This is a genomic window from Microseira wollei NIES-4236 (assembly GCF_020521235.1).
In the GTDB taxonomy this organism is placed as follows: domain Bacteria; phylum Cyanobacteriota; class Cyanobacteriia; order Cyanobacteriales; family Aerosakkonemataceae; genus Microseira; species Microseira wollei.
The window spans coordinates 1-48,673 of the sequence record NZ_BLAY01000064.1 but is presented as its reverse complement, the minus strand read 5'-3'; the positions used below and the strand labels follow the sequence as shown (position 1 = coordinate 48,673).

45 protein-coding genes, 4 tRNA genes and 6 pseudogenes are annotated in these 48,673 nt (G+C 44.9%); 19 read left to right on the top strand and 36 right to left on the bottom strand.

Annotated features, from left to right (window positions below; translation table 11 throughout):
- From MiSe_RS21205 to MiSe_RS21195, 3 genes and pseudogenes are all read right to left on the bottom strand, one after another.
- Nucleotides 1–252 (bottom strand): annotated as a pseudogene (locus MiSe_RS21205) (RNA-guided endonuclease TnpB family protein); the annotation flags it as partial.
- A gap of 661 nt (nucleotides 253–913) precedes the next feature.
- Nucleotides 914–1,903, bottom strand: coding sequence for a methyltransferase (locus MiSe_RS21200; RefSeq protein WP_444980530.1), 990 nt, complete (start codon nucleotides 1,901–1,903; stop codon nucleotides 914–916).
- 156 nt (nucleotides 1,904–2,059) lie between these two features.
- Nucleotides 2,060–3,382: an MATE family efflux transporter gene (locus tag MiSe_RS21195; protein ID WP_226584685.1), complete on the bottom strand. Its 1,323-nt coding sequence runs from the start codon at nucleotides 3,380–3,382 to the stop codon at nucleotides 2,060–2,062.
- Nucleotides 3,383–3,769: 387 nt separating this feature from the next.
- Here MiSe_RS21195 and MiSe_RS21190 point away from each other — a divergent pair, with 387 nt between their 5' ends.
- Entirely contained in the window at nucleotides 3,770–4,402 is a 633-nt protein-coding gene (locus tag MiSe_RS21190) for a TIGR02466 family protein (RefSeq protein WP_226584684.1), read from the top strand.
- A gap of 120 nt (nucleotides 4,403–4,522) precedes the next feature.
- Here the strand turns inward: MiSe_RS21190 and MiSe_RS53930 are convergent.
- The 4 genes and pseudogenes from MiSe_RS53930 to MiSe_RS21170 form a co-directional block, all read right to left on the bottom strand.
- Nucleotides 4,523–6,007, bottom strand: a pseudogene (locus MiSe_RS53930) (hypothetical protein).
- 54 nt (nucleotides 6,008–6,061) lie between these two features.
- Nucleotides 6,062–6,197: pseudogene (locus MiSe_RS53925) on the bottom strand (MerR family DNA-binding transcriptional regulator); the annotation flags it as partial.
- 74 nt (nucleotides 6,198–6,271) lie between these two features.
- Nucleotides 6,272–7,597, bottom strand: coding sequence for a cytochrome P450 (locus MiSe_RS21175; protein WP_226584678.1), 1,326 nt, complete (start codon nucleotides 7,595–7,597; stop codon nucleotides 6,272–6,274).
- A 68-nt stretch (nucleotides 7,598–7,665) separates the two neighbouring features.
- On the bottom strand, nucleotides 7,666–8,154 hold the full coding sequence (locus tag MiSe_RS21170) for a hypothetical protein (RefSeq protein ID WP_226584676.1): 489 nt from the start codon (nucleotides 8,152–8,154) through the stop codon (nucleotides 7,666–7,668).
- A 260-nt stretch (nucleotides 8,155–8,414) separates the two neighbouring features.
- Between MiSe_RS21170 and MiSe_RS21165 the strand changes: the two genes are divergently transcribed.
- Together MiSe_RS21165 and MiSe_RS21160 are read left to right on the top strand one after the other, a co-directional pair.
- Nucleotides 8,415–9,908 carry a transposase gene (locus MiSe_RS21165; protein ID WP_226584674.1) on the top strand — a complete coding sequence of 498 codons (1,494 nt, stop codon included), beginning with the start codon at nucleotides 8,415–8,417 and terminating at the stop codon, nucleotides 9,906–9,908.
- A gap of 341 nt (nucleotides 9,909–10,249) precedes the next feature.
- Nucleotides 10,250–10,591, top strand: coding sequence for a DUF952 domain-containing protein (locus tag MiSe_RS21160; RefSeq protein ID WP_226584671.1), 342 nt, complete (start codon nucleotides 10,250–10,252; stop codon nucleotides 10,589–10,591).
- Nucleotides 10,592–10,624: 33 nt separating this feature from the next.
- Here MiSe_RS21160 and MiSe_RS21155 read toward each other — a convergent pair whose 3' ends face one another.
- Both MiSe_RS21155 and MiSe_RS21150 read right to left on the bottom strand, forming a co-directional pair.
- Entirely contained in the window at nucleotides 10,625–11,395 is a 771-nt protein-coding gene (locus MiSe_RS21155) for a Uma2 family endonuclease (protein WP_226584669.1), read from the bottom strand.
- Nucleotides 11,396–11,537: 142 nt separating this feature from the next.
- Entirely contained in the window at nucleotides 11,538–11,744 is a 207-nt protein-coding gene (locus MiSe_RS21150) for a hypothetical protein (RefSeq protein WP_226584667.1), read from the bottom strand.
- A 106-nt stretch (nucleotides 11,745–11,850) separates the two neighbouring features.
- Here MiSe_RS21150 and MiSe_RS21145 point away from each other — a divergent pair, with 106 nt between their 5' ends.
- The 3 genes from MiSe_RS21145 to MiSe_RS21135 all read left to right on the top strand — a co-directional run bounded on the left by MiSe_RS21145 (nucleotide 11,851) and on the right by MiSe_RS21135 (nucleotide 14,190).
- The gene (locus MiSe_RS21145) at nucleotides 11,851–12,072 is read left to right on the top strand and encodes a DUF4089 domain-containing protein (protein ID WP_373872827.1); all 222 of its coding nucleotides are present in this window, start codon (nucleotides 11,851–11,853) and stop codon (nucleotides 12,070–12,072) included.
- Nucleotides 12,069–13,457 carry an AtzE family amidohydrolase gene (locus MiSe_RS21140; protein WP_226584665.1) on the top strand — a complete coding sequence of 463 codons (1,389 nt, stop codon included), beginning with the start codon at nucleotides 12,069–12,071 and terminating at the stop codon, nucleotides 13,455–13,457. Before MiSe_RS21145 ends, MiSe_RS21140 begins: the two co-directional genes overlap by 4 nt.
- Before the next feature lie 190 nt (nucleotides 13,458–13,647).
- Nucleotides 13,648–14,190, top strand: a complete 543-nt coding sequence (locus tag MiSe_RS21135; protein ID WP_226584663.1) for an SH3 domain-containing protein — start codon at nucleotides 13,648–13,650, stop codon at nucleotides 14,188–14,190.
- Nucleotides 14,191–14,374: 184 nt separating this feature from the next.
- On the opposite strand, the gene MiSe_RS21130 is transcribed toward MiSe_RS21135, so the two are convergent.
- Complete coding sequence (locus tag MiSe_RS21130) at nucleotides 14,375–14,980, bottom strand: hypothetical protein (RefSeq protein ID WP_226584661.1); 606 nt, start codon at nucleotides 14,978–14,980, stop codon at nucleotides 14,375–14,377.
- Nucleotides 14,981–15,274: 294 nt separating this feature from the next.
- Between MiSe_RS21130 and MiSe_RS21125 the strand changes: the two genes are divergently transcribed.
- Nucleotides 15,275–15,877 (top strand): alpha/beta hydrolase, encoded by a 603-nt coding sequence (locus tag MiSe_RS21125; protein WP_226584659.1) that lies wholly within the window; start codon nucleotides 15,275–15,277, stop codon nucleotides 15,875–15,877.
- A gap of 146 nt (nucleotides 15,878–16,023) precedes the next feature.
- The gene (locus MiSe_RS21120) at nucleotides 16,024–16,284 is read left to right on the top strand and encodes an alpha/beta fold hydrolase (protein ID WP_226584658.1); all 261 of its coding nucleotides are present in this window, start codon (nucleotides 16,024–16,026) and stop codon (nucleotides 16,282–16,284) included.
- A 391-nt stretch (nucleotides 16,285–16,675) separates the two neighbouring features.
- On the opposite strand, the gene MiSe_RS21115 is transcribed toward MiSe_RS21120, so the two are convergent.
- Both MiSe_RS21115 and MiSe_RS21110 read right to left on the bottom strand, forming a co-directional pair.
- A complete protein-coding gene (locus MiSe_RS21115) occupies nucleotides 16,676–17,080 on the bottom strand; it encodes a type II toxin-antitoxin system VapC family toxin (protein WP_226584656.1) in 405 nt (134 codons plus the stop codon).
- Between the two features lie 87 nt (nucleotides 17,081–17,167).
- A complete protein-coding gene (locus MiSe_RS21110) occupies nucleotides 17,168–17,425 on the bottom strand; it encodes a hypothetical protein (protein ID WP_226584654.1) in 258 nt (85 codons plus the stop codon).
- Nucleotides 17,426–17,552: 127 nt separating this feature from the next.
- On the opposite strand from MiSe_RS21110, the gene MiSe_RS21105 reads away from it, so the two are divergent.
- The 6 genes from MiSe_RS21105 to MiSe_RS21080 all read left to right on the top strand — a co-directional run bounded on the left by MiSe_RS21105 (nucleotide 17,553) and on the right by MiSe_RS21080 (nucleotide 20,780).
- Nucleotides 17,553–17,627: transfer RNA gene (locus MiSe_RS21105), tRNA-Gly, on the top strand.
- 8 nt (nucleotides 17,628–17,635) lie between these two features.
- Nucleotides 17,636–17,708 (top strand) — tRNA-Val (locus tag MiSe_RS21100).
- A gap of 313 nt (nucleotides 17,709–18,021) precedes the next feature.
- A tRNA-Val gene (locus tag MiSe_RS21095) sits at nucleotides 18,022–18,095 on the top strand.
- An 8-nt stretch (nucleotides 18,096–18,103) separates the two neighbouring features.
- Nucleotides 18,104–18,176 (top strand) — tRNA-Arg (locus MiSe_RS21090).
- A gap of 48 nt (nucleotides 18,177–18,224) precedes the next feature.
- Nucleotides 18,225–19,613, top strand: coding sequence for an SDR family NAD(P)-dependent oxidoreductase (locus tag MiSe_RS21085; RefSeq protein ID WP_226584652.1), 1,389 nt, complete (start codon nucleotides 18,225–18,227; stop codon nucleotides 19,611–19,613).
- Between the two features lie 6 nt (nucleotides 19,614–19,619).
- A complete protein-coding gene (locus MiSe_RS21080; RefSeq protein WP_226584650.1) occupies nucleotides 19,620–20,780 on the top strand; it encodes a leucine-rich repeat domain-containing protein in 1,161 nt (386 codons plus the stop codon).
- Between the two features lie 34 nt (nucleotides 20,781–20,814).
- Here the strand turns inward: MiSe_RS21080 and MiSe_RS21075 are convergent, their stop codons facing one another.
- The 3 genes from MiSe_RS21075 to MiSe_RS21065 form a co-directional block, all read right to left on the bottom strand.
- Nucleotides 20,815–21,075 (bottom strand): ribbon-helix-helix domain-containing protein, encoded by a 261-nt coding sequence (locus MiSe_RS21075; RefSeq protein ID WP_444980529.1) that lies wholly within the window; start codon nucleotides 21,073–21,075, stop codon nucleotides 20,815–20,817.
- A gap of 371 nt (nucleotides 21,076–21,446) precedes the next feature.
- Nucleotides 21,447–23,375, bottom strand: a complete 1,929-nt coding sequence (locus MiSe_RS21070) for an Hsp70 family protein (protein WP_226584647.1) — start codon at nucleotides 23,373–23,375, stop codon at nucleotides 21,447–21,449.
- An 82-nt stretch (nucleotides 23,376–23,457) separates the two neighbouring features.
- Nucleotides 23,458–24,348 (bottom strand): hypothetical protein, encoded by an 891-nt coding sequence (locus tag MiSe_RS21065; RefSeq protein ID WP_226584646.1) that lies wholly within the window; start codon nucleotides 24,346–24,348, stop codon nucleotides 23,458–23,460.
- A 642-nt stretch (nucleotides 24,349–24,990) separates the two neighbouring features.
- On the opposite strand from MiSe_RS21065, the gene MiSe_RS21060 reads away from it, so the two are divergent.
- Nucleotides 24,991–25,338 carry a Dethiobiotin synthetase gene (locus MiSe_RS21060; protein WP_226584645.1) on the top strand — a complete coding sequence of 116 codons (348 nt, stop codon included), beginning with the start codon at nucleotides 24,991–24,993 and terminating at the stop codon, nucleotides 25,336–25,338.
- Between the two features lie 34 nt (nucleotides 25,339–25,372).
- Nucleotides 25,373–25,864, top strand: a complete 492-nt coding sequence (locus tag MiSe_RS21055; RefSeq protein WP_226584644.1) for a DinB family protein — start codon at nucleotides 25,373–25,375, stop codon at nucleotides 25,862–25,864.
- Between the two features lie 4 nt (nucleotides 25,865–25,868).
- Here MiSe_RS21055 and MiSe_RS21050 read toward each other — a convergent pair whose 3' ends face one another.
- From MiSe_RS21050 to MiSe_RS20990, 13 genes and pseudogenes are all read right to left on the bottom strand, one after another.
- Complete coding sequence (locus tag MiSe_RS21050; protein ID WP_226584643.1) at nucleotides 25,869–26,561, bottom strand: hypothetical protein; 693 nt, start codon at nucleotides 26,559–26,561, stop codon at nucleotides 25,869–25,871.
- 113 nt (nucleotides 26,562–26,674) lie between these two features.
- Nucleotides 26,675–27,349 (bottom strand): annotated as a pseudogene (locus tag MiSe_RS21045) (alcohol dehydrogenase catalytic domain-containing protein).
- Nucleotides 27,350–27,382: 33 nt separating this feature from the next.
- Nucleotides 27,383–28,561, bottom strand: a complete 1,179-nt coding sequence (locus MiSe_RS21040; RefSeq protein WP_226584642.1) for an RNA-guided endonuclease InsQ/TnpB family protein — start codon at nucleotides 28,559–28,561, stop codon at nucleotides 27,383–27,385.
- Nucleotides 28,562–28,694: 133 nt separating this feature from the next.
- Complete coding sequence (locus tag MiSe_RS21035; protein ID WP_226584641.1) at nucleotides 28,695–28,880, bottom strand: hypothetical protein; 186 nt, start codon at nucleotides 28,878–28,880, stop codon at nucleotides 28,695–28,697.
- A 34-nt stretch (nucleotides 28,881–28,914) separates the two neighbouring features.
- Nucleotides 28,915–29,994 carry a glycosyltransferase family 4 protein gene (locus MiSe_RS21030; RefSeq protein WP_226584640.1) on the bottom strand — a complete coding sequence of 360 codons (1,080 nt, stop codon included), beginning with the start codon at nucleotides 29,992–29,994 and terminating at the stop codon, nucleotides 28,915–28,917.
- Between the two features lie 635 nt (nucleotides 29,995–30,629).
- The gene (locus MiSe_RS21025; protein ID WP_226584638.1) at nucleotides 30,630–30,980 is read right to left on the bottom strand and encodes a DUF1830 domain-containing protein; all 351 of its coding nucleotides are present in this window, start codon (nucleotides 30,978–30,980) and stop codon (nucleotides 30,630–30,632) included.
- Nucleotides 30,981–31,254: 274 nt separating this feature from the next.
- Entirely contained in the window at nucleotides 31,255–31,482 is a 228-nt protein-coding gene (locus MiSe_RS21020) for a hypothetical protein (protein ID WP_226584635.1), read from the bottom strand.
- 247 nt (nucleotides 31,483–31,729) lie between these two features.
- Nucleotides 31,730–32,902, bottom strand: coding sequence for a molybdopterin-synthase adenylyltransferase MoeB (moeB, locus tag MiSe_RS21015; RefSeq protein WP_226584633.1), 1,173 nt, complete (start codon nucleotides 32,900–32,902; stop codon nucleotides 31,730–31,732).
- Between the two features lie 388 nt (nucleotides 32,903–33,290).
- Nucleotides 33,291–33,791 carry a M67 family metallopeptidase gene (locus MiSe_RS21010; RefSeq protein WP_226584631.1) on the bottom strand — a complete coding sequence of 167 codons (501 nt, stop codon included), beginning with the start codon at nucleotides 33,789–33,791 and terminating at the stop codon, nucleotides 33,291–33,293.
- Nucleotides 33,792–34,103: 312 nt separating this feature from the next.
- Complete coding sequence (locus tag MiSe_RS21005; protein ID WP_226584629.1) at nucleotides 34,104–34,832, bottom strand: ABC transporter ATP-binding protein; 729 nt, start codon at nucleotides 34,830–34,832, stop codon at nucleotides 34,104–34,106.
- 75 nt (nucleotides 34,833–34,907) lie between these two features.
- Nucleotides 34,908–35,132, bottom strand: coding sequence for a ferredoxin family protein (locus tag MiSe_RS21000; protein ID WP_226584627.1), 225 nt, complete (start codon nucleotides 35,130–35,132; stop codon nucleotides 34,908–34,910).
- A gap of 16 nt (nucleotides 35,133–35,148) precedes the next feature.
- Entirely contained in the window at nucleotides 35,149–35,412 is a 264-nt protein-coding gene (locus MiSe_RS20995) for a hypothetical protein (RefSeq protein WP_226584625.1), read from the bottom strand.
- A gap of 213 nt (nucleotides 35,413–35,625) precedes the next feature.
- Nucleotides 35,626–35,844: a hypothetical protein gene (locus MiSe_RS20990; protein WP_226584623.1), complete on the bottom strand. Its 219-nt coding sequence runs from the start codon at nucleotides 35,842–35,844 to the stop codon at nucleotides 35,626–35,628.
- A 44-nt stretch (nucleotides 35,845–35,888) separates the two neighbouring features.
- Between MiSe_RS20990 and MiSe_RS53920 the strand changes: the two are divergent.
- Nucleotides 35,889–36,297, top strand: a pseudogene (locus MiSe_RS53920) (helix-turn-helix domain-containing protein); the annotation flags it as partial.
- Nucleotides 36,298–36,379: 82 nt separating this feature from the next.
- On the opposite strand, the pseudogene MiSe_RS20980 reads toward MiSe_RS53920, so the two are convergent.
- The 3 genes and pseudogenes from MiSe_RS20980 to MiSe_RS20970 all read right to left on the bottom strand — a co-directional run.
- Nucleotides 36,380–36,592 (bottom strand): annotated as a pseudogene (locus MiSe_RS20980) (CocE/NonD family hydrolase); the annotation flags it as partial.
- A 26-nt stretch (nucleotides 36,593–36,618) separates the two neighbouring features.
- Complete coding sequence (locus MiSe_RS20975) at nucleotides 36,619–37,077, bottom strand: cupin domain-containing protein (RefSeq protein ID WP_226584622.1); 459 nt, start codon at nucleotides 37,075–37,077, stop codon at nucleotides 36,619–36,621.
- A gap of 89 nt (nucleotides 37,078–37,166) precedes the next feature.
- Nucleotides 37,167–37,943 carry a cysteine hydrolase family protein gene (locus MiSe_RS20970; protein ID WP_226584620.1) on the bottom strand — a complete coding sequence of 259 codons (777 nt, stop codon included), beginning with the start codon at nucleotides 37,941–37,943 and terminating at the stop codon, nucleotides 37,167–37,169.
- A gap of 94 nt (nucleotides 37,944–38,037) precedes the next feature.
- Between MiSe_RS20970 and MiSe_RS20965 the strand changes: the two genes are divergently transcribed.
- Nucleotides 38,038–38,433: a GFA family protein gene (locus MiSe_RS20965; RefSeq protein ID WP_226584617.1), complete on the top strand. Its 396-nt coding sequence runs from the start codon at nucleotides 38,038–38,040 to the stop codon at nucleotides 38,431–38,433.
- 17 nt (nucleotides 38,434–38,450) lie between these two features.
- On the opposite strand, the gene MiSe_RS20960 is transcribed toward MiSe_RS20965, so the two are convergent.
- Entirely contained in the window at nucleotides 38,451–38,654 is a 204-nt protein-coding gene (locus tag MiSe_RS20960) for a hydrogenase maturation nickel metallochaperone HypA (RefSeq protein ID WP_226584614.1), read from the bottom strand.
- Nucleotides 38,655–38,757: 103 nt separating this feature from the next.
- Here MiSe_RS20960 and MiSe_RS20955 point away from each other — a divergent pair, with 103 nt between their 5' ends.
- Complete coding sequence (locus tag MiSe_RS20955) at nucleotides 38,758–40,173, top strand: amidohydrolase (RefSeq protein WP_226584611.1); 1,416 nt, start codon at nucleotides 38,758–38,760, stop codon at nucleotides 40,171–40,173.
- Nucleotides 40,174–40,446: 273 nt separating this feature from the next.
- On the opposite strand, the gene MiSe_RS20950 is transcribed toward MiSe_RS20955, so the two are convergent.
- The 4 genes from MiSe_RS20950 to MiSe_RS20935 form a co-directional block, all read right to left on the bottom strand.
- Nucleotides 40,447–44,502, bottom strand: a complete 4,056-nt coding sequence (locus MiSe_RS20950) for a GAF domain-containing protein (RefSeq protein WP_226584608.1) — start codon at nucleotides 44,500–44,502, stop codon at nucleotides 40,447–40,449.
- Between the two features lie 1,039 nt (nucleotides 44,503–45,541).
- Entirely contained in the window at nucleotides 45,542–47,035 is a 1,494-nt protein-coding gene (gltD, locus tag MiSe_RS20945) for a glutamate synthase small subunit (RefSeq protein WP_226584605.1), read from the bottom strand.
- A 175-nt stretch (nucleotides 47,036–47,210) separates the two neighbouring features.
- Nucleotides 47,211–47,861: a CPBP family intramembrane glutamic endopeptidase gene (locus MiSe_RS20940; protein ID WP_226584602.1), complete on the bottom strand. Its 651-nt coding sequence runs from the start codon at nucleotides 47,859–47,861 to the stop codon at nucleotides 47,211–47,213.
- Between the two features lie 601 nt (nucleotides 47,862–48,462).
- Nucleotides 48,463–48,673 (bottom strand): Uma2 family endonuclease (locus MiSe_RS20935; RefSeq protein WP_226584599.1); only part of this gene is annotated, 211 nt, incomplete at its 5' end.

Genomic DNA, 48,673 nt, shown 5'->3' with positions numbered 1-48,673 from the left:
AGAATATCTGTATGCAGTTCTTGCAGCGTTGAATGCGTCACTTCTTTTTTTCTTAGTTTCTCTATTTATCTGTTTGGCTTGCTGGAAGGCTTCTGAGTTTCTCACGAGATTCATTCTTACCATTGCTGAGTTCAGGCAAGCATTGTACAGTTGTCTCGCTGCAGACCAGCGAGACAGTAGTTCTTTCTGTTGCTTGCTATCTACAACCAATGGAATTTCTGTGATGAATGATGAATTCCTGCTTTTAGCCAATTACTATCACCTCTTGTCGCCGCCAACTCAATTATAATCTACTGCTTTTAACCAGAGTGTTAATATTAATAAAGCTCACCTAATATTGACAGCAGATAAATCTGCACAGCAAAGCGTTTGGGCCCCGATTTAAAAATGCGGGGCTACCACGCTCCCGCTATTTTTAGGTGTTGTACGTAGAAATCTCGACCACCTTGCCGCCAACCCTTTGGGTCTTGCTTTTTAGGTGGGATACGAACATTCCTGGCGCACAGCGAACAACAGACTTACCGAATAACTTTTGAAAATATTTAATTAGGTGGGTGTCAATAGACGCCACTATGTGAAAATATGTTTAAACGTCGGCTCACCAGTCTTACATATTTAACTCGGCTACTTAATCCATGAAGAATTACCGGATCGTTGCCCATTAGGTAGGGAGTTAATTTGATTTTTCCCCACACCAAAGATTCTTCATGTTATGACAAGATTTACGCAAAGACATAGGTCTAGTTTTGGTTGCTTTCTTTTCAATCAATCAACCTTCAGATCTGAATTCTGACCATGCGTAGTTCGGAGGGGGCAGTTGGAAAAGTGGCAAAGACAACTCACTAGCTACCTACCCTACTTCATATTCCGTTTTAAAGATCAGCCAGACTGGTGAGAGTCTCCCTAAGTTGAATTAAACCCTTACTCCCTCAATCACACTCAGAGAGGTCTGCGTAGGAACAATCTTGATTGGCTGGAATTTTGACTTCTCCATGAGGATACGATACTCTGCTTCTGTACGTTCGCACCCACCCGGACAAAGCACTAACATCTGTAGGTCAAGCATCTTGCTAAAAGAGGGTTGATTTCCGGATGGAATGACTTGCTCTACAAGTAAGAGTTTCCCATGCTCTGGCATTGCCTCATAACAACGCTTGAGAATAGCGATCGCCCTTTCATCATCCCAATCATGAATGACATACTTGAGTATATAAGCATCCCCTCCTGCTGGCACAGATTCAAAAAAGTTACCTGCTATTAGCTCACAGCGGTCTAATATTCCGGCTTGTTCAATGAGTGATTTTGCTCCTTTAATCGCTTCGGGTTGGTCAAATAAAATTCCCTTCATTTTGGGATAGGCTTTGAGGATGTCCGTTAATAACTTCCCCTGTCCCCCACCAACATCTACCAAAGTTTGGACATCAGAAAAGTCGTAATCTAAAACTATCCCTGGGTTTTGAATGGTTGAACTCCTAGTCATTGCCTGATTAAAATTTTTTCCGGCTTCGGGATTTTGAGCATAGTAATCCAAAAGATTCATCCCATACAAATGCTCAAATGCACTCTTCCCAGTCTGTATGCTGTACATTATCTCACCCCAAGCTCGATACTGTTCCTCACCATTCATAATTACTCTCGCCTTTAGGGAGTCAGGGACATCACTCCGTAAGTAATTTGCCAGTGGTGTGAGAGTAAAATAACCGGGTTCTGTTTCCTCAAAAACTTTCATACTGGCGAGTCCCCGTAAAAGTCGATAGAGGGAACGCTCGTGGGTTAAAGTTGCACTTGCCAAATCCTCGCAACTCCTAGAACCATCCTTTAACAAATCGGCTATCCCTAGCTTGGCGGCTGCATAGATGGACTGGAAGATCCAACTGCCATATTTCATTTGTAGGAACACCATTTGTGAGGAAAAATCACTGGCAAGTTGCGTGTTTGCTGATTGGGATATGACTGGCTGAGAATTTTGACAATTCATATTAAATCCTGCATTGAAAAAGCAACAATTTTTAGTAATCAGGAGGTTAATTTAGCATTAAAATAGTCCCTACCGATAAGCTTACACTTCCATTTCGGCAATTTTGTGAAAATTCACAAGATAAAACCGCACCATTAAAATTATGCCCGAAATTGCCGTAGCCAGAATTAAACCATACCAGTAACCACTCCCTCCCCAACCTAAAGTTATTGCCATTAGATATCCTCCGCCTAACCCAATACCCCAGAATATCAATATGTTAATTAGCATGGGCACGCGGGTATCCTGCAATCCGAGCAGAGCCCCCACTCCAATTATTTGAATGCCACAAAAAAGTTGGTATACCCCTGCTAATTTTAAAAAAGAAGTTGCTCGACTAATTGCTACGACATTATCTGGATTATTGATGTCCAAATAAATGGCGGCAATCGGCTGGCCAAACAACTCAAAAGCTAACGCTACAACGCTGCCAAATAGTACGCTAAATGCAACATTGATAAATGCTGCTCTCATTGCTCCCAAAGCATTCTTCTCTCCCATCATCTGCCCTACTCTCGCTGTAGCCGCAGCAGAAATTCCTACTGGAATTGTCAAAAAAAGGTCTGATGACTGAATGGCGATTTCATGGCCTGCTAAAGTTGCTGTTCCCAAGGTTCCCATCAACCAAGCGGTGGCCGCGAACAGTCCCAGTTGCATTCCTAACTGAATCCCCATCGGCCATCCAGTCAGGAAAATTTTCACAAATAGATCTTTATCAAACTGATTCAGCTCGTGAAAAAGCTTGTAATCTCTACTTTTTGGATGTAAATAAATCACCAGAACTGACGCGAATAAGCTCACCCAATAAATCAGGGTAATTCCCCAGCCTATCCCAGCTAAACCAAGGGCAGGAAAGCCCAGGTATCCAAACATCAGGACGTAATTTACAGGGACATTCAAAAGTAAAGATGTAACTATAATTACTATGCCAAATTGGGGAAAATTGATCGCAGCAGCAATTCGTTTTAAATGTAAAAAGCTGAGGGCAGCAGGCAATCCCCAAACTAGAGCGTGTAAATAGCTTGTTGTCAATACTATGGTGCTTTCTTCTTGACCTAATAATGGCAAGATAGAGCCACAGTTCCATATTATAAGCATTGCGGGTAAGGAGATAGCAACTGCCAGCCACAGCCCCTGACAATTAATACGGGTAACTCGATCTATTTCCTTAGCTCCAAAAGCCTCGGCTGCAAGCGCTCCTCCTCCTGTCAGAATACCAACGCCAACCACTAATAAGGTAATAAAAGTGATTGTACCCAAAGCACCCGCAGCTAAATTTTGAGTACCAAGTAAGCCCATCATTACCGCATTTACTACAGGGATGCCAGCCTCAGCTAGTTGAGCAAGTGCTAAAGCAGCTGCCAATCCCAGGTTAACGAGTGCTTCTTTTTGCAGATCTGACTTAAATTCTTTTAAGGTTATTTGGTTCATGAACTTGATATAAGTTTAATAACTCTCTGAACTCAAAAAAAATACTACTTGGGTTAAAACAGGGTGTGATAAAAACCAGTGATTGTGCCTCAATCAAACTTGGGTTTGCTAAAAGAACAGATTTCTGGCAAACTTCAGTTTATAATCTATCATATCATGTCCGGTTATATCGCTCTTGTTTGTAGTAGGCACAGAGAGTGCCCCAAAAGCCTGTTATTTCAAGCACTAAGCGTGCTTACTACGAACCTCTTTATACAAGGACGATGCTACCGGACATGATATCACTTAGACGGCTAAGCGCTCGCTTACACAACTACGACGATGAACTATCAGGGATTAAAAATAAATATTTTGTTTCCAACCCTGCTTGGAGAAACCGAGTTCCCAGGTTGCGAAGCTCTCAATCAGGACTTAGCAGCTTATATTCGCAATCTTGAGCAAAACGAGCGCGACTACTCACAATTTAGCGCAGTTAACAACGGCTGGCAATCTGGCTTAAATTTCCTAGATTCTGGCTTTCCTGCTATCCAAACGCTTAAGCATTTTATCAACAACCAAATCGAAATTTTTTTGAAAGAGTGGGGGAAAGCTAGTTTTAGCGAGTCCACTCCTTCAACTTTTCACTATAGCTATAAAGGTTGGGCAGTTATTTTGAGACAGGGAGGTTTCCAGTACGAACACGTTCATACCAAAACTGACCTTGTTGGCGTCTACTATGTAGAAGTTCCTACAGCACCTTCCGCAGCAGAGTCTGGCAACTTGACTCTTATCGATCCACGTAGTGGGCGAGTTGCTTCTCGCTCTATTTGGGAAACTGCTCAGTATACCGTTCGCCCCAAACCAGGTATGTTTCTTCTATTTCCAAGCTTCTTACCCCATAGAGTTAACCAGGTACAAGCGGCGGGTGAACGTATATCAATCAACTTAGATGTTAGTTTGCACCATTCGTGCTAATCTGAACCAAAGTTTTTAAACTCCCATAATTGCGCCGCTGATAAAAACCTACTCAAATCTACTCAGAGGGTAAATGAGAAGCAGATAAAAGTCCACGGTGTAACTTTTGGTCGATAACCATTAACGCTTTCGCTTGGCAGATGCCCGACATTGCTGCGAGACATCAACCTTAACCTTAGGTTCCCAGTTAGAGACGCGGTAGTAATCGTGTCTACGATTTACTACCGGGCAACGACCAACAAACATATTAAATTGGTGCAGAGCGCCCCATACGTGCTTTCGAGGGTTCACCCCTAGATAGGCGGACACAGAACGCGGCAATCTTTCACTCAAATTCATGCCTCTTCTAGCAATCGCAATCGCCGCCGCGATATCCGAAGGCAATCCATACATCCTCGCATATTTAACCAGTCCAATTAAACTGGTATAAGCTGGATTACGCCCCAATAGCGAGATACCTCGATTAGATAGAATCGACTCCAATAATTGATAAAAACGGCTGTATGCCCATCCAGACAGCATCCTGGCATATTTTCTACCTTTCTCCCTTAACTCTCCTTTCTTGTGAGCAAAGTCTAGAGATTCGCAGACAATCGGACAAGCGAACTTTGCAGCTTCAGTGGCTAGTTGTAAGCAAGCATCTACAATTTGGGCATCTTGTTTTCCAGTAGGTAAACCAGTTTCAAGAGGGATTTTACCAAGATTTCTTAAATTACCTTGGTAATCGATATATGCCCAACCAATTGAACTAGGATTTAGAGCGATGCCGATGCAACCATACTCAATTGGTCGGCATACTTGGTCAGCTGGTGATGGGGTAAATTGTACCGCTACTACCCAAGGGTTATCCTGACGGTAAAAGTGCCATGTTTTAGCACCTGTATCGGGCAATCGATTAATCTTTCTCTCGAAGTTTCCAATGTTTTAACTGACGAATTTTCCTAATTTATCTTCTAGGCAATAAGGAACTCTAAATTTCAGATTATTCCCATCCCATTGGCAAGTTTGATTCCCATAACTTTCATCTTTCGCCCCGACAATAAATCCTTCACAATGTCGCACTTTCACCTTAATTGGTGCTGATTTTCTAGCTGCTATTGCCCTGGTTATTTTGTAGATGTATCTTGGCTTGTGATGGATGTTAAATTTAGTTTGATCCCAGTTATTTTTTCGAGGTTCGAGTCTTGTAGCTAGAGGGAAGTTACAGCCATTTTTTGAGTAAGGCCAATTCTTTTTCCTAGAAAATTGGGCTATTTTAATTTGATTTTGGGCTTGACTTAACCACTCTTTAGCAAAGCTGAGTTTAGATTCTAGTTGCTTGAGCTGATTAGTTCTAGATCTAGATGCTGCTTCTACGCCAATAGATAAAGCAATTACTCCATTGGCATGACGCTTACTAATGCCGTAGGTCTGTTGTAGATGAGTATTCCAGCTAGATTTATTGAATTTGGTATCCTGATTTAATAAATGGTTAACTGTCAGGATTGTAGCGCGATAAAAAACTTGAGAAAATGCTGTCATCAAACACTCAAATTGAGTATAACCTGCAGGGTTAAGTTCATCCAATGGAGTTGGCAAGCCTTTACAGTAAGTCAGAGTGGTCATAGCTTTTTAGCTACCTGCCTCAATTATTTTACTACTTTTTTATTCTGATGGCTGTTGACATAGATCGTAACGACGATGCCCAGTTTCAGTCTGCTGTGGTACGACCTTCCCTTGTGCTTCCTACCTTCTGAGAGTGGAAACACTGACTCCCTTGAGGCAAGGCTGCTTCCGCCGGAGATAACTTACTCATATATCTATAATACCAGGCAATATGAGGATATCTAGTAAGATTTAGTTAAGTATTGTGCGGCTGTTTCTTAACCCCTATTTCCTAGGCATTACCCTCATCCATACTCCTGGGTGAGGGTGCAGAGATACCAAACCGCGTGGTTTGACAACCTCGTTTGAGGCTAATTCAAAATTGCACAAGCGTAGCATCGCCGCTAACATAATTTGCAGTTGGCTAACAACTAACCGCCCTGTCGGACACCTACGTGTTCCCCCTCCAAATGGAAAGTAAGCAAAAGTTGGGCGTCCTTCCGATTGCTCTGGTAAAAACCTCTCTGGTATAAAATCTTTTGGTCTCTCCCATAAGTCTGCCTTTCGCTGCATAGTATAGGGCGATAAGGAAATAATTGCTCCTGACGGAATTAGAGTTTCCCCTATTCGCTCCGCTCTAATTGCCTGCCTGCTTAATATCCATGCGGGTGGGTATAAACGCAAGACTTCCATTACCACCAGTCGCAGATAAGATAATTTGGAAATGTCTTTAACTGTCGGTTCGCGATCGCCAACAATCCGATCCACCTCGCTATATACTCTCTCTAGCACTTCTTGGTGCTGCACTAGTTGATAAATTATCCAGCACAGTGCTGTTGCCATCCCATTGTAACTATTCAACAATGTTCGGATGATCGCTGTCTTTAGCTCCTGCGATACCTCGCTATTAGGTGTTACTAACCCAGCACGGCGGGCCATCCCTGCAGCTATTCCATTCTCTACTTCAATCGCCTTTTGATAGCTTTGCTCTATCGGCATCAGTTCCGCTGCTGAAATACTACGCCTCAAGTAGGATTGATTGAACGAGTATTCTTCTGCAAAATTTACTGCACTTACAAATGCTTCGCTCCAATCGCTAACCTCTATATTAAACAGAATTTTTGCCATGATGCCAAATAGCATCTGCTTCGTTTCGATATCTATCTGAACAGGTGTTACTTTCGATCGCTTTTCCCACTGCCATACAGTTGCTGTCGCCGCTTTAGCTATGTCGCTGACTATCCCCTCAAATGTTTCCGTTTGATTTCCAGAGTTTCTATGTAAATTCAGTAAAAATACACCCGCCGGAGTATATTGTTCTGCCAACTCCGCGTATTGATGATATGGATTTTTGTAGTTGGCTTGATTTTTGACCAGCACGTACTCAGCGTGTTCTGGTTTATTAATCAGGAAAGCTGGCCAACCATCTACTAAATAAGATACTATGTCCTCACCAGTCCGGCTCAAATTTAAGTAAAATGCTGCATAGTCTTTTTTATCTCTTATGACTACGGGGGGCATCAATTGAAATGCTCTTCTCATGGCAGCAATCTTTTCTTCTAGATTTACTGCCTCGTCTAGCTCGTCTTGTCTATTACTATTTGGCCACATAATTAGTTATAAACTGCAACGCTCCAGTAGAGCGCTGTTCTGCTTTGCGGTACTGGAGCGGCATAGATTTACACGACTGCTGGTGCGGCGTAGTTATAAGCTGCCGCTTCTGGTGCGGCGTAGTTATAAGCTGCCGCTTCTGGTGCGGCGTAGTTATAAGCTGCCGCTTCTGGTGCGACGTAGTTATAAGCTGCCGCTTCTGGTGCGACGTAGTTATAAGCTGCCGCTTCTGGTACCGTGTAGTTGTAAGATGCTGCTGGTGTGGCATCTGTCGGTGCCGCGTAGTTGTAAGCTGCTGCTGCTGGTACGAAGTAGTTGTAAGCTGCTGCTTTTGGTGCGACGTAGTTGTAAGCTGCTGCTGCTGGTGCGACGTAGTTGTAAGCTGCTGCTTCTGGTGCCGCGTGTTTGTAAGCGGCTCTTGTTGGAGAACTTGACGGCTCAGGTTCTCTGCCTACCACTTCTGCATTCTCTGGGAGTTCTCCCTCTACTCTGAACTTGCTCAGTTCTTCTTCTGGTATATTGTAAAAATTTCCTTCCCGGTCTCGAAAAATCATCATCTGCTCCTTAGTACAGGTAGTCTCGATTAATTTATCAGCCATTTAATGGAAAAATACTCTTTTTTTTACAAAATTTAATATTTGAGGTTACACCTAAAAATAACGGGAGATTGGTAGCCCCGTCAATTCATTGCGGGGCGTAAAATTGACGCGAGCGGTTTTAACCGCAGTCAATCAATATTAAGCTTAATTAATAACGATCTTTGTTGAAATTAAATCAATGTATAATTCAATAAGCAATCATCTGGAGGTGATAGTAATTGGCTAAAAGTAGGAGATTGACGTTTGTCACAGAAATGCCATTAATTGTAGACAGCTTGCAGGAAAAGCAATTGCTATCTCGCTGGTCTGCAGCGCGGCAACTATACAATGCCTGCCTCAACTCAGCAATGGCAAGAATGACTGTGGTACGCAACTGTGAAGCTTACCAATTAGCCAAGCAAATAGATCGTCAGTCCAAAAAAGCAAGAAGCGACGCCTTCAACGCCGCAAGGCGAGCTTATAGATATTCCGATTACGACATTCAAGCTTATGCCACAATTGTCAGCAATCGTTCCAAATGGATAGCTCAACTAATTGACTCCAATACCCAACAAACTTTAGCCAACAGAGCTTTTAGAGCTAGCGAGAAGGTTTTATTTGTCAGAGCAAAAAGTGTACGGTATAAATTAGCGAGTAGATTTAGAAGTGTTGAAGGTAAGACCAACTTTCAAGGGATTAGATGGAAAGACAACGCGCTAGTCTGGGGTAGATTGAAGCTGACGCCGATTATCTGTGACGATAATCCAGTAATTCAACACGGTCTAAATTCCCCAATAAAATACGTTCGCTTATTGTGGCGAGAGTTGAATGGCAAGCGACGTTGGTACATTCAGTTAGTTAACTCAGGATTGCCATATCAAAAAGAAAAGAACTATGTGGCGGATGGAGTAATTGGCTTAGACCTCAATATTGCCAACATCGCCTTCGTTGGAGATTGCAAAGCCGGACTGCTGCCGTTCGCGGACAAAGTGCCAGCTTACGAGCGTGAAATAAAAACTTTACAGCGTCAAATGCAACGTTCCCAACGTTGCTCAAATCCAGAAAACTACGAAACTGACTTCACCGCTAGTGTAGGACGCAGATTTGTTGTTAAAAAAGGTAAACCCAAGAAAGGGAGGCGACAATGGAAAAAGTCTAAAACCTATCAAAAGATCGCCAGGAAGAAGAGAGAATTGGAACGTCGCAAGAGCGCGTATGCCAAGTCTCAAAACCGTAGAATTGTTAACGAAGTCTTGAGGCACGGTAAACATATCAAAACCGAAAATGTATCGGTGAGGTCGTGGCAAAAGCGATATGGCAAGGCGATTTCTGCTAAATCTCCTGGTTTTGTCCAATCCGAATTGGCTCGCAAGGCTGAAAGTGCTGGCGGGTCGTTCATGAAGTTTTCTACCCAAAAGACAGCACTATCACAAACCCATTTAACTGGTGAACGCATCAAAAAAAGACTATTAGAGCGCGTTCATTACGACCAAACGGGATTTGCGATGCATCGCGATCTTTTTAGTGCTTATTTGAGTAGATACGTTAATGAGGAAGGTGTCCTTCTATTGGATCTCGCTGTCGAACAGTGGGAAAGGTCGGAGCCTTACTTGCACGAGGCATGGAAGGATTTTCAAATAAACCGCTTTCCGATTAGGCGCGTCCTCTCATTTGGCAGTCTCATTCTCCCTTGGAGCGGTCAAGGGCACAGTCAGGAAATGTTGACCAGATAGCCATTGAAGGGCGAAAAGTTGACCTTAATTCCTGGCCTGAATCCTCGTCTCTTTAGAGCGAGGAGTGGCTCAAGCTCAGCATTGGCTATCTGCGGCATAAGATCGATTGAGGCTTTGCTCAGCTACTGCTCCCTGCTTACTTGCGCCAAGAAAGCCAAGGCTTTTCAGTAGCGCCAGCGTTGGCTGCTGATTGCAGCAGATCGCCTGGGTTCTTAACTTTTATTTACACGCCAAAGTCTAGCTTCGCAACTCCCCAAATTACGGTAGCGATCGCTCGAGCGCTCTGGCTTTTAATTTTTCTTTACACAGTTTGGTTTATTTATATTCGACTACTTCTTAGTATGCTCCTACACATCACCAAGCGCGAACAATGGGAACAAGCGAAACAAGCTGGAATCTATCGGGGCGATACGTTAGATACTGAAGGTTTTATCCATTGTTCCACTCCTCAACAAATTATCATAACTGCTAACAGATTTTTTCATAACCAAAAAGGGTTAGTGCTGTTGTGTATTGAACCCGAGCGAGTTCAAGCTGAAATTAAATACGAAGCAGTTGATAACGATGTATTTCCTCACCTTTATGGGGCTTTGAATGTTGATGCAGTAACTCAGGTGTTGGAGTTTGAACCGGGGGAAGATGGGAAGTTTGAAATGCCGGATGCGATGAGAATTAGCCATTAGCAATTAGCCATTACCATAGATTTTATCTTCATCTCATTCCCCACTTTGCTGTTTCAGTTGAGCTTGGAGTGCCTGCAATTGTGCCTTGAGGTCTTCATTTTCTGCTGCCAATTCTTTTGCCGTTCGCAATCGTTCCCCAGTTTGGGTATCTTCCATCACCAAGCAACCATCCTGCAAACTCAACCATAATCCTACTGTTTCGCACAAGATACGTCCATCCTCATCAGGAGAAATAGGTCGATAGCGTCCGGCAACTAATCGATAGCCTAACACTTCATCGATCGCTTGTCCTCGCTGAGTCCGCCGATCGATGATGACATATTCTTGAACTTGAGCTTGTTCGTATTCAATCACTTTTATTTCTCGGTCTTCTTTGCGATAGCGACGAGAGACGACTTCAATAATCAAACCGGGTCGAACTCCTTCAAAAATAACTTCAAAACTATCGCGATACACATCTTTGTTGCGAATACCCAACACCACACATACATCGGGACAATGATCTTTCAAGCCAGGAATATCCCATTTGATTAAAAGATCGTGGAATACTGCCACTGTTGGGTTATTGGCATAGCGGCAGAGTAACATATCTTCAGCATCGCGGCTGATATTGTTATGAAATGTGTTGCTGGGCAAGTGATATCCCTCTTGTGGATGAAGAAATTCTTCTGATGTCAGCGGCACTTTGGCATAAATAATCGTGCCATCGGGTTGAACTTCTTCTTGAATGCGCCAACCTCGTTCAGCGAGTTCCTGTGTGAGGTCATTTGGTGCGCTTGGAGGTGTGACCTCAGATTTGACCATTGTTAAAATCTCCTTGACAGGTAGTTAATCGATTTTAGATTTTAGATTTTAGCTTTTAGCTTTTAGCTTGATGCGATCGCCAACAGTTTCTAGAACAATTGTAGGTTGGGTTTCCCCGCGGTAAGCCCAACCTAATGTAACTCTAATTGAAACCAGTGCTGAGATATCGTCTCTGAAGGTTTAATGTATCTGAAAGTTCATTCAGACTGTATATGACTTCAGCAATTGATTGTCTGAACCTTTCATCATTGCTGAGTTCCGATAGTTCGCTCAAAAAAGTTAGTTCGGCTTGAATTTCCTCTGATAAACGAGTATAGTTTAATCGGATCAGCTGATGTATCGCTTCCATATTTGCATGTAACTAACTGGCCTTTCCCACTTTATTGTTATTAAATGTTTCTAGCAAGATTGCCATTTGATGGCACTGCCATAAATGGTAGTACCATCAAATGGTAATGTTTCAACAGGTAGTCTCCTTCATCCCGCCTATGTCACAAAAACCGCTCAACCCAGCAGAATACGTCGATCAAATGGCATTACTAATCAACTTGCCTCTCGACCCGGAACATCGCCCTGGTGTAATCGAGAACATGGAAAGAATTATCGCCGTGGCAAAACTCGTCACCGAATTCCCCTTACCCGCAGAAATCGAAGCCGCCCCAATCTTTGAACCATGAGCAAAGCTTATCCCGATGCTACCCAAATAGCCGAAGTCGTAAAAGGGCATGAAGTATCCGCCCAAGCAATAGTTGCTGCTGCTTTAGCCCGCATTGCCGATAAAAATCAAGCGCTGAATTGCTTTACCGCTGTGTTATCTGATACCGCAATGGCAGAGGCGGAAAAGATAGATTTAGCGATCGCATCCGGAAAAAACCCAGGCCCCCTCGCAGGCGTCCCCTTTGCGGTGAAAAACTTATTCGATATCGCTGGAATAACTACTCTCGCAGGGTCAAAAATTAACGCAGAAAAACCCCCAGCAAGTGGTGACGCTACCGCAGTTGCTCGACTAAAACAAGCGGGTGCAGTGTTAGTAGGGGCACTGAATATGGACGAATACGCCTATGGTTTTGTCACAGAAAATGCCCATTATGGCGCTACCCATAATCCCCACGACTTAACGCGCATTGCAGGCGGTTCTTCTGGAGGTTCTGCTGCTGCTGTTGCTGGGGGATTAGTACCATTAACATTGGGTTCGGATACCAACGGTTCTATTCGCGTCCCCGCTGCTTTGTGCGGAATTTTTGGGTTAAAACCAACTTACGGACGCTTATCCCGTGCGGGAACGGTTTTATTTTGCAGTAGTTTTGATTGTATCGGGCCATTTGGTAGATCGGTGCGCGATATTGCCACTGTTTTTGATATTTTGCAAGGGTCAGATGAAAGAGATCCGGTTTGCACACAGCGAAATCTAGAAGCTTGTTTGCCTCAATTATCCCAAGGAATTGAAGGACTGAGAATTGCGATCGCGGGTGACTATTTTACTAAAGGGGCACATCCAGAAGCATTAGAAGCTGTGGAACAAATTGCCCGTGCTTTAAATGTTACCGAATGCGTTACTTTACCAGAACCCCATCGCGCCAGGGCGGCGGCTTATATTATTACGGCGGCGGAAGGGGCTAATTTACATTTGGATAACTTGCGCTCGCGTCCCGGTGATTTCGATTTTGCCACGCGCGATCGCTTCCTCGCGGGTGCGTTAATTCCAGCAGACTGGTATATTCAAGCACAAAAGTTTAGACAGTGGTTTCGCGTCCGCGTCCGCGAAGTGTTCCAAAATGTCGATATTATTCTCGCACCCACGACGCCTTATCCAACAACGCCAATTGGTCAACAAAAAATAGTCGTGGATGGCGAAGAAATTCTCGTCCGTCCTAATTTGGGATTATTTACCCAGCCATTATCTTTTATTGGATTGCCCATTATATCAGTCCCAATTCAACGTCCGAATGCCCTACCTTTGGGCGTTCAAATAATTGCAGCACCCTACAACGAAGCACTCATTTTGCGCGTAGCTGCTGTATTGGAAGCGATGGGCGTTGTATCTGCACCAGTTGTGCATTAGGTTAGTGAATATGAAGCAGCAAAACATGTTTAATTCATTAGCATTTATAACGAATTGCAGCCGTATGAGGTACGGCTTCGTTTGTGTAGCGGCACCGTTAACGGTGCCGCTACACAAACGAAGCCATAAGGCTTTACCTCACTCGCTTGCAATCCTCTTTATACAGTTTTTACCAGTAAAAATACTGCGATTGATTGCCACAACAATAGTAATTTTGCTCGCTTCTTTTACTCCTGCTGCGGCACAAGAAGCGACGCTAAAAGGGAATCCCAACATGCAGATAAACGTGCGATCGCAACCCACCACAAACTCGCGCAGGTTAGGGTATGGGTTAGCGGGGGATCGCGTAACAATTATCGACCGAATGGTTGGTGTTGATGGCTACATTTGGTATCGGGTGCGCTTTTCTCGTTCTGGTAGAATGGGCTGGATTCCCGCTACTTCCCTCGATCTTCCCGCTCCAAATGCTCCTACTGCTACTAAACCTCCTGGTGTAAAGAATATAATTCTTTCTTTCCAATCAGAACAAATGCTGATCCAAATTTTTAATCAAGATGACGAAACATTCATGGATATTTATGACAGCCAAAGCGGCGCGACTTTGTTAAATAGGGTTCCTGTCATAGTTGAATCTTCACCAGAAGGAACGAGTTATTTGTATGAGGGTAATATAACCGTGCGCGTTTTCCAAGGAAATGACGGCACGCGCACGATCGAACTCAATAACAAATAGCAAAACTCTGGATATTAGAATGGTAATGGCGTTCCCAGGCAGAGCCAGGGAACGAGGGTAATTGGTAATTGCCAAGCATCCACAGCCATTTAATCCAATTACTAATTATATCCTGTCCGGTTGCATTGGAGGAGCATATTTAATGGTGTTGTAGGGGCGGGTTTTACCCAAAACGTTTGAGTCCTCAAGTAACATACTGAAGCCCACGAACATACAATAGCAAAGCAATAAAAATAGCCAAAGGGATGTAGGTAGCTAAATTGGCAAGAGTTACGCATTTTTGCAGGCGAGAATGCTCAATCGCCTGGTGCCACACTTTCTCCAGGAGCCATCTAATCAAGAGGTTTTCAATAAATACTGAGACAAAGTAGGCAATGACAAGAAATAAAACGGATGAAAGAGGAACTAGGTAAAGTAGCTGTTGGTTGGGAGCCGGTCCTAGCCAGACGGGAAACAAAATGAAATTAGCGACCTCATACAAATTCATCCAAGCAAGGGCCATCCCGACTCCAACTATCGCTATCCATAAGAGCGGGAATCCGGCTAGAGTCGAAATCAGATTGGCGAAGATTGAGCAAATGAAAGCTTGTTTGACACTCAAATTGAGCGATTTGGCATAAACGACTGCCTCAACGAGAATAATGGGCACTATCGCCATTGTTAAGGGAGGAAAGACGAAAAAGAGCATGGGGACACCAGCATTAGCCTGTGCCGCTGAAGGAATTAAGGCCAAGACAAGTGCTAAAAGAAAACCACTAGACCAGATGAGAGATTTTGTCGAGTTTTTCATGGCCTCTGTACAAGGTGGGTGTGGTCAAAAGTAGTTGGTGGGTGCGATCGCTGAGGGCAAGACTGTCGAAGACCTTACTCTGTGAAATCACCGTAGTTCAGAGCCATCTGTTCCCCCGCCTCCCTGAAGCTCTAATTGTCTTTACAGATAATTTTTATTTTTAACTGTGACCTTGTCAATAATTTTTTACCTCTAGCTTAAGATAGATATTATGAAAATTTTTTAAGTGTGGATCGTTTAAGTCCAGCGATCTGAGTCACCAATTAAGCTCCTGAAATCTGGAGAGTTAAGAATATGTCTTTAAGAGGCCATGTATATTCCAGCGGTTTTAAGCTCCAGTACCTGCAACAAGGTACGGGAACTCCTGCCATCGTGGTTGGAAGTTCGCTGTATTACTCAAGAACGTTTTCTCACAATCTTCGTAACAGTCTAAAGTTGGTCTTTGTCGATCATCGAGGTTTCTCACCTCCTTACGATTGTCAAGACACTTCTGGGTTCCAGTTAGACTTACTCGTTGATGATATTGAACTGATTAGGAAAGAATTAGGATTGGATCGGGTTATTATTATTGGTCATTCAGGCCATGCATTTATGGCACTGGAGTATGCTAAGAAATATCCTGCCAATGTGTCTCATCTAGTCATGATTTGTGCAGCCCCAAATTTCTCGCATGAAGGGCATATTGCTGCGGAACGATATCTGAATGACTCTGTTTGTCCTGAGCGTAAAGCAGCTCTTGCTAAAAACCTGGCAAGATTGCCTCAAGAAATAGCAGCCGCACCAGAGAAAGCCTTTATTACATATTGCCTTCTCATGGGACCCAAAAGTTGGTTTGACTACAACTATGATGCGACAAAACTTTGGGAAGGTATAGAAGTAAATAACGCAAGTTGCTAGTTATAAACAAGGGCGTTGCTAATGGCTAATTGCTAATTGCTAATCTTGGATTTTTACTGACATTAGCCATTAGCCTCGTTCCCAGGCTCCTGCCTGGGAACGCCATTAGCCGCTCCCAGAGAGATAACTAGCAACTTGAGTTAAATATGGCTTTGTTTGATTATGTTTGGGGCGAAGTTTTTCGGGACATCGATATTACTGAGAACTTAGATAAATTGCCAGCGCCTGTATTCCTTGCTCTTGGTCGTTACGATTACCTCGTTCCCCCACCATATATGTGGGAATCGGTGCGAGACAAGTTCAGCAATCTTACTATCCGCGTATTTGAAAAGAGCAGTCATGCGCCTCACTTTGAGGAGCCAGATTTATTCGATCGAGAGTTGCTAGAGTGGCTGATAAATACTTAACTCAAGTTGCTAATGGCTAATTGCTAATAGCTCGATCGGGAAAGATGCTTTCATTACAGCGGATTGCTTTTCGAGTGAGGTACAGCCTTTTGACTTGTTTGTATAGCGGCACCCTTAAGGGTGCCGCTATACAAACGAAGGTGTACCTCATAGGACTTACGCAACTGTCACACTACTCCGTCAATTTTGAGGTTTGTAGTAGCGCTTTAGCGCCAGATCTGGCGCTAAAGCGCTACTACAAACCTAATTAAATGTGCCAGTTGCGTAAGTCCTGCCTCATACGGCTGCAATCCGCTATAGGGATTGCGGTGCGTTACGCTTCGCTAACGCACCCTACATTTAGATGCTATTAGCAATTAGCTATTAGCAATGTTGTCGATCGCGCGATCGCTCATTGCGCCCAATTCTCATAACGCAAGCCCTGAATGTTTTGGAAGTGTTGAACATTAGCTGTAATTAGGGTACAGCCATGCTCGATTGCACTAGCTGCAATCAGTAAGTCGATTGGCGCGATCGCCACACCCTGCTGCCGCAAGTCTGTGTGGATTTTGCTGGCAATATCCATTGTGGGCAGATATAGGAGCAGGATTTCGCTTTCGCGGGCAATCTCTTCAAATTGATTGAGCAGTTTTCTGGAATCTCGGTAGGTGAGTCCGGCTTTGATTTCGTAGTAGGTCAGGATCGAAAAAGTCAGGAAGTCGTAAAATTGCCCATACTCGTTGAGTTTAGCGACAACGCTGCCTTGTCCTCTGAGAAAGTGGGAGAGGATGTTGGTATCTAGAAGGGCTTTTTTCATATTAGTTTTACAACTGATTCCTGAACGGCGAAACTACTGCAAAACTTATTTTATAAGGGTTTTTAGTCCAGATCTCAAATGGAAACGCTATATATCTACTTGCCGTTTTAGATCGAGGGCGCGATCGCGGAAAACGTCTTCTTCCAGACTGGTGAGGAGAGCGGACTCTTCGGCGGCGATACCTGCAAAGCGCATGAATTTAGCTTGTTTGGTAAAAATTGCGTTTGGATTGACGGCGAGACTTTGAGTCAGGATTTCGATCGCGATCGCAGTTATATCTTTTCCCTGGCGCAACGCAATGGCTTGAAGCGCGATTTCGAGATCGGGTGGGAGGGTGATTATCATGGGTGTTCTACTCTTGGGGCTTGTTTAGATTTTACATTCTGCCCTCGCTTCTAGCGATCGCTTCTAAATACCCCTTGACATCCCTCATTTATACTACATTATGTAATATACAATGATTCGGATATTTGGGATTGGTAGCTCAATTGGAAGAGCGCTGCCCTTCCAGGGCAGAGGTTGGGAGTTCGAGTCTCCCTCAGTCCCACCTTTTTGGGGGCTATAACTCAACGGAAGAGTGCTTCCTTGACAGGGAAGAAGTTGGAGGTTCAAATCCTCTTAGTCCCCACCCCCTAAAGGGGTTTTTCTGTTCAATATAGCAGTTTGTGACTTGGTGGAATACAGCCCTAGTGGCTCTCGTTTGTGTAGCGGCACCCTTAAGGGTGCCGCTACACAAACGAAGTCCGCCTACGCGGACTTAACTTATGCAAAATAAAGTGTATTCTACCCAGTTGCAAACCGCTATATTTTCTCTCGATTGGTGAATATGAATATCCCACTGGAACAATTAGAAACCTGCCTCAACCGGACATTAAATAAATAATTATTGACATCCATTTCCCTAAAGCTACATAATGTAGTATAATAAATTTCAGATATTTGGGATTGGTAGCTCAGCTGGAAGAGCGCTGCCTCGACAGGGCAGAGGTTGGGAGTTCGAGCCTCCCCCATCCCACGTTTTTGGGGGCTATAACTCAACGGAAGAGTGCAGGTCTACGGAACCTGAAGTTAGGGGTTCAAATCCTCTTAGTCCCCATCCCCTAAAGGGGTGTTTCTGTTCAATCTTTTCTCTCGGTTGGTCAAGATGAATATCCCACCAGACCAATTAGAAATATGCCTCAACGTTCTGCAACAAATTTCAGAAGCTCCAGATATTATTAGCGACCACGATCGCTTCAAAAGTTTGATTGCCAAAATCTATAAAGAGGGGCGTAGAAGTTTTCGTCAAACTCAACAACAACAGCGGCGGGTTGAAGATAAACAACTCAAAGCATCAACTGTCATGGTGCAGTATCAGCAGCAGCAAAAATCATTTGTTGCATTGCCAGAATCAACAACGAATTTGCAGAAATTGCATAAACCAATTACTTGTTACATTTGTAAAACCCCTTATACGCAAATTCATTTTTTTTATCATTTACTCTGCCCAAAATGTGCTGAATTGAACTATCAAAAACGACAACAGCGCACCAATTTAGCTGGGCGAATTGCCTTAGTTACAGGCGGACGAATCAAGATTGGTTATCAGATGGTATTGCGGCTATTGCGGGATGGTGCGCGGGTAATTCTCACCACAAGATTTCCCTATGACTGTGCCTATCGTTATAGTCTAGAACCGGATTTTGAGCAGTGGCGCGATCGCCTGCAAATTCACGGACTCGATCTGCGAAATATCCCAGCATTGGAAACATTTATCAGGGATTTACTACATACTGAATCAGCATTAGATATCATTATTAACAATGCTGCCCAAACCATCAAACGTCCCTTGGCATTTTACCAACATTTGCTGAATCAAGAAGATGAAGCAGCGCAAATATTATCAGAAAACGCCCAAGGGTTAATTTTGAGCGATCGCAATAGATTAAAGGATAATTTAGCTCAACAAAAATCTCTTTTACTGGAAAGTCAACCAAGTTACATCGCCGATTACTTCCCGCCCGATCGATTTGATGCTGATGGACAACAACTGGATCTGCGCCCAATCAATAGCTGGTTGCTAAAACTCGATGAAGTTAACACCATTGAGTTACTTGAAGTCCAGTTGGTAAATGCGATCGCACCATTTATTATCAACAGTAAACTCAAAGGATTATTGATGCGATCGCCCTTTGAAAGACGCTTTATAATCAACGTTTCGGCAATGGAAGGACAATTCAACCGCGACAGTAAAACACCCTATCATCCCCATACCAATATGGCAAAAGCGGCATTGAATATGATGACGCGAACCTCGGCGGCTGATTATGCAAAAGATAATATTTTCATGAACAGTGTAGATACAGGTTGGATTACTAATGAAAATCCTTATCCTAAGAAGATGCGAATTCAAGCCCAGCAAAATTTTTACACGCCATTAGATGCTATTGATGGGATGGCAAGAATTTACGATCCGATTGTTCAAGGTATTGAAAACCCCGAACCCCCCATTTATGGTCATTTTCTGAAAGATTATGCCCCTTATCCTTGGTAGCGAACAATGACAAATCCACCTCTCAACTGTCCATTACCTAATTCTATTCAGTCTTCTGAGGAAGTTTTGCTCGATCTAGAATCTTTAATCGATTATCTCCACACCAATCAACCGATAACTGAAAAAATAGCCTTCCCGCGAGGCACAGTAATGCCGGATGGAAGACTCGATTTGTGCAAGCAAAGTTTAGGCGTGACGGGATGCCATTTAGTAACTGAAGCATTGACAAACAATTCTGCGATCGCTAGCTTATTACTCGGAACTAATGGTATAGGTAATTTTGGTGCTGAAGATGTGGCGCGATTGATTCAACGTAACAATCGCCTAGAAATTGTCTATTTAGGTTGCAACGGGATTTCATCGACGGGTATTGCTGCACTCGCCGCAGCATTAACGCATAATCAATCTGTAACCGGGCTGTGGTTAAAGCGCAATCCGATTGGCGTAGAAGGTGCATATCATCTAGCTGAAATGTTGCGTCATAACAAAAGTATCCGCACGCTGGATTTGGTCAATACCCAAATAGGAGAAGAGGGATTAACAGCCATTTTAGAAGTTTTGACTCACACCAATTGTACCGTCGAACGGCTGTACTTGGGCGGCAATCAGATTCAGGCAAACCATGCCTATTTACTGGCTAATCTTTTAGCTCATAATTGGGCGATCGCTGGTTTATTTCTTAATGTCAATCATCTTGGCGATGCCGGAGTTAAAGTTTTAGCAGGTGGATTGGAACGTAATAAAACATTGCTTGAGTTAGGACTTGCTAGCAATGGGATTGGGGTAGAAGGGTGCGATCGACTATTAGCAGCACTCCAAACCCATCCCAAGATCGGTAATCTGGATTTGGGTTACAGTCCTTCTACACGAGTATTAGCGGCGCAACCCAATCAGATTGGAGACGCAGGTGCGATTGCGATCGCAAATTTTCTCACCCACAACCAAACCTTATTGAAGCTGAATCTCGATCGGAATGGAATTAGCGATCGCGGCAAAATAGCCCTGATTGATGCATTAGAAATCAATCAAAAATTGTGCGATCTAAGTTTAGATGGTAAACCAGATCGACGAATTAAGCTGCTGTTGGATCGTAACCGTATGCTAAACCAGAGTAACGAGTTACAAAAACCTCGTAGCGTCGCATTGATTCAGAGCGTATATCGTTGAAGTCATATGTCTTTTGAACTGTAGCGCGATATGCCTACGGCACGCTGCGCGAACGCAAGTTAGCGCGGATTTTTGCGATCGCAGTTGCACCATCTACTACTTGACCACGTTGGGACGCTTCCCAGCCAATAAGTGCGTCCTGTTGGAGTTCATGTAGTCTTCCTTGGTATATGTCTTGCTGTTGTTCAAGCAATTTGATACCTGCAAGTATGACTTCGATCGCGTTATTGTATTTGCCGCTGGTGAGTTGGCGCTGCACAAGGGCTTCGATTTCAGGTGGTAAGACTATTTGCATAGCGTTGGGTGAGGGAAGTGTTGATGGGAGCATGTCAGGTTTGTAAATTTACGCCGACACCCTAAAGGGTGCGGCTATACAAACGAAGCCCGCGAAGGCGGGCTAAAGCTTTTAAAGCCTGCGAAGGCAGGCTTTGTTTGTGTAGCGACACCATGCGCGGGTGTCGGCTACAAAGTTGACATGCTCCCAGTGTTGATTCTATAGTAGGCGATCGCACTTGTACTTTTTAACTAAGGTGCGATTCGCCCAAAGGGCGTTCGCTCTCCTCGTGCCGGAGGCATATCCGATAAGCGGAATCGCACTGTTGATTTAAAATTTTAGACTGTTCAGACAAATCTGCAATTCTTCAATTCTTCAATTCTTCAATCTCCCTATTGAATCAAAATAATTGCTTCTTCCGCCTTTGCGTCCAAAGCATTTTTAAGTTGTTGTCCAACTTTTGCAATCAATTCGTCAAACGCCTCCCGTTGCTGGGTCATACTTTCTTTCAGGCTTTTTTGCAGGTCGGGATTCATTTTTTCGCACATTTCTTCGATGGCGCGATCGCTCATTGCCATAAAACGTATCCACCCAGGAATATCTATCTTTGTCTTCAGCGCTTCAGTAATTTTCTCTTTGTTTAACCGCACTCCCTCGCCTAAAAATGCTGCCCCATATACCAGAGCAATTGGTAACACAAAATGCCCCGTTAGTAGCAGCGCAATCAAGCTGCCAATCGTACCTCCAGCAATAATTAAACTGACCAGGAATGCGACTGTAACTCCCAAAACATCCTCGGCAAAAGATAGTTGCGGGTTAACAACAGCCGAGTCAATTCCACCCTCAAATCGCAAGCTGCTTTTAGAGATTTGGAACTTTTGACAGATGGGGTCGGTTGCTGCGGCTAAGTCGGGGCGAATGTCTGTATTAAACCAACTAACGCATCGATCGTTGATGATTTGCTGCGCGCGATCGCTCTTCAACCACTGTAACGCTCGCTGTTCAATTGTGCTTTGCAAATCTGCCAATGTCCGTATTTTGTTGTCTTTCCATTCTTTTAAACTGGATTTCACCGCATTTTGCAGCAAACCGTCGGATAATGGCGGCAAAAGCAAGTCAATTAACCCAGGAATATGTTGCGATACAATCTCTTTTAGCTTGGGCGAATCGCACAGTTTATTCACCTCTTCTTTAAACGCCGTCGCACGCAATTCCCAGCGCCCAACTCTGGCTAAACCAAGGGCGATGCACCTTTCTGGTTCCGGATCTGGGCGCACTTGCGTAGCAGGTTCTGGGAATATTTCCGCGCAAACGTCGCGGGTGAATTTCATCCGCGATGCGCCTCCAGTCATCAGCACAACTTGCGGCACAATCCCTTGGTCTTTCAGTTTTTCTTTGGCTTCGTTTACGGCTTCGCGAAATGATTGCATCCAGCTTTTATTTTCCAGTTCCGGTAGCGGCTGGTTAATTATTTCCTCCATAATCAATTTGTTGACTTGGGGTATAAAGTGAATTTGTGGGGTGATCAATTCAAATCCCCGCGCAAACGTAGCCGGATCGCTGTAAATTTGTTCGTTAGAAAAGTAATCTTCTTTGACTCTACGGCATTGAATTTCGCAGCGGAATTTGTGATACTGATGTGACTCAAATACTTTTTTTAGTAACTCTTTATGCTCGTGATTGGCTAAAGTCCGAGCCAAAATCGCTTTGTCAATCAAGCTTGCGCCTAAAGTGTTGCGCCCGAAATCAAGCGGCATTTCGTGCAAGCTTTTAACCAGGGTAAAATCTGTCGTGGAAGAGCCAATATCAACGATCAAAACCGTGGAAAGGAGTTCGTTATATCCCAGCTTTCCGCCTTCCTTGGCTTGCATGAAAGCTGCCCGCGACTCTGGGATAACGCTTAATTTTTTAATCCCGGCTTCTTTGAGCAGGGTTTGGTATTCTTGCCGTTCTTCTGTTGACCATCCAGAGGGACAACCAACGTAATATTGACTGACTTCGCCGCCTTCAATTTGTTTGCTTTCTTTTAAGATGCGGTCGTAGGTTTCGACAAAGTTGTGGATTGTTTGGCGATATTTTGGCGAATTGTTTGGTTTTTGTTTGAAACCAATTTGCAGTTGGGTGACGCCTGCTTGGATTAATGCTTGGTCGCCTACTAAAATGCCTAGTTCGGGATGGATACCGATGGCGGTGATTTGGATTTTTTTGTTATTTACTTCTAGCATCTGGGGGGGTTCGATGCTTTCTACTTTGGCTTTGGCTACGGCGGTTTCGCCATGTCCTAAATCGAATCCAATTGTTTCTAGTACTTGTGTATCCATAGTTTATAAGTTAAGAAAATGAGTTAATAAACCGCTCCAGGCGCGACAGTCCGCAGAGTCAGAGAAGAAAGAGGTTTTGGGTTTATTGGGTTGATGTTGGTTCGATTACGCGTCCGCGTCTGAGTAAGCGATCGCTTTTCAATAAGGCAGGGGTTAGGGTAATGTAATCTTTGGTCAACCCGTCGATACTTGGCTCGAAGTCGAAGTACTCGCGGGGGCTACGTTCGTCGCCCGGTCGGTAATTCTGCACCCGAATTCCCTGTTCCATTAATATTTGCGGTACGAGTTTGCTGATTTCTAATGCCATTTGAGGGTTGCCTAAAAATGATGCGCCCCAAAGTTTTTGTAGAAAGTCTAGCATTTCTGGCATTTCTTCGATCCCGCTGGCGTTGAGCGGTTTTTGAATTTCTGCCAGTGCGACGGCGCGATCGATTGTGTTCAGTGCGTCGGCTAGGTTATCTAAAAGGAATTTACTATCTACTTGTACGGGGGGTAGTGCTGCTTGGATTGGTTGGATTTCGGTAGTGTTTTCTCGGTTATCTTTGTCGAATTTTATGGCAATTTCCAATCCTACCAATACTGCTATCAGCAAAACATCCGTCCAGGCGGCGGGGGTTTCTCTTGTTAGGGAAAACGATGTGCTGATGATACCGAAGGCGGTGAGTATTTGCAGTCCTTTTAATATCAGCCTGTTGGGGGATGTGCGTTTGATTGGGATAGGGATGGCATCCGCTGGGGACGATATTGCTGTTTCGTTGGTAGCAGAAATTGCCGTCATCGACTGTCGCAGCGTATCCAGGAATAATTTTACTAACCTTACCTGGCTAACGTTCAGTTCTCCAATGTAATTCCTTTCTACATTATCGAGTTTATTTTGCACCAGCCCAACCACTTGTTTCAGGCTACCTGCTTTGTCAATTTCTATCTCAAGTGTGTTGCGTTCTTTGTTAAAAAGTGTCAGCAATGTTTTCATCTGTTCCTCCCCTCTTTGATAACTACTCCTTTCGGTGTTTTAGATTAAAATACATTTTGAGCGTATTATCTCCAATATTCGCGGTTTTAATTTATTTTTAAGCAACTCTCTCCCCAGCCCTAGATATCTACTTTAGCAACTTAATCTCGCCCGATGCAGTGCTATCAACCGACTGCTTTCAGTGTGGATTCTATCACTTTGCCGAAAGAAACCCGGTTTCTACGAGAAATCCTTGGGAAAGGCAACCATAGATCGACGGTCGAAACCTGGTTTCTAGGCTCGTGGTGCGTAAGTCCTGGATAGGAATCTTGTAGCGCACTGAGAGTAACCAGATCTCTCGTGGTTTTTTAGCATCGGCAGGTATTACCCGCCCCTACAGAGTATGAATATGGATGACCTCGCCTTACCCGAACCCACTTAGCATTTTATACAAGGGTTACCTTACTGCAAATCCCGCTCTACAGTATCAGCATCAGCTCTATATATCAATCAATAGATATTATTTAATCCACTCCAGACTTTGATTTAGGTAGTTTTTCAACTGAGATATGCCATCTTTGTAGTAAAATTGGTTAAGCCAGTTGAGTGGCTCAAACGCCGACTAAAATAAATCTAAAATCTAAAATCTAAAATTCCCCATTCATGAACTACAAAACGGCTCGTAACTTTTTATTAACTCAAGGAACTGCCCTGCAAACCCAGCAAAATCCGAATGACTTGCTGATGATGCTAAAAGTTGGCAAGCCGCCAGTACCCGGTCAAATGACATCGATATTAGTGGCGCTGAAAATTGTATTTGATGTGGTGCAACAAGAACCCAACCTCGACCGAGAACTAACGCTGGCACTGCATATGCTGTGTTATGAAAGCTACCGAATGTACGTAGAAGGACGTTTTGCTGGAGTGGAATGGCCTCCTTTGTTGGATCAAGATATAGATCGGATAGCGTACGCTGTACGCAGTATTTTCGCAGGCACAAACCAAGGTTAAGCTAAACGAATAAGTGAATTTGATCGCTCCTACTATGATGACAACTTACTTCCAAATGCTCGCTCGGTACAATACATTGGCAAACCGCAGGCTTTACGGAGTTTGCGCTCGACTTTCAGATCAGGAGCGCAAGCAGACTCGACCGGCTTTTTTTAAGAGCATTCACGGCACGCTCAACCATCTTATCGTCAGCGATCGCGTCTGGATGGGGCGGTTCGAGGGGCAACCAATCGACTCGCCCCAAAAGGACGAAATCCTCTACGATGACTTCGACCAGCTTTGGGGAGCGCGCATCGAAGAAGACGATCGAATTGAAAAGTTCTTCTCTTCTATAACTGAAGAATTCCTCAGCGGTAAAATCAAGTACCGCGATATGGAAGGTAGAACCCATAACGATCCGGTTACTTTGTTAGTGTCACACTTTTTCAACAAACAAACCCACCATCGGGGACAAATTCACGATTTGTTAATGCAAACGGAAGTTGCCCCGCCAATTTTAGACCTGCACCGCATTTTCCGACCTTAATTTATTATCGGTTTCGCAGTTCTGTTTGTATTTTTTCTAAATCTTCTTTGAGCAGAATCGTCATTCTACCGATGATGGGTCTACCTTCTCGCGGTTGGGCAACTTCTATCCAGTAGGCAAAGCGCTGTCCTAATCGTAACTCGCCTTGCAATGCTTCAAGTAAGGGTGCATTTCGAATCCGAGCTTGATTAACGACCGTCTCGTCAGGATAGGCGTAAACTACCCTTGCCCGTTGAAAATCTTGATAAATACCCAATCCGTAAATAATCCGCAAAGTTTCTTCCAGACGGTCAGCATTAACACCATTTACTAAATCAAATATCTCAAAACGTTCGCTGCGGACAATCCCAGTTCTCAGCGGTGGAGTTGCTCTTCCGGGTGGCAGCGTTGAAGCTTGAAACACAAATCTTTGGGCAGCTGTATCGCTTTTGCGTACCAATAAAGTTTCGCCACTTTGGGGACTTAAAGTGGGATTTGCTTGTATCCAAGCTGCCACTTCGTCGGTAGTTTGTCCCGGTAGGGCGTTAGCTGCTAATGGAAACAATAACGAACAATAAAAAATTAGAAAACTAATCCCATTTTTCCCCGAAAACAAGCTTAATTTAGCCTGCGTAGGCAGGCTGAGTTTGTGTAGCCACACCCTTAAGGGTGTCGAAATATTATGACTAATTGGTATAAACAGCGGTGTTTTTGGCATTTTTCATTTTTGATTCTGGATTTTTAACTAAAGACTCCCGTTTCTCAACTCTCGTTCCCAGGCTAAGCAAAAAAACAAGATTTGGCAGGCGAAATGCCTACCAAAGTGTTTATTTATACATCCGTTACCGTTGCGACTTTAATCGACTTGCCAGCTTTCATATCGCGAAACACTTGCTCTAAATCTCGCAAGGGGCGGTGTTCGCTCACCATTAATTCAAACAGAATGGTGCGACTTGCTAGTAGGGAAAGTGCTTCTCGCACTTACAGCGGCTTCTTGTGAAATACACCTAGGATCCTCAGTTCGCTGTAGTGGAGTTGCTCGGTATTAACCCGCTTCACCTTCGACCGGGCCACCCCTTGCAGCACCCAGGCTAACGGTTCGGTCATCGACGCCAGGACGTTTGGCAAGTCTTCGGGGAGGGGCAACAGATTATGTTTGACGATTTGAGCTGTAATTTTGAGATATTCGGCAAACGTGCCGTTATTCCAGGTCAAATGGGGGCAAAGCGAATATTCCTGACCTTGACAAAAGACCCACTTCATGCATTGGGCCGAGTTGTTGGCAACTACGCGTACGCCCACCTGCCAACCGAGTACTTGGCTACCTACCGCCACAATTTCCCCAGCTGCTTCGTGACCGAATAGGGTAGGAGGTTTGAGCATTTTGGCGTGACCGCCGCGACGCCAAACCTTAAGGTCGGTGCCCCAGGTTGTGGCGGCACCGACCTTAATTATTACTTCATCAGCGGCTGGGGTTGGGTCAGCCACCGTTTCGAGACTTGACACTCCCCATGCCTAAAAGGCAGGGGATTCTTGCGTCTACAGATACTCTCCACTAGGGAGAATACCTTTCATCAAGTTAGGGGTTGTGCCAAGCAACCCATTCTCTATACCAGATGAAACCATTGCAGCAGCATCTTTCTTTAGGTCTAGAGAACATAAGAAACCATCCCATTGGGCAAGGTTTCTCGAAGCGTTTAAATCAGCATTGTGGTACTGCCCATTAGGGCAATTGAAATGGTGTTTCTTCCTGTCGCCAATAGTGCCACAAGTTGAACAAGATTTGCTCGTATATGGAGCCGGACGTTTGATTAGTTTTAATCCCTTAAGTGCTAACTTATAATCAAGTTTCTGCTCTAAAGAATAGTACGCCCAAGCGTGCCTTGATTCCCCATGATCAAAGCGATTTTTCTGACTCTGTTTCATGGTGTTTCGACATCCTTCCAAGTCTTCAATCACAACATCAGCATTGTGATATTCAGCAAATCTTACAATCCTTCTGCTGATAGTGTGATTAACAGCTTCCATCCATCGTTTCTCTTTTTTGTTCCACTTTTTTAACGATCTAAATTTCTTCGCTTCTTGCAAAGATTGACGGCGTTTCTGGAAATAGCGGCGACGATGTTTGACATACTTGCCGTTAAAGAACTTACCGAACCCTAAAGCTGGCGCTACCACTGCGAGATTATTTTGCCCTCGGTCACACCCTATTCTTTTCGTCGCATCCACTTCTGGAACTTCCAAGGTGACACAGACATAGGCATACCATCTATTTCGATGTTTGATTAATTTTGCGGAACCTTTATCAATCAAAGCGTCGCCATTTAACAACCTGTCTAAAATGGGTTGCCAATGTTTTGATGCTACTTCAATAGGGACTCGCTTAGTCCCTTTGATAGCTGGGAAACTTAGGCTATAAGTTTCTCCCATTTTATGAATTGACCAGTTCTGTTTATTAATTTCTGGGGGTAAGGATTTGTATTGTTTGACCTTCTTACCTGCTCCAGATGTGGTATGCCGAATAGTTTGATTCGCTCTTGGCAACATGAGAGAAGTTTCTACCTTGGCTGTGGTTAACTTTCTCCTTTCTGGGAGTGGAATAGTTAACAGCCAATTAGCTAATCGAGTATTTGACTCTGTCATCTCGCCAAACATTTTTGCTTTGGCATGATTGAGGTTGGAAAACTTTATTTTTAGCGTGATAGTTACTTGGCTCATGCTATTATTTTAGCACAATTTTACTCGGATGGGTAAAGACGGCGATTAAAATCGCCTGGTGCGTTTCATCCCCATGTCTAAAGCCAGGGGCTTTCACGCACGGTTTCTGGTAAAGTACAGCTGCTAACAAAACTTAAGTATTAACCGCCGATAGCGGACGAGACTTCAGAGTCAGGTTATCACGGCGGAGTGTCACCAGGTATAGCAGGGAAGGTACTTCTTGGTGGCAAGAGGTGCAGAACCAATAAATTTCTGCGTGACGGACGTGCCGGAGGATGGTTCCACCACAACATGGGCAAGTGTTACTGCGTGGATTCATTGTCTGATACTCCCTGCTACTCAAAAATTGTGAATTAAAACGATGAGATGCGTGCTGGGGCATGAAAGCGACCGTTCCAAGCAATTCGATTTTCGATTACTTGTCGGTACGCGGCTTCATAACCGTCTACCATCTGAGAAACGCTGAAGTGATTTGCTACATGGTCGCGACAAGTTTGTCGATCTAGATTGATTGCCGCCGGTATGGCGGTTGCGATTTCATCTATACTTTGGCAGACGAAACCCGTCTTGCCGTGGGCGATCACCTCCGGGACTGAACCAAGATTGATGCCGATAGCGGGGGTTCCCGTTGCCATCGATTCGATCGTTACCAAGCCAAATGGTTCGCGCCCGGTAATGGGGAACAGCGTCACGGCGGCATTTCCTAATAGCTCAACTTTTTCAGCGTGGCTAATTTCACCGAGATACTCGATTTGTTTGCCATCTAGCTGGGGTGCAATTTCTGTTTCAAAGAACTGCCTATCCACCCGATCGATTTTGCCTGCCATTTTTAAGCGCCAGCCGGTCTTTTTAGCGATCGCGATCGCCTGGTGCGGCCCTTTTTCCGGAGATAGGCGGCCTAAAAATGCCAGATACGGCGGATCGGAAGCTTGAGCAAAAAAAAATGGATAACCTCGCAGGTCAATGCCGTTGTAAACCGTGCTGATGTAATTCAGCGCTACGCCATCCCGCTGGTTATTACTAATGCTGATAAAAGGCTGTTTGGCGTGGTGGGTAAAAATTTTGCTGTTATCTGTTGTAAACTTGCCGTGCAGCGTGTGAATCGTCGGCGTTTTCACCAAACTGCCAAACGGCAGCGCGGCAATCCCTACATGGGAATGAATGATGTCAAATTCTGCGGCTCTTTCGTAGACTCGGCTTAGTTCTAACATTTCATAAGCCGAGTACTCTTTGATATTGGGGTCATTGCGCAACCCACGGGGATAAACCGACTCTAATTTGGCTAAAGTTTGCGAATCCCCCGCAGCAAACAAAACTACTTCATGGCCTCGGCGTACAAGTTCGTCCGTCACGTAACTTACTACCAGTTCAATTCCGCCGTATGCTGGCGGGGGAACTCTTTCCCAGAGGGGTGAAACTTGAGCGATTTTCATAGTTTTCCTGGCTTGGTTTGCAGCTTCAACCGTTTTTTATCTATCAGGTTCTCGCTTTATCTTTTGGCTTCCCATTTACTTGTTATTTTTGGTAATCCCGATTTTGGTTTTCTTTTGCTGGAACCTGTCCCGGTTTTTACTATCTTCCATCTGCGGTCTAGATTTAACTTATCCTCCCCATAAACTGCGAGTTCGTTTCACCTTACCAAGCTTTTAGCCTCCTGATTTTAATCGCCGCGACTATGGCTGCTACAGCCAATATTCTTTTACTATAGAGCCTACTTGTTGCTTACCTCATCTATCTTTAGATACATGTGGTTTTTACCGATCCCATAGGTTTGTCATCGCTTTCTCCCTTGTTGAGATTCTTTTTTGCTTGATCCCCATTTTCCTGGTTTTAGCTTGCTAAATTTTTTCAACTGGCGATGCCACAGCCTCTTTCCCGGATAATCGCTTCCTCTTTTCACCCCCTCCCATGCTTTTTTTCATCTACGTCAAACTACTGAGCTTTCCCCTTCTTATCCCTTCAGCTTTTTTTTGGTAAAATACCTACTTTTACCTTTTAACTCAGTTCCCACTTTCCGTATCTTCACTGATGCTATTGCTGTTTCACCAACCATTAACATCAATTAGCTTCAATTTGAGCGGTTAGGTGAGGTGAATTCAAATATATTGATTCCTTCGTTCACCCACAAGCGATCGCAAGAAATTTTCTTCAATAAAATTTCCCTGCCCGTTTTACTTATATAAACTTCCAATTGCGCCTCTGGCACAGCTTCAAATAACAAACGATCTCCTGGAAATACCACCCGCTCAAAGTTTAAATTTGGTATATTTGTGACGCGAGCTATTTGAATTTCGCTCGTAAAATTGCCGTAGTAACACATATTTTTGTTATTCACCTTTAGCACCTTGAAACCTCCCTGGTCTGCTGTCGCGTTCAGCGATTCGCTATTGTAAGGCCACCAGTCTAGAGGCGCTGACATTTTTTAGATTTTCTTCTTATCTAACTAATGACTAGGCTCTATCTCACGCCATTCAATAACGATGAACTAACTTTGTCTTAAGCTTTTTTTATCTGTTTTAGTACAATACTGTTATTGCTTCTACATTACATCTACCTTGAGTTTGACTCTTTTTGCTGTATTCAATGCTACAATAATCTTTTTTATTAATAAGGTTTCACCTCTCTTGCTTCAAACAAACCATTGGTAATAAGTCAAGGGGTCATATGTTTATATTTGTAAAGGTTGCCAGGGGTCATTTTTCAGAGAAACTTTCCAACGAGGCCAACATCTTTGGTAATCGTTGAAACAAAGCTGCAACAAGAGCTTCTTCCCTGCAAATCCCCCCATCGCTGCTACCTTTCGGCATCGATTCCCAGGTTTGACATGGTTTTGACCGTTCTAATTCCGGTGTCGGACAGCACATGACTATCATCCTCAATTCGTTCCTGAGGGGGGAATAGCGATATGACCATCGCCCCATAGGGACGGCGGGTTGCAGAACCGGGTCTACTACCCTATATTTGAGCGCTCGCCACTACTATCACGCACCCCCCTATTTACTATGATGCCGAATCCTGGGGGATCAACTTAAAATTTATCAATAATTAACGTTATAGTAAGGGGATCAAGAAAAAAGCAAGTATTTTGTAGGTTGGGTTGAGCTTGTTCAACCCAACACCCGCAGGTTGGATGGTTGGGTTTCCTCATGTCAACCCAACCAACATTTCTTAGTATTCAGGCACAGATGAATCGACTTCGCGACTCCAAGCGGTAATTCCGCCTTTGACGTTAATGCCGTCGATACCATGTTCTTTGAGAATGCCCAAGGCTTTCGCCGAACGTCCGCCCATCTTACAATGAGCAATCAAGCGATGACCGTTGAGCATTTCTTTGATTTTGGTAACGCCTTCACCTTTTTCGATGTCGGGTAGCGGTACCAAGACAGCACCGGGTATTTTGGCAATTTGGTACTCGTTCGGGTTGCGGACATCCACGAGAATGAAATCATCCGCACCGCTATCGAGTAGCTCTTTTAATTCTTTAACAGTCATCTCTTGCATTTCCATCTGCCGTTTAGCCTCCTCTGCTTTAGCTTGGGGAATACCGCAGAATTGTTCGTAGTCTATCAATTTTTCGATCGTCGGGCGCACCGGGTTCGGTCGCAGTTTCAATTCGCGGAATTTCATTTCCAGGGCATTGTAAAGCAGCAACCTTCCGCTTAAAGTTGTCCCCTGCCCGATGATAATTTTGATCGTTTCCGTTGCTTGGATAACGCCAATAATTCCCGGTAAGACTCCTAAGACGCCGCCTTCAGCACAAGAAGGAACCATCCCTGGTGGCGGGGGTTCCGGGTACAAGTCGCGGTAATTTGGGCCATCTTGGTAGTTAAAGAGAGTCGCTTGCCCTTCAAACCGGAAAATCGAACCGTAGACGTTGGGTTTGTTCAACAATACACAAGCATCGTTTACCAGGTAGCGGGTGGGGAAGTTATCCGTTCCATCCACCACGATGTCGTAAGGTTTGATAATGTCGAGGGCGTTTGCGGAAGATATCCGAGTTTCGTATAAATCAACCTGGCAAGCTGGGTTAATTTCCCAAATCCGGTTTTTGGCAGATGCAATTTTTGGTTTGCCTACCCAGGATGTGCCGTGGATGACTTGGCGTTGTAAGTTGGAATGATCTACGACATCGAAATCGACAATCCCAATCCGTCCAATCCCCGCAGCAGCTAAATACAGCAGCAGCGGCGAACCGAGTCCGCCTGTACCGATGCATAAAACGCTGGCAGCTTTGAGACGTTTTTGCCCTTCCAGTCCGACTTCGGGCAAAATTAAGTGACGCGAGTATCGTTCGTAGTCTTCTTTAGTTAGCTGGATCTCGTCCAGATTCGGATTCAGCATAGCGATCGCGACCCCTAAGCATCGTTGAAAAATTGGACAACATTGGAAATTGCGTACATATATCGATCGGTTAAGAGCAGGTTTTTGATTTTAACCTGCTCTCACCAACTCCCATTGCTGGGGTAAAGTTTTCCTCGCTAATGTTAAGAGGGCTTTTTTAGGTTAGAAGCACTGACTTAACCAAATACGTCTGTTTAACTTCTAACGACAGCAGCTCTAAGCTGGAAAGCACCTAGAGGTGTCATGACCGTCTTAACGTAGTCCATATAGGACTTAGCTTAGGCTACCTATCCAGTGAATGTGCTAGTTGTCTAGTGTTCACTGTTTGGTTGATAGCATTGGTGCGGAGTCAGGACTAAATATATTACACCTAAACTGCCCCGCTCTCTTACCTATTTTTAGAATAGTTTTCTAATTGGTCAATCACCGATATTTGCTCGCTCTGAAACTTTCGGTCGTCGTCTAGACGCCAGCTGGTCACATCTACTGCTTTCCCAGAACAGACGGAAACGATGATATACGAGTATTCCTGCCAAGCGACTTGTCTGTCAAATTCCGATGGCATGGCGGCACAATCTGGATGGGAATGGTAAATGGCGATGATCGCCAGGTGGCGATCGCGTGCTTCTTTTTGCACTTTTAGGATATCGGCGGGTGCGATCGCATAATTTCCCCGCTTCGTTTCCCCCAACTTCGCCAAGCGTTCCATTGCTTGAAATGCCTTCATCGCCTCTTCATCCCAAGCATTTTCAGTCGGTCGCACTTCCACCACAGTTTTACTATCTCCTCTCACCAGTCCCAACAGCAACCCGCAGCACTCTTGCGGATAACCGCTTTCAGCATGGCTACAGATTCCTTGCAGATGCTCCCTACTGAGTTCAATTGTCACAAAAATCTCTTTGTTCTCTACCTATCTTTATTGGCTATTTTCTGATATTAACTCAAGTTGCTAGTTATCTCTCTGGGAGCGGCTAATGGCTAATGGCTAATGGATCTATTGGTAAAAATCCCAGATTAGCAATTAGCAATTAGCCATTAGCAACGCCAAAGTTTATAACTAGCAACTTGCGTTATTATTATTTTATGCTTATATCATCTACTTTATAATGGAAATATGTACATTTTTTTTTAAATTACAAATATCCCATTATGAATATAGTACCATGCAAGCGTATCAAAAAACAGTCGCCAGGGATACATTTCAATGACTTTGACCGACACCAAGATAAAGTTCGCCGACCTTGGGGTCATTGAGTAATTGGGAACCAGGGGCGGTGAAGCGATCGCGTCCTGATTCCAAAACATAACCCCGATCCGCCATTTCCAAAGCCTTGCGGGCATTTTGTTCCACCAGGATAATCGCAGTGCCTGCCTGATTAATGCTTTTGATTTGCTCAAAAACACTCGTTACCAGGATAGGAGACAAAGCCGCCGAAGGTTCATCCAACAAAAGCAAAGAAGGTTCCAGCATCAACGCCCTACCCATCGCCAGCATCTGACGTTCCCCACCGGAAAGCGTACCCGCCCGCTGGCGGTGTCGTCTCCGCAAAACGGGAAAAGTAGCAAAAATTTTCTCCTTCAAAGGTTGGATTGAGTCCTGACGGATAAACCCGCCCATTTCCAGATTTTCTTCCACCGTCAGGGAAGGAAACACATTAGCGATTTGCGGCACGTAGCACATCCCCCGCCCGACAATTTGATTCGGCTTCAAGCCGCCGATACTCTCGCCTTTAAAAGTAATTTTGCCCTTATGGGGAGTTAGCAGCCCAAAAATAGTTTTAACCAAAGTTGATTTACCAGCCCCATTAGGGCCAATAACGGCGACCAATTCCCCCGCATCGATGCGAAAATTGACGCCTTGAAGGATATCCAGGTCTTTTACATACCCGGCGTAAACATCCTCAACTTGTAATAACGGGTCATGGGTCATGGGTCATGGGTGATGGGTCATGGGCTAATTGCTAATCATATCCAACAATTAACCATTAGCAATTAGCCATTAGCATTACGGCGTCTTTTGCAAATCGGGACGTTCTTCTGGAACAATTGCCCCTTCTACAGGGCATACCTGTAGACATATACCACAATCGATACAAGTGGAAAAGTCGATCCAATACCAGTCAGTCCCTTTAACATTTTTACCCGGCCCTGGGTGAATGCAAGCAACCGGACAAGCTTCAACGCAGTCGGCTACGCCTTCGCAGGTGTTGGTAACAATAGTGTGTGCCACAGTGTTCTGATCTCCCTTAAGATGCGGCAAACAAGATAGACTTGCTTGACCTATTAAGAATTTTAAACAGATTTGCCTGAGAGAGGGAGCGGGTGTGCAGGTGTGCGGGGGTGCAGGTGTGCTGCTGGAAGCGCATCAAAATTGCTTTTCCCATAGAAACGATCGTCTTGGCTGGAATTTCTCTGACAATTCCACCTGCCGCATCAGCGCACTTGCCCAAATTCACCATCCACCTTCGGGAGTTGGATCGCAACCGCGATTTATCCGGGGGATGAAACACGACGAGAGGGATTCTATTCGCTCGTTTTGTATATAACGCAAGTTGCTAGTTATAAACAAGGGCGTTGCAAGCTTGCTAATTGCTAATTGCTAATAAAGGATTTTTACCAATCGATCCATTAGCCTCGTGACCCAGGCGGTCGCCTGGGAACGCCATTAGCCGCTGTGAGAGAGATAACTAGCAACTTGAGTTATATAGTCAATACATTATAGACTAAATTAATCGTTGAACAATCAGTCTTGACGTGCCAAAAACTTCGCCCAAGACAACGCCCTGATTCGTTACCGAACTTCCTCTCATAGTAAGTTCAGCGATTGAGGGCATTTTGTTGTCCAGGTTGGAGGCAGCACGGCAGATGTACAACACTTGCCTTGAAGAAGCCATGCGCCAAAGCAAACTCATCCGACAATCCAGATCTAACAACAGCCACAAAAATTATACTTAAATCTACTTTGAAGCGCATAAAAAAACCAACCGTGCTACTCGGATTTAAAACTCAAATCCTATTCAAAAAGTCTCTGACTCAACTGCTGGCGAAACATGCAGGAGTAGCACGTCATGCTTGGAACTGGGGATGAGGATTAACCAAAGCCATTCTAGACCACAATCAAAACAACCCAGACAATAAAATCAAATTCCCTAGTGCCATAGATTTACATAAATGGCTAGTAGCATTAGTCAAGTCGAAACATCCTTGGTACTATGAAGTTTGACGCAACAGCCCCCCAATATGCATTAATGCATCTGGGAGAAGCTGGGCAGAAATGCTTTAAAAAGAAAGCTGGTGCGCCAAAATTTCAGAAAAAAGGACGAAAGGATTCATTTACCCTAGAAGGGACAATCAAAATTATCAGTAAAAACAAAATTCAAGTCCTTGTCATCGGAGGTTTTATGCCCAGCTTGTCTGTGAAGGCAAGCCGTTCATCAAACCTAAAAATACATTGGGGAAAGGCAACGTTGGCATTGATAACTCGAATTTGCCTTCGGATGTGCCGCGTCCGAGGACGTCTTGGATCGCCACAATATAGCCGTGGGAAGCGTACCAAGTCGGATGGGTCCAGACTACGGTGGATGCGATCGCTCTCCCATATGGTTGTCTGATTAACAACACCGGCAAACTTCCCTCTTCTTCGGGACGGTATACATCTGCATCCAGCCGCCAACTGTCACGGGTAACCATCGATACCGTCTATTTTTTACGTACGTTTAACATGGAACTAAAGCATCCGAACGACACAAAACTGCCATATCTTCTTCATCTAACTCGACTGGTACGCCCCTGCGAATCAGTTCGGCAAAATCTTCGTTTGGCACCATGACTGTTAGTGCGTACAACCGCGTATAACCTGTATTTTCGATTACATGCGTCCCCGTAGGCGGGACTAGAATGCTATCTCCGGCTTGAATTTTTACCGTTTTGCCATCGCAAGTTGCTAACCCTTCGCCTTTGAGGATAAAAAACATTTCTGCCGCAAACTGATGTCGGTTTGGCGGTGTTTTTCCGCCTAGATCAAAGATCTCGACGCAAAAAGTAAAAGAAATATCGTCGGTTGTGGGATCGAAGACAATCGCCAAACGATTGCTATCGCTAGGACTGATGCGAAACGCTTGGTATTGCTTGGGCGTTTTCGCATCCGGAATGACGCAACGAGGGGAGTCAATCATAAGGATTTTGGTAATTGGTAATTGGTAATTGGTAATTGGTAATTGGTAATTGGTTTTTTGCTTTCCTATTACCGATTACCGATTACCGATTACCCAATCGATTTGATTGCTTCCAGGATAGCTTGGGAATCGGCGACAAAGCCAAAGCATTGTTTAACGTTATATAAAGTTGCTAACCAACAATACTCTGGCGAAGTCGTAGCGGTGCAATCTTTGACTAAGATGCAGTCATAGCCTAAAAAGTTGGCATCTTGCAGCGTTGTCATTACGCACTGGTCGGCGTTGACGCCTGCAAAGAATAGAGTAGTTTTTCCTAAGTTCCGCAGGATACTATCTAAAGGTGTATCCCAAAATCCGCTCATGCGATATTTATCGATGGGGATATCTTCGGGTTTTTGTTCTAATTCATCGACTACAGCAGCAGCCCAACTGCCTGCCATGAGTACTTTAGCACCATTTTTGGGCAAAGGGTCGCCGAGTCCGACACCAACGCCAGTAGGGTTGTAAACGTGAAGCGCTGCGGGGCTAATATTGAGCAAGTCGGGACGATTGCCCCAGTTTACCCAAATGACTGGAACGTTTGCCGCCCGCAATTCTGGTAATAATGCTTTTAAAGGTTCGATCGGTTCGCGCGCGGGTGTCACGTCTACCCCAATATGCGCCAACCAACCATCGGGGTGACAAAAGTCGTTTTGCATGTCGATGACCAAAATCGCCGCTTTCGCCAAGTCGAGGCGCAGCTTCTTGGTTTGGGTCGGCAAGGTGATGGCGCGTACATCTAGGGGTGGGCGGGTGATGTCGGCGAGATCTTCGTTAACTCCCCAAGCGTTTGGCGGAAATCCCAGCGTATGCAAAGGTCGATTCATAGCTGTTTCTAATTTTTGATGCCATCTTATCCCACCCTTGCAACATTAGTCAGTTATCATTTGTCACAGTCATTTGCCTGCCGATCTTTTAGTTATGACTGATAACCAAATAAACGAACCCGTCACCTATGAAGGCGGATGTCACTGCGGCGCGGTGCGCTTTCGTGTCGTTGTATACAAGCACGAGGCGGATGATTGCAACTGCTCGATTTGCAAAAAGAAGGGCTTTTTACACCTAATCGTCCCGCCAGAACAGTTTACACTCCTCAGCGGTGAAGATGTGCTAACTACGTACACGTTTAATACTGGTGTTGCAAAGCATCATTTCTGCCGGATTTGCGGCATCCACGCTTTTTATCGTCCGCGATCGCACCCCGACCAGATCGACGTTAATCTGCGCTGTCTCGATGGCGACGTCATCTCTCGCTTTAAAATTATTCCCTTCGATGGCGCTAATTGGGAAGAAAGTATAAAATCCTTCCGTCAATAATTATAATTTTAGAGGGTTCAATCATCAGGGAACTGCCAGCACGAGATCCGTTCCACTTTTTTGCTAGCGCAGGTGGGACAAATTGCATCAAAGGTGGAATCTACCCATTCATAGCCACAAGTGTGACAGTGGCAGAAAATATTATTGTGGTTGGCGATGGCAATTTTTTGCTGCCAATCTCGGAGATCGGAGATATCTTGTTGGGAGAGAGATTCTGACATAGGATTTTCTCTAGAGTGGGATGGGGAAATCATAAAAAAATCTGATTAAAATGTTGATGATTAGTGAGAATCAATTTTATCAGGTAATGGGAAGGATAAATCTGTGAACTTTACGATTCAAAATGTTCTGATTCCGCAAGCAGAGGGTTACGCAACGGTGGACGTGGAGATCGAAGGCGATCGCATTAGTGGTATTGCTTCCCATCTAGAAGTCGTCGGTACCGCAGTGGATGGACAAAACAAGCTATTACTTCCCGGTTTTATCAACGCGCATACCCATTCTTCGGAAATGTGGCATCGGGGTTTAATTCCCATGCTGCCTTTAGAATTATGGCTGGCTGCACTTTACGATATCACCCCGCTAGATCCAGAGCAAGTTTATCTAAGCGCCTTGGGGACGGCAGTAGAAACAATATTATCTGGCGGTACAAGCGTTGTCGATCATTTAGTGTTAATTCCAGGCAAAGAATTAGAAACGATCGCCGCCGCAGTGAAAGCTTATCGGGAAATTGGCATTCGCGCTTTTGTCGCGCCTTTGGTGCAAGATGAATCTTTCGCGGCGGGGGTTCCTTCTGGGGGAAGCGAAAAGAATTACGCTGCTTATTTTCGCTCAACAGCAGCGACGTTGGAATTAATCGAAACGGCGGTGAAGCAATTCCATCGTCCCGATGAAGGGGTTTATATTTTGGTAGCACCTACGGGAATTCAGTTATCAACAGATGCGTTATTTGAAGGATGTATTGAATTGAGCGAACGCTACGATCTCTGCCGCCATTCACACCTGTTGGAAACATTAGCGCAACAATTACTAGCCCAAGAAAAATATGGCTGTAGCGCCGTCGAACATCTCAAAGAAATTGGCTATCTCAGTCACAAAACATCCCTCGCCCATTGCGTGTGGCTGAACGATTCTGATATTGAAATTTTGGCTCAAACTCAATCTACAGTCGTTCACAACCCCTTGAGCAATTTACGTTTGGGAAGCGGTATTGCACCGATTTTAAAATATCGACAAGCGGGAGTAAACGTGACTTTTGGTTGTGATGGTGCGTCGAGTAACGACTCGCAAGATCTACTCGAAGCGATTAAAATTGGTTCAATTTTGCACAATACAACCGACCGGGATTATCATCACTGGATTACTCCGCTTCAAGCTGTGGAAATGGCTTCTAAAGGAGGAGCAATCGGTTTGAATCTGGGGGATGAACTGGGGGCGATCGCCGTCGGTCAAAAAGCCGATTTAGTCCTCTACAATTTGACTAATTTATCTTTGCTACCCCGCACCGATCCGATTGGATTATTAATTTTAGGTCGTCCGACTCAAGTGGTGCATAGCGTTTGGATTGATGGGAAACAAATTGTAGCCGATGGCAAAGTTAAAACTATCAATGTCGATGGTTTACGGCAAGAACTATTTAGCCGCAGCCAATGGTATAATAACCTGCAATTTCCGAGTGTTTCTCCCATGGAAGAACGCTACCGCACCGTCATGGGTTTACCCGATAAATCCTCGGTTTAATTGTAGGAGATTGCTAATTGCTAATTGCTAATTGCTAATTGGTAATGGCTAATTGGTAATGGCTAATTGGTAATTGCTAATTGGGAGAGTTTCTGCCTGGTTGCTATTATAGCATTTTTCCGGCAATTAACCATTAGCCATTAGCAATTAGCCATTAGCCATTAGCCATTAACCATTAGCAATTAGCCATTAGCCATTAACCATTAACCATTAGCCATTAGCCATTAACCATTAGCCATTAGCAATTAGCCATTAACCATTAGCCATTAGCCATTAGCCATTAGCCATTAACCCAACGATCTGCTCGAACTGAAAGTCTACAGCTAAGTCAGTCAAGGTAATCGCGAGAGAACAATTTTCTGCGGGAATTTGATCGATTAGCTGAAAAATCAGCCCATCGTTACCTGTGACTGCTGCTTGGTATAGCTGTTTCATCCAGTTAGTTGGCATCTTGGCAATCTGAAGCGCCATGTCGGAATTCGGCATTGTTTCTAGGTTTTGCCTGTTTTCCCGTTTGGTTTCTATCTGGGGTGCTTCATCTTCGTAGAGATATTTTACGCCTAGATGTTGAGCGATCGCTAAGAGCAGTTCCTCTTGTTTAAAAGGTTTACGCACGAATTCGTCGCATCCCGCTGATAAGATAACTTGTCGTTCTTCTTCAAACGCACTGGCAGTTAAGACAATAATGACTGTTTCGCTTCCCTTGGGGTGAGATTTAATTCGTTTAGTTGCTTCATAGCCATCCATTACTGGCATTCGCCAATCCATACAAATCAGGTGGGGTTCCCAACTTTCCCATATTTCTATCGCTTCTTTTCCGTTTTCTGCCTGGCGCACTTCAAAACCTAACGAGGTGAGAAATTCCACTAGCAATAAGCGATTGCTTGGCTTATCTTCTACCGCAAGAATGCGATAGCTGGGTTGGTTTGGCGCTAAACCAACGACTTTTTTAACAATATGCTGGTTTGTTTCCAATCGAGGGTTCTCAACCGAACTTGCCAAAATATTAAAGCAAAACTTCGATCGCTCTCCAGGTTGACTGCTGACGGTAATTTCTCCTCCCATCAATTGCACGAATTTTTGACTAATGCATAAACCCAAACCCGTTCCTTGATTCGAGTTCAAACCTGTTTTGGTTTGCTCAAAGGCTCTAAATAATTTATCGATTTCTTCAGGGGCGATACCGGGGCCTGTATCTTCTATTTCAAAATACAATTGGGAATTGCGTTCCCAGGCAGATCCAGGGAACGAGGGTAATTGGTAATTGGATTGATCGCGAACGGTGACCCGCAAAGTAACGCTGCCTTTTTCGGTAAATTTAATCGCATTACCCAGCAGGTTAATTAACACCTGGCGCAGTTTACTTTCGTCGGTTCTAATAAATTGAGTCACGTCATTACTGCGCGAGAAGGTTAGCTGTAAGCCTTTGGATTCGGCTTTGAGTCGCAGCATTTCTTCGAGACGATTTAGCAGGCGATAGAGGTCAAAGTCGTTTTCGTTTAGCACAACTCGCCCTGACTCGATTTTGGACATTTCTAGAATATCGTTAATCAATTCCAGTAAATGCTCGCCGCTGCGATTAATAATGCCTAAAAATTGCTGGTGTTCGGGGGCTAAGGATTTTTCCCGGTTGAGTATTTGGCTGAAACCAAGAATGGCGTTGAGGGGGGTACGCAGTTCGTGGCTCATATTGGCAAGGAATTCGCTTTTAGCTTTGTTGGCATTATCGGCGGCTTCCTTGGCTTTTTGTAGTTCAATTGACTGTTGTTGGGTTTGTGCTAATAATTCGGCTTGTTGGATCGCAACGCCCAATTGTTCGCCAACTTGCACAACCATTTTAATTTCCGCGTCCGTCCATTCGCGGGGTGAGGAATTTTGGTAAGTGGCTAGCAATCCCCACAGTTTATTGCCGCAGAAGATGGGTACGATGATGTAGGATATAACTTGAAATTGCTCTAATAGTTCCAGGTAACAAGGCGTAAAATTAGCTGAGTAAATATCAGGAACGCAGCGGTAACTCGTCCGCTCGTTGTAAATACCGCCTTGGGTTGCTTGCAAATAAGTATCGGTGTCTTTTACAGGGTTATTAATATTTGCCAATGTTTTAACAGCGCAAGTTGATTCGGTCACCGCTGTTTCAGTTAGCTCGAATTCGTTGTTTTGTCGCTGCATTAGGGGTATCCATCCAGATGCGACGGATTCGGATACGAACTCGCCACTCCAGTCGGAATTAAAACGATAAATGACGGCGCGATCGCATCCTAACGCCTGCTGCAATTCAAACGTTGTAGCGCCAAATATCTGTTCGATATCCAAAGTTTGCCGCATTCTTTGAATAATCTTGGCGATCGCTTTCTCTCTTTCGGCGATTTCCCGTAATGCTGACTCGACTTGCTTGCGTTCCGCCGCATCCCGCGACACTCCCACCGTCATGACGACTTGACCTTCCGAGTTAAAAATCGGCGATTTAATCGTGTCGAACTGTCCCACAACTCCGTCATGTCGCGTCACCGGCTCTTCTAAGATCCTTAAAGTATGACCCGTATTAAACACATAGGCATCGTCTTTGATGTACTGCTGGGTGTAATCCGGGTCATTAAACGGAGCATCGATAATATCGCGCAGTTCTTCGTTCGTCATCCCGTAATAGTCGCGAAACGTTTTGTTCCCCCACACGATGCGCGAGCGCGGACCTTTCACCAGTACCATGTCTGTAATCGCGTCGAGGATTTGCCGGTACATTTGTTCCGAGTCCCGCAGCGCTGCTTCTGCTCGTTGGCGATCGCGCGTTTCCATCGCCAGTGCTGTCATATACGCTAAATAACTGGCAAAGTTTTGCGATTCAATTGACCAACGTCTAGCAGTTTTTGTATGTTCTAAACACAGCACCCCCACCGTTTTTCCTTTCAACTGAATCGGTACATCCAACATCGAGGTTATCGATAAAGCATTCAAATAAGATGCGGCAAGTTCTTTCGTTCGCTTGTCATTACGCGCATCGTGAGCTGCAATCACTCGCGAGGTTTCTAATGCTTGGAAATATTGCGGATAATCCACTACAGAAATTTTCGCCCCCAGGCTGTGTTGGTCAAGGTAAAGTTCGTATAAATCCGCACAGTACAACTGGGATTTGTCATCGTTATAAAACCACAAGCTCCCCCGTTCTACGTTGAGGGTAAGACATGCCAGTTTGGTAATTTCTGCCAGCGCCGTGCTGAAATTACCTTCGTATAAATTATTGCTTTTTGCCAGTTTCAGCAACCCGATTTGTTGTTTTCTCAGACGAGTTTGGCTGGCTCGCAATGCCGATTCGGCGGCGATTCTTTCTTTAATTTCTGTCTGTAGCGCCGCCAGAGTCGCGCTTAACTCGCTAGTGCGTTCTTGTACCCGAATTTCTAACTCCTCGTAGGCGAGGCGCAAGGCAGATTCGGCTGCCTGCCGCTGCAATTCGGCGGCAGCTCTAGCTGCAAATATCTGCATAATCGCCTTGGCGCTGTCTGAGTGCTTTAAAGGGCGATCGCTATTGATGCACAGCACTCCGATTACCTGCTGCTCTCCGTCTAACAGCGGCACTCCCAGGTAACATACGGCACCCATCGCCTTTAACCCCAGAGCTTTGGGAAACCTTTCCTGCACCCGATCTGGGAAGTAAAATAATTTGCCTTCTGCAACAACGGGTTGGCACGGAGTATCGATTGCGTCATACTCAAAGTTATCCTCTGCCTTGTCACCCGACCAAAAAGCCAGGGTTTTTAACCGCATAGGGCCGGTAATTTCTGCTACAAAAACATTGCGAACCTCCAGCGCCGATGCCAGATGCTGCACTAAAGCTGGGAAAAATTCTTCTCCAATTACCGCAGCCGTCCCCGTGACTACACTTTGTAACGTTTGTTCCGCTTGCTGGCGTTCGGCAATCTGCCGTTGTAATTCCTGATTTATAGCTGCGAGTCGATCTGCTGTTTGTAACGATAAAAATTGCGGCAGCAGCGCCACCATTTCTAGCGCCGTGTAGCAGGACACCAACGCGGTAAGCGCTTGCTCGATCCCGGATACCCAGTAAGCAGGATGCCACAGGGTCCAGATGTCGAGCAAGTGACCCGTACCGCAAGCCAGGATAAAAGCACCAAATAAAACAAATACTTTGAGGAAGGGTACGTCACTCCGCTTGTGGACGAAGTACACCAGCATCACCGGAATCGAGAAATAAGCGATCGCTATCAGCAAGTCGCTGACCACGTGCAGCCCTACCAGTGGAGTTTGCCACAAGTAACAGTGACCGTGGGGAATGTACTGACTCGGTGAAAATAGATTTTTTAAGATTTCCCACATTTAACTCTAGCCCTACCCAGGTAATAATTGTTACATTATATCTCAAACCAGCCATCTATCCAGAGATAGATATTGAGTTATATTGCTATTTTTTTAAGCTGGCTCAAAACCGCCCTTCACTTTCAGTTTAACGCTCTGAACAAGCCAGTATCTACAAGTTTTGCTCAGCTTGTTGTCGGGTAATTTTTCCTTAGAAAGCCGCGGCTTTCTTTGAGTTGATAATTAAATCTTTTTATTTTAAAGTTCAGCCGGCAAAGTTTGTCAGTTTAATTGATTAAAACTAAAAATTGAATACCATTTTTGATTAAAAAATCAACAAAATTATCCAACTTAATCCCGTATTGTTTTTAGTAATACAGTTAGGCAGGAATTTAACCGTTTACCTGGAGAAGATATACAGCGGATTGCAAGCTCGTCTAGGTACAGCCTTTTGGCTTGTTTGTATAGCGGCAGCAAAAATGGCAGCCGCTATACAAACGAAGGTGTACCTCATCCGCCTGCGATCCGCTATAGAGCAATAATTTGATTGTAGTAACCCAAGTTGCTAGTTATGACTATCGTGGGTTGCTCGCATTGCAAGCTTGCTAATTGCTGATGGGAATATTTTTCGGTTCTACCAGCCATTAGCTATTAGCCATTAGCCTGTCTTGGGCCCTAAAAAGATAACTAGCAACAAGCGTTAGTAGCAAAGAACAACAAATTTTGCTGCATCCCATACGGGTGCGTTCAACGACAGGATTTTACCATTGGCTAAAAAATGGGGAGGGGAAAGGCAATTTTAACTTGTATTTCCCCTCCACCTTTTGACGCTGGCGATCGCTCACCAGTTATTTAAGTACATTCACTCCTTGACAAAATGTACGCGATTTCATATTCATCTCAAACCTGCGGCTAATAGCGTTCCCAGGCAGAGCCGTGGGAACGAGGCTACCAGGCAGAGCCGTGGGAACGAGGCTAATAGCTAATCTCAGAAAAAATGCCTACCGATCGTAAGCTTCTCTGGCACAATTAGCAATGAGCAATTAGCAATTAGCAATTATTAAGGCAGGTCGGTATTCCCCATCAGATAGCGATCGCATTCCCGCGCCGCTCCCCGTCCTTCGTTAATCGCCCACACAACGAGGCTTTGTCCGCGACGGCAGTCCCCAGCCGCAAATACACCGGGAATGCTGGTAGCAAATTTACCATGCTCTGCTTTGACATTGCTGCGTGCATCCCGTTCCAATCCGAGAGCATCGAGCAAAGGTTGTTCCGGGCCGAGGAAACCCATCGCCAGCAAGACTAACTGTGCAGGTATAACTTTTTCAGTACCGGGGACGTGCTTCGGTATAAATTGTCCTTTTTCGTTTTTCTCCCACTGCACTTGCACCGTGTGGACGGCTTTGACATGTCCGCTTTCGTCGCCTTCAAACTTGGTCGCCGTGGTGGTATAGACGCGGGGGTCGTCGCCAAACAGGGCGGCGGCTTCTTCCTGTCCGTAGTCCATCTTGTAAACTTTAGGCCATTCGGGCCAGGGATTGTCCGCAGCGCGTTCTGCGGGAGGTTTGGGCAAAATTTCCACTTGCACCAAACTCTTGCAGCCGTGGCGAATCGACGTACCCACGCAGTCCGTCCCCGTATCGCCACCGCCGATAATCACGACATCTTTTCCGGCGGCATGTAGAGACGTTACATGTAACGTCTCTACATTTTTGTCTAAAATTGCTTTTGTATTGGCGGTGAGGAATTCCATCGCGAAGTGGATGCCCTTTAAATCCCGCCCTTCAACCGGAAGATCCCGCGGCTTAGTTGCACCCGTGCAAAGCAGTACGGCATCGAATTCTAAGAGCAGTTGTTCGGCGGGTAAATCTTTCCCAACTTCGGTATTGCAGACGAATTTTACGCCTTCTTCCTCAAGGACGTTGAGGCGACGCAAAACAACTTGTTCCTTATCCAACTTCATGTTGGGAATGCCGTACATCAGCAGACCACCCGGACGGTCGGCGCGTTCAAATACAGTCACCCAATGACCAGCGCGGTTGAGTTGTGCCGCCGCCGCCAGTCCCGCCGGACCTGATCCGATAACCGCGACCTTTTTCCCCGTGCGCTTTTGGGGCATTTCTGGTGCGATCCAGCCTTCATCGAAGCCTTTTTCGGCGATTGAGTACTCGATATTTTTAATCGTCACGGGTGGGTTGTTTATACCCAGCACGCAAGAACCCTCGCAGGGTGCGGGACAGACGCGCCCGGTAAATTCGGGGAAATTGTTGGTTTTGTGCAAGCGATCTAGCGCTTCTTTCCAGAGTCCGCGATAAACGAGGTCGTTCCATTCCGGAATCAGATTATTAATCGGACAGCCGCTTGCCATGCCACTGATGAGCGTCCCCGTGTGGCAAAATGGGATGCCGCAGTCCATGCAGCGCGCGCCTTGGGTGCGGAGTTTTTCCTCCGGCATGTGCAGGTGGAACTCGTCCCAATTGCGGATGCGATCGCTAGGCGATATTTCCGACGGCAACTCGCGCAAGAATTCGATAAAGCCAGTTGGTTTGCCCATAATCTTGTCTGGTGTCGATACCTGGACTTTGAATTCTAGAGCCAGCAGCCTTGTCAGGGCTCAAAAGTCACAGAAATCTTTAACTTTAGCAGCGACTGGCGGAGAAATTGTTGGTAGTTCGTATCCTGCTTCCCGGCTAATTTGCGATAGTTTCTTGTGAATCTGGGCCAGTGTATTATGCTCTTCGCCTGGGTGCAACGATCAAACCAATCGAGTCTGTGACGATATGGGCAACAATGCAAGCAAGTAGGTCATGGCTCAGAAGGTAAAACCCCGTGAATAAGCTACCGGAGATGAAGAACGTCAGTACCGAACCCCAACCCCAAAGTGGCAGATGCACGATTGCGAACGCGGTTAACGCAATCAATCCTGCCCACCCGTAACCGACAAATAAGGATAGCCGTGCGATCGCGTAACCTCGGTAAAGAATTTCCTCCGCCGTTCCACCCGTAATCACTGCAAAAATCAGAAACCAAATCGGCAACTGGTTCAGCTGGGCAATACCTGTTTCAAAGCCGTTCAGCTGCATCTTTTTGAGCATCCAGATTAAAACAGGCGACACCAAGAAAATGAGTACGCCCGCCACAAGCAGCCCCCACATGAAAGATTGCCACTGGAATCGCAAACCGATCGAAGTAAGAGACTGCTTCTCCCAAACAATCAAGATTGTCAGCACTAAACCTACAAGTAACCAAAGAAACAGTTGCTCGATTACTTTCGTCAGCAATCGTTCCCTAGCGCCTAGTATTCTGTTTGCTGGACTGACTAACAGAATTGGACCTGCCAGCGCAATACTCAGCCCCAAAACCGATGGCAAAAAATTCAATCGCTCCCAGCCTCCTAATCGCTTTGGTTTTCCTGCTTTGGCATAGCACGCTTTGAGTCACGGGGCATCGTTCTAATCGTTCGATTTATAAGTTGTAGGGTGCGTTAGGCGGTAGCCGTAACGCACCGCTGCTGGTACCCGAATCATAAAGCCTCAAAGCACTATAACGAGCTGGCAATACTCACACAGGCAATTTACTTTCTCATCAAGCCTGTTTGCTTTCTCATTTTAGTAATTCGCGCATATATTTTGGTATTTTCCGCCAGCCAAATGGCAATTTACTTTCTGAGCAAGCCCCTGAGCTTTCTCATTTCAGTAATTCGCGCATATATTTTAGTATTTTCCGCCAGCCAAATGGCAATCTGCTTTCTCATCAAGCCCCTGAGCTTTCTCATTTCAGTAATTCGCGCATATATTTTAGTATTTTCCGCAAGCGTTTCGGCTGAAAGCTATCTCAGTTTACCCCTTCGCTTTCTGATTTCAGTAATTCCTGCAGTCATTCTCGTTCCCAGAGAGACTTTGGGCATCCTGAAAGCATAGGCCATTCCCCTCTCTTGAGTAGATGGCGAGTTTTCGGCAAATCCTCATTAAAATGGGTGCATTAGAACATCGGCGACCAAAGATTTGAAACAGGAAGTTCCCAACCGGGGAGTAACTCTGGCACGGTTAACACATCGCGATCGCCCAGTGTCGTGACTGCACCATCAGGGCGATACATCGTCACAGTTTGCCCATCAGGATCGATCAGCAATCCCACTTTGACACCCAAAGCGATCGCTTGCTGTACTTTCTCCTGCAAACGGGGTAATTGA

Coding starts and splice junctions, on each gene's coding strand:
- MiSe_RS21200 (WP_444980530.1), bottom strand. CDS start 1,903: ATGGTGTTCCTACAAATGAAATATGGCAGTTGGATCTTCCAGTCCATC.
- MiSe_RS21190 (WP_226584684.1), top strand. CDS start 3,770: ATGAACTATCAGGGATTAAAAATAAATATTTTGTTTCCAACCCTGCTT.
- MiSe_RS21175 (WP_226584678.1), bottom strand. CDS start 7,597: ATGTGGCCAAATAGTAATAGACAAGACGAGCTAGACGAGGCAGTAAAT.
- MiSe_RS21170 (WP_226584676.1), bottom strand. CDS start 8,154: ATGATGATTTTTCGAGACCGGGAAGGAAATTTTTACAATATACCAGAA.
- MiSe_RS21160 (WP_226584671.1), top strand. CDS start 10,250: ATGCTCCTACACATCACCAAGCGCGAACAATGGGAACAAGCGAAACAA.
- MiSe_RS21155 (WP_226584669.1), bottom strand. CDS start 11,395: ATGGTCAAATCTGAGGTCACACCTCCAAGCGCACCAAATGACCTCACA.
- MiSe_RS21150 (WP_226584667.1), bottom strand. CDS start 11,744: ATGGAAGCGATACATCAGCTGATCCGATTAAACTATACTCGTTTATCA.
- MiSe_RS21145 (WP_373872827.1), top strand. CDS start 11,851: ATGTTTCAACAGGTAGTCTCCTTCATCCCGCCTATGTCACAAAAACCG.
- MiSe_RS21140 (WP_226584665.1), top strand. CDS start 12,069: ATGAGCAAAGCTTATCCCGATGCTACCCAAATAGCCGAAGTCGTAAAA.
- MiSe_RS21130 (WP_226584661.1), bottom strand. CDS start 14,980: ATGAAAAACTCGACAAAATCTCTCATCTGGTCTAGTGGTTTTCTTTTA.
- MiSe_RS21125 (WP_226584659.1), top strand. CDS start 15,275: ATGTCTTTAAGAGGCCATGTATATTCCAGCGGTTTTAAGCTCCAGTAC.
- MiSe_RS21120 (WP_226584658.1), top strand. CDS start 16,024: ATGGCTTTGTTTGATTATGTTTGGGGCGAAGTTTTTCGGGACATCGAT.
- MiSe_RS21115 (WP_226584656.1), bottom strand. CDS start 17,080: ATGAAAAAAGCCCTTCTAGATACCAACATCCTCTCCCACTTTCTCAGA.
- MiSe_RS21110 (WP_226584654.1), bottom strand. CDS start 17,425: ATGATAATCACCCTCCCACCCGATCTCGAAATCGCGCTTCAAGCCATT.
- MiSe_RS21085 (WP_226584652.1), top strand. CDS start 18,225: ATGAATATCCCACCAGACCAATTAGAAATATGCCTCAACGTTCTGCAA.
- MiSe_RS21080 (WP_226584650.1), top strand. CDS start 19,620: ATGACAAATCCACCTCTCAACTGTCCATTACCTAATTCTATTCAGTCT.
- MiSe_RS21075 (WP_444980529.1), bottom strand. CDS start 21,075: ATGCAAATAGTCTTACCACCTGAAATCGAAGCCCTTGTGCAGCGCCAA.
- MiSe_RS21070 (WP_226584647.1), bottom strand. CDS start 23,375: ATGGATACACAAGTACTAGAAACAATTGGATTCGATTTAGGACATGGC.
- MiSe_RS21065 (WP_226584646.1), bottom strand. CDS start 24,348: ATGAAAACATTGCTGACACTTTTTAACAAAGAACGCAACACACTTGAG.
- MiSe_RS21060 (WP_226584645.1), top strand. CDS start 24,991: ATGAACTACAAAACGGCTCGTAACTTTTTATTAACTCAAGGAACTGCC.
- MiSe_RS21055 (WP_226584644.1), top strand. CDS start 25,373: ATGATGACAACTTACTTCCAAATGCTCGCTCGGTACAATACATTGGCA.
- MiSe_RS21050 (WP_226584643.1), bottom strand. CDS start 26,561: ATGCCAAAAACACCGCTGTTTATACCAATTAGTCATAATATTTCGACA.
- MiSe_RS21040 (WP_226584642.1), bottom strand. CDS start 28,561: ATGAGCCAAGTAACTATCACGCTAAAAATAAAGTTTTCCAACCTCAAT.
- MiSe_RS21035 (WP_226584641.1), bottom strand. CDS start 28,880: ATGAATCCACGCAGTAACACTTGCCCATGTTGTGGTGGAACCATCCTC.
- MiSe_RS21030 (WP_226584640.1), bottom strand. CDS start 29,994: ATGAAAATCGCTCAAGTTTCACCCCTCTGGGAAAGAGTTCCCCCGCCA.
- MiSe_RS21025 (WP_226584638.1), bottom strand. CDS start 30,980: ATGTCAGCGCCTCTAGACTGGTGGCCTTACAATAGCGAATCGCTGAAC.
- MiSe_RS21020 (WP_226584635.1), bottom strand. CDS start 31,482: ATGGGGCGATGGTCATATCGCTATTCCCCCCTCAGGAACGAATTGAGG.
- moeB (WP_226584633.1), bottom strand. CDS start 32,902: ATGCTGAATCCGAATCTGGACGAGATCCAGCTAACTAAAGAAGACTAC.
- MiSe_RS21005 (WP_226584629.1), bottom strand. CDS start 34,832: ATGACCCATGACCCGTTATTACAAGTTGAGGATGTTTACGCCGGGTAT.
- MiSe_RS20975 (WP_226584622.1), bottom strand. CDS start 37,077: ATGATTGACTCCCCTCGTTGCGTCATTCCGGATGCGAAAACGCCCAAG.
- MiSe_RS20970 (WP_226584620.1), bottom strand. CDS start 37,943: ATGAATCGACCTTTGCATACGCTGGGATTTCCGCCAAACGCTTGGGGA.
- MiSe_RS20965 (WP_226584617.1), top strand. CDS start 38,038: ATGACTGATAACCAAATAAACGAACCCGTCACCTATGAAGGCGGATGT.
- MiSe_RS20960 (WP_226584614.1), bottom strand. CDS start 38,654: ATGTCAGAATCTCTCTCCCAACAAGATATCTCCGATCTCCGAGATTGG.
- MiSe_RS20950 (WP_226584608.1), bottom strand. CDS start 44,502: ATGTGGGAAATCTTAAAAAATCTATTTTCACCGAGTCAGTACATTCCC.
- gltD (WP_226584605.1), bottom strand. CDS start 47,035: ATGGGCAAACCAACTGGCTTTATCGAATTCTTGCGCGAGTTGCCGTCG.